At 28.4% G+C, this 57,671-nt stretch carries 67 protein-coding genes and 1 pseudogene (1 of these 68 running past the window's edge); 51 read left to right on the top strand and 17 right to left on the bottom strand.

Features of this window, described 5'->3' with window-relative positions; translation table 11 throughout:
* The 8 genes from OCV55_RS06260 to OCV55_RS06225 all read left to right on the top strand — a co-directional run.
* A protein-coding gene (locus tag OCV55_RS06260; RefSeq protein ID WP_147580128.1) for an AAA family ATPase crosses the window boundary here: on the top strand, positions 1–1,852 show its 3' portion. It extends 71 nt beyond the left edge of the window; 1,852 of the gene's 1,923 nt are visible here — the last part of the coding sequence; its start codon lies off the left edge, out of view; its stop codon occupies positions 1,850–1,852.
* A 142-nt stretch (positions 1,853–1,994) separates the two neighbouring features.
* Positions 1,995–3,395 carry a glycoside hydrolase family 1 protein gene (locus tag OCV55_RS06255; RefSeq protein ID WP_147580127.1) on the top strand — a complete coding sequence of 467 codons (1,401 nt, stop codon included), beginning with the start codon at positions 1,995–1,997 and terminating at the stop codon, positions 3,393–3,395.
* A gap of 65 nt (positions 3,396–3,460) precedes the next feature.
* A complete protein-coding gene (locus tag OCV55_RS06250; RefSeq protein WP_267309840.1) occupies positions 3,461–3,766 on the top strand; it encodes a hypothetical protein in 306 nt (101 codons plus the stop codon).
* Entirely contained in the window at positions 3,694–5,031 is a 1,338-nt protein-coding gene (locus tag OCV55_RS06245) for an ATP-binding protein (protein WP_147580126.1), read from the top strand. The genes OCV55_RS06250 and OCV55_RS06245 overlap by 73 nt, the downstream gene beginning before the upstream one ends.
* Positions 5,032–5,236: 205 nt before the next feature.
* Entirely contained in the window at positions 5,237–5,770 is a 534-nt protein-coding gene (locus OCV55_RS06240) for a MurR/RpiR family transcriptional regulator (RefSeq protein ID WP_267309839.1), read from the top strand.
* A gap of 342 nt (positions 5,771–6,112) precedes the next feature.
* Entirely contained in the window at positions 6,113–6,958 is an 846-nt protein-coding gene (locus OCV55_RS06235) for a Cof-type HAD-IIB family hydrolase (RefSeq protein WP_147580125.1), read from the top strand.
* Positions 6,916–7,557 (top strand): HAD hydrolase family protein, encoded by a 642-nt coding sequence (locus OCV55_RS06230; protein WP_267309838.1) that lies wholly within the window; start codon positions 6,916–6,918, stop codon positions 7,555–7,557. The genes OCV55_RS06235 and OCV55_RS06230 overlap by 43 nt, the downstream gene beginning before the upstream one ends.
* 83 nt (positions 7,558–7,640) lie before the next feature.
* Positions 7,641–8,711 carry a hypothetical protein gene (locus OCV55_RS06225; RefSeq protein ID WP_147580124.1) on the top strand — a complete coding sequence of 357 codons (1,071 nt, stop codon included), beginning with the start codon at positions 7,641–7,643 and terminating at the stop codon, positions 8,709–8,711.
* Between the two features lie 16 nt (positions 8,712–8,727).
* Here OCV55_RS06225 and OCV55_RS06220 read toward each other — a convergent pair whose 3' ends face one another.
* Entirely contained in the window at positions 8,728–9,645 is a 918-nt protein-coding gene (locus OCV55_RS06220) for a nucleotidyltransferase family protein (protein ID WP_147580123.1), read from the bottom strand.
* Positions 9,646–9,750: 105 nt separating this feature from the next.
* Between OCV55_RS06220 and ispD the strand changes: the two genes are divergently transcribed.
* Positions 9,751–10,389 (top strand): 2-C-methyl-D-erythritol 4-phosphate cytidylyltransferase, encoded by a 639-nt coding sequence (gene ispD / locus OCV55_RS06215; RefSeq protein ID WP_032091009.1) that lies wholly within the window; start codon positions 9,751–9,753, stop codon positions 10,387–10,389.
* The gene (locus OCV55_RS06210; RefSeq protein WP_032091008.1) at positions 10,386–10,736 is read left to right on the top strand and encodes a hypothetical protein; all 351 of its coding nucleotides are present in this window, start codon (positions 10,386–10,388) and stop codon (positions 10,734–10,736) included. The genes ispD and OCV55_RS06210 overlap by 4 nt, the downstream gene beginning before the upstream one ends.
* Here the strand turns inward: OCV55_RS06210 and OCV55_RS06205 are convergent.
* The gene (locus OCV55_RS06205; RefSeq protein WP_147580122.1) at positions 10,716–11,060 is read right to left on the bottom strand and encodes a hypothetical protein; all 345 of its coding nucleotides are present in this window, start codon (positions 11,058–11,060) and stop codon (positions 10,716–10,718) included. The two genes, OCV55_RS06210 and OCV55_RS06205, sit on opposite strands and share 21 nt — an antisense overlap.
* A 179-nt stretch (positions 11,061–11,239) precedes the next feature.
* On the opposite strand from OCV55_RS06205, the gene rpsF reads away from it, so the two are divergent.
* From rpsF to OCV55_RS06175, 6 genes are all read left to right on the top strand, one after another.
* A complete protein-coding gene (gene rpsF, locus OCV55_RS06200; RefSeq protein WP_022001178.1) occupies positions 11,240–11,521 on the top strand; it encodes a 30S ribosomal protein S6 in 282 nt (93 codons plus the stop codon).
* 17 nt (positions 11,522–11,538) lie between these two features.
* Positions 11,539–12,021 carry a single-stranded DNA-binding protein gene (gene ssb, locus OCV55_RS06195; protein WP_022001179.1) on the top strand — a complete coding sequence of 161 codons (483 nt, stop codon included), beginning with the start codon at positions 11,539–11,541 and terminating at the stop codon, positions 12,019–12,021.
* A gap of 17 nt (positions 12,022–12,038) precedes the next feature.
* On the top strand, positions 12,039–12,269 hold the full coding sequence (gene rpsR / locus OCV55_RS06190; protein WP_032091007.1) for a 30S ribosomal protein S18: 231 nt from the start codon (positions 12,039–12,041) through the stop codon (positions 12,267–12,269).
* A gap of 472 nt (positions 12,270–12,741) precedes the next feature.
* Positions 12,742–13,572, top strand: a complete 831-nt coding sequence (locus OCV55_RS06185) for a YwqG family protein (RefSeq protein ID WP_147580121.1) — start codon at positions 12,742–12,744, stop codon at positions 13,570–13,572.
* 83 nt (positions 13,573–13,655) lie between these two features.
* On the top strand, positions 13,656–14,030 hold the full coding sequence (locus OCV55_RS06180) for a desulfoferrodoxin family protein (protein ID WP_117871168.1): 375 nt from the start codon (positions 13,656–13,658) through the stop codon (positions 14,028–14,030).
* A gap of 143 nt (positions 14,031–14,173) precedes the next feature.
* Entirely contained in the window at positions 14,174–14,500 is a 327-nt protein-coding gene (locus tag OCV55_RS06175; protein WP_147580120.1) for a hypothetical protein, read from the top strand.
* Positions 14,501–14,680: 180 nt separating this feature from the next.
* Here the strand turns inward: OCV55_RS06175 and OCV55_RS06170 are convergent, their stop codons facing one another.
* Together OCV55_RS06170 and OCV55_RS06165 are read right to left on the bottom strand one after the other, a co-directional pair.
* On the bottom strand, positions 14,681–15,127 hold the full coding sequence (locus OCV55_RS06170) for a hypothetical protein (protein WP_004612402.1): 447 nt from the start codon (positions 15,125–15,127) through the stop codon (positions 14,681–14,683).
* 44 nt (positions 15,128–15,171) lie between these two features.
* Complete coding sequence (locus OCV55_RS06165) at positions 15,172–15,774, bottom strand: Type 1 glutamine amidotransferase-like domain-containing protein (RefSeq protein ID WP_147580119.1); 603 nt, start codon at positions 15,772–15,774, stop codon at positions 15,172–15,174.
* A 362-nt stretch (positions 15,775–16,136) separates the two neighbouring features.
* On the opposite strand from OCV55_RS06165, the pseudogene OCV55_RS06160 reads away from it, so the two are divergent.
* Positions 16,137–16,553 (top strand): annotated as a pseudogene (locus OCV55_RS06160) (family 1 glycosylhydrolase); the annotation flags it as partial.
* Positions 16,554–16,587: 34 nt separating this feature from the next.
* Here OCV55_RS06160 and OCV55_RS06155 read toward each other — a convergent pair.
* The gene (locus OCV55_RS06155; protein WP_032090989.1) at positions 16,588–17,445 is read right to left on the bottom strand and encodes a LysR family transcriptional regulator; all 858 of its coding nucleotides are present in this window, start codon (positions 17,443–17,445) and stop codon (positions 16,588–16,590) included.
* Between the two features lie 108 nt (positions 17,446–17,553).
* Between OCV55_RS06155 and OCV55_RS06150 the strand changes: the two genes are divergently transcribed.
* Genes OCV55_RS06150 through OCV55_RS06130 form a run of 5 tightly spaced genes read left to right on the top strand, consistent with a single transcriptional unit; the run spans position 17,554 to position 21,036 of the window.
* Positions 17,554–18,393: an oxidoreductase gene (locus OCV55_RS06150; RefSeq protein WP_022002472.1), complete on the top strand. Its 840-nt coding sequence runs from the start codon at positions 17,554–17,556 to the stop codon at positions 18,391–18,393.
* Positions 18,394–18,397: 4 nt separating this feature from the next.
* The gene (locus tag OCV55_RS06145; protein ID WP_147580118.1) at positions 18,398–19,378 is read left to right on the top strand and encodes an aldo/keto reductase; all 981 of its coding nucleotides are present in this window, start codon (positions 18,398–18,400) and stop codon (positions 19,376–19,378) included.
* The gene (locus OCV55_RS06140) at positions 19,378–20,382 is read left to right on the top strand and encodes an alpha/beta hydrolase (protein WP_147580117.1); all 1,005 of its coding nucleotides are present in this window, start codon (positions 19,378–19,380) and stop codon (positions 20,380–20,382) included. The genes OCV55_RS06145 and OCV55_RS06140 overlap by 1 nt, the downstream gene beginning before the upstream one ends.
* Before the next feature lie 13 nt (positions 20,383–20,395).
* On the top strand, positions 20,396–20,617 hold the full coding sequence (locus tag OCV55_RS06135) for a hypothetical protein (protein WP_106987508.1): 222 nt from the start codon (positions 20,396–20,398) through the stop codon (positions 20,615–20,617).
* A gap of 2 nt (positions 20,618–20,619) precedes the next feature.
* A complete protein-coding gene (locus OCV55_RS06130) occupies positions 20,620–21,036 on the top strand; it encodes a flavodoxin family protein (protein ID WP_147580116.1) in 417 nt (138 codons plus the stop codon).
* A gap of 47 nt (positions 21,037–21,083) precedes the next feature.
* On the opposite strand, the gene OCV55_RS06125 is transcribed toward OCV55_RS06130, so the two are convergent.
* Positions 21,084–21,764, bottom strand: a complete 681-nt coding sequence (locus OCV55_RS06125; protein ID WP_118470156.1) for a DUF6198 family protein — start codon at positions 21,762–21,764, stop codon at positions 21,084–21,086.
* 156 nt (positions 21,765–21,920) lie between these two features.
* On the opposite strand from OCV55_RS06125, the gene OCV55_RS06120 reads away from it, so the two are divergent.
* The 11 genes from OCV55_RS06120 (at position 21,921) to OCV55_RS06065 (ending at position 29,605) form a co-directional block, all read left to right on the top strand.
* The gene (locus OCV55_RS06120; protein ID WP_147580115.1) at positions 21,921–22,658 is read left to right on the top strand and encodes a helix-turn-helix domain-containing protein; all 738 of its coding nucleotides are present in this window, start codon (positions 21,921–21,923) and stop codon (positions 22,656–22,658) included.
* A gap of 87 nt (positions 22,659–22,745) precedes the next feature.
* Complete coding sequence (locus OCV55_RS06115; RefSeq protein ID WP_052011010.1) at positions 22,746–23,198, top strand: RNA polymerase sigma factor; 453 nt, start codon at positions 22,746–22,748, stop codon at positions 23,196–23,198.
* Entirely contained in the window at positions 23,188–24,720 is a 1,533-nt protein-coding gene (locus OCV55_RS06110) for a hypothetical protein (RefSeq protein WP_267309837.1), read from the top strand. The genes OCV55_RS06115 and OCV55_RS06110 overlap by 11 nt, the downstream gene beginning before the upstream one ends.
* Positions 24,721–25,036: 316 nt before the next feature.
* Positions 25,037–25,288, top strand: coding sequence for a hypothetical protein (locus OCV55_RS06105; RefSeq protein ID WP_032090981.1), 252 nt, complete (start codon positions 25,037–25,039; stop codon positions 25,286–25,288).
* A gap of 211 nt (positions 25,289–25,499) precedes the next feature.
* A complete protein-coding gene (locus tag OCV55_RS14100) occupies positions 25,500–25,721 on the top strand; it encodes a PTS sugar transporter subunit IIA (protein ID WP_147580114.1) in 222 nt (73 codons plus the stop codon).
* A 205-nt stretch (positions 25,722–25,926) separates the two neighbouring features.
* Positions 25,927–26,487: a DJ-1 family glyoxalase III gene (locus OCV55_RS06090; RefSeq protein ID WP_147580197.1), complete on the top strand. Its 561-nt coding sequence runs from the start codon at positions 25,927–25,929 to the stop codon at positions 26,485–26,487.
* A gap of 1 nt (position 26,488) precedes the next feature.
* Positions 26,489–27,040, top strand: coding sequence for a DJ-1 family glyoxalase III (locus OCV55_RS06085; RefSeq protein ID WP_117871141.1), 552 nt, complete (start codon positions 26,489–26,491; stop codon positions 27,038–27,040).
* 15 nt (positions 27,041–27,055) lie between these two features.
* The gene (locus OCV55_RS06080; RefSeq protein WP_147580112.1) at positions 27,056–27,820 is read left to right on the top strand and encodes a MurR/RpiR family transcriptional regulator; all 765 of its coding nucleotides are present in this window, start codon (positions 27,056–27,058) and stop codon (positions 27,818–27,820) included.
* 118 nt (positions 27,821–27,938) lie between these two features.
* Complete coding sequence (locus OCV55_RS06075) at positions 27,939–28,370, top strand: MFS transporter (RefSeq protein ID WP_147580111.1); 432 nt, start codon at positions 27,939–27,941, stop codon at positions 28,368–28,370.
* A 21-nt stretch (positions 28,371–28,391) separates the two neighbouring features.
* Positions 28,392–29,120 carry an MFS transporter gene (locus tag OCV55_RS06070; RefSeq protein WP_147580110.1) on the top strand — a complete coding sequence of 243 codons (729 nt, stop codon included), beginning with the start codon at positions 28,392–28,394 and terminating at the stop codon, positions 29,118–29,120.
* Positions 29,120–29,605: an NAD(+) diphosphatase gene (locus OCV55_RS06065; RefSeq protein ID WP_147580109.1), complete on the top strand. Its 486-nt coding sequence runs from the start codon at positions 29,120–29,122 to the stop codon at positions 29,603–29,605. The genes OCV55_RS06070 and OCV55_RS06065 overlap by 1 nt, the downstream gene beginning before the upstream one ends.
* Before the next feature lie 8 nt (positions 29,606–29,613).
* Here the strand turns inward: OCV55_RS06065 and OCV55_RS06060 are convergent, their stop codons facing one another.
* Positions 29,614–31,041 (bottom strand): 6-phospho-beta-glucosidase, encoded by a 1,428-nt coding sequence (locus tag OCV55_RS06060; protein WP_147580108.1) that lies wholly within the window; start codon positions 31,039–31,041, stop codon positions 29,614–29,616.
* Positions 31,042–31,125: 84 nt separating this feature from the next.
* Complete coding sequence (locus tag OCV55_RS06055) at positions 31,126–31,860, bottom strand: MurR/RpiR family transcriptional regulator (protein WP_147580107.1); 735 nt, start codon at positions 31,858–31,860, stop codon at positions 31,126–31,128.
* Between the two features lie 372 nt (positions 31,861–32,232).
* Between OCV55_RS06055 and OCV55_RS06050 the strand changes: the two genes are divergently transcribed.
* Positions 32,233–34,350, top strand: a complete 2,118-nt coding sequence (locus OCV55_RS06050) for a M28 family peptidase (protein WP_147580106.1) — start codon at positions 32,233–32,235, stop codon at positions 34,348–34,350.
* Between the two features lie 35 nt (positions 34,351–34,385).
* Here OCV55_RS06050 and ahpC read toward each other — a convergent pair whose 3' ends face one another.
* Positions 34,386–34,946 carry an alkyl hydroperoxide reductase subunit C gene (gene ahpC / locus OCV55_RS06045; RefSeq protein WP_147580105.1) on the bottom strand — a complete coding sequence of 187 codons (561 nt, stop codon included), beginning with the start codon at positions 34,944–34,946 and terminating at the stop codon, positions 34,386–34,388.
* A 356-nt stretch (positions 34,947–35,302) separates the two neighbouring features.
* Here ahpC and OCV55_RS06040 point away from each other — a divergent pair, with 356 nt between their 5' ends.
* Genes OCV55_RS06040 through OCV55_RS06030 form a run of 3 tightly spaced genes read left to right on the top strand, consistent with a single transcriptional unit; the run spans position 35,303 to position 37,860 of the window.
* Complete coding sequence (locus tag OCV55_RS06040) at positions 35,303–35,605, top strand: PTS sugar transporter subunit IIB (RefSeq protein WP_147580104.1); 303 nt, start codon at positions 35,303–35,305, stop codon at positions 35,603–35,605.
* A 17-nt stretch (positions 35,606–35,622) separates the two neighbouring features.
* Positions 35,623–37,011, top strand: a complete 1,389-nt coding sequence (locus OCV55_RS06035) for an ROK family protein (RefSeq protein ID WP_267309835.1) — start codon at positions 35,623–35,625, stop codon at positions 37,009–37,011.
* Positions 37,012–37,860, top strand: coding sequence for a histidinol-phosphatase HisJ family protein (locus OCV55_RS06030; RefSeq protein ID WP_147580102.1), 849 nt, complete (start codon positions 37,012–37,014; stop codon positions 37,858–37,860).
* 21 nt (positions 37,861–37,881) lie between these two features.
* Here OCV55_RS06030 and OCV55_RS06025 read toward each other — a convergent pair whose 3' ends face one another.
* Positions 37,882–38,715: a MurR/RpiR family transcriptional regulator gene (locus tag OCV55_RS06025; protein ID WP_147580101.1), complete on the bottom strand. Its 834-nt coding sequence runs from the start codon at positions 38,713–38,715 to the stop codon at positions 37,882–37,884.
* A gap of 159 nt (positions 38,716–38,874) precedes the next feature.
* Here OCV55_RS06025 and OCV55_RS06020 point away from each other — a divergent pair, with 159 nt between their 5' ends.
* Positions 38,875–40,293 carry an NAD(P)/FAD-dependent oxidoreductase gene (locus OCV55_RS06020; RefSeq protein WP_147580100.1) on the top strand — a complete coding sequence of 473 codons (1,419 nt, stop codon included), beginning with the start codon at positions 38,875–38,877 and terminating at the stop codon, positions 40,291–40,293.
* 82 nt (positions 40,294–40,375) lie between these two features.
* On the opposite strand, the gene OCV55_RS06015 is transcribed toward OCV55_RS06020, so the two are convergent.
* Entirely contained in the window at positions 40,376–41,062 is a 687-nt protein-coding gene (locus OCV55_RS06015) for a MurR/RpiR family transcriptional regulator (protein WP_147580099.1), read from the bottom strand.
* 52 nt (positions 41,063–41,114) lie between these two features.
* Between OCV55_RS06015 and OCV55_RS06010 the strand changes: the two genes are divergently transcribed.
* From OCV55_RS06010 to OCV55_RS05985, 6 genes are all read left to right on the top strand, one after another.
* Entirely contained in the window at positions 41,115–41,726 is a 612-nt protein-coding gene (locus OCV55_RS06010) for an AAA family ATPase (protein WP_032090968.1), read from the top strand.
* Between the two features lie 31 nt (positions 41,727–41,757).
* Positions 41,758–43,035 carry a PTS sugar transporter subunit IIC gene (locus OCV55_RS06005; protein ID WP_147580098.1) on the top strand — a complete coding sequence of 426 codons (1,278 nt, stop codon included), beginning with the start codon at positions 41,758–41,760 and terminating at the stop codon, positions 43,033–43,035.
* A gap of 90 nt (positions 43,036–43,125) precedes the next feature.
* A complete protein-coding gene (folD, locus tag OCV55_RS06000; RefSeq protein ID WP_147580097.1) occupies positions 43,126–43,974 on the top strand; it encodes a bifunctional methylenetetrahydrofolate dehydrogenase/methenyltetrahydrofolate cyclohydrolase FolD in 849 nt (282 codons plus the stop codon).
* A 2-nt stretch (positions 43,975–43,976) separates the two neighbouring features.
* On the top strand, positions 43,977–44,165 hold the full coding sequence (locus OCV55_RS05995) for a DUF951 domain-containing protein (RefSeq protein ID WP_022002571.1): 189 nt from the start codon (positions 43,977–43,979) through the stop codon (positions 44,163–44,165).
* 114 nt (positions 44,166–44,279) lie between these two features.
* Positions 44,280–44,420 (top strand): hypothetical protein, encoded by a 141-nt coding sequence (locus OCV55_RS05990; protein ID WP_227392210.1) that lies wholly within the window; start codon positions 44,280–44,282, stop codon positions 44,418–44,420.
* Positions 44,416–44,829: a GNAT family N-acetyltransferase gene (locus tag OCV55_RS05985; RefSeq protein WP_147580096.1), complete on the top strand. Its 414-nt coding sequence runs from the start codon at positions 44,416–44,418 to the stop codon at positions 44,827–44,829. Before OCV55_RS05990 ends, OCV55_RS05985 begins: the two co-directional genes overlap by 5 nt.
* A gap of 41 nt (positions 44,830–44,870) precedes the next feature.
* On the opposite strand, the gene OCV55_RS05980 is transcribed toward OCV55_RS05985, so the two are convergent.
* Positions 44,871–45,653, bottom strand: a complete 783-nt coding sequence (locus OCV55_RS05980) for an HAD family hydrolase (protein ID WP_147580095.1) — start codon at positions 45,651–45,653, stop codon at positions 44,871–44,873.
* A 111-nt stretch (positions 45,654–45,764) separates the two neighbouring features.
* Here OCV55_RS05980 and OCV55_RS05975 point away from each other — a divergent pair, with 111 nt between their 5' ends.
* Entirely contained in the window at positions 45,765–47,198 is a 1,434-nt protein-coding gene (locus OCV55_RS05975) for an LTA synthase family protein (RefSeq protein WP_147580094.1), read from the top strand.
* A 12-nt stretch (positions 47,199–47,210) separates the two neighbouring features.
* On the opposite strand, the gene OCV55_RS05970 is transcribed toward OCV55_RS05975, so the two are convergent.
* From OCV55_RS05970 to OCV55_RS05960, 3 genes are all read right to left on the bottom strand, one after another.
* On the bottom strand, positions 47,211–48,152 hold the full coding sequence (locus OCV55_RS05970) for a hypothetical protein (RefSeq protein WP_147580093.1): 942 nt from the start codon (positions 48,150–48,152) through the stop codon (positions 47,211–47,213).
* Between the two features lie 97 nt (positions 48,153–48,249).
* A complete protein-coding gene (locus tag OCV55_RS05965) occupies positions 48,250–48,720 on the bottom strand; it encodes a phosphatase PAP2 family protein (protein WP_022002576.1) in 471 nt (156 codons plus the stop codon).
* Positions 48,720–48,944 carry a Smr/MutS family protein gene (locus tag OCV55_RS05960; protein ID WP_032090959.1) on the bottom strand — a complete coding sequence of 75 codons (225 nt, stop codon included), beginning with the start codon at positions 48,942–48,944 and terminating at the stop codon, positions 48,720–48,722. Before OCV55_RS05960 ends, OCV55_RS05965 begins: the two co-directional genes overlap by 1 nt.
* Positions 48,945–49,064: 120 nt before the next feature.
* Here OCV55_RS05960 and ychF point away from each other — a divergent pair, with 120 nt between their 5' ends.
* From ychF to OCV55_RS05945, 3 genes are all read left to right on the top strand, one after another.
* Positions 49,065–50,165 (top strand): redox-regulated ATPase YchF, encoded by a 1,101-nt coding sequence (ychF, locus tag OCV55_RS05955; protein ID WP_022002578.1) that lies wholly within the window; start codon positions 49,065–49,067, stop codon positions 50,163–50,165.
* On the top strand, positions 50,165–50,929 hold the full coding sequence (srtB, locus tag OCV55_RS05950) for a class B sortase (RefSeq protein WP_117871324.1): 765 nt from the start codon (positions 50,165–50,167) through the stop codon (positions 50,927–50,929). The genes ychF and srtB overlap by 1 nt, the downstream gene beginning before the upstream one ends.
* 96 nt (positions 50,930–51,025) lie before the next feature.
* Complete coding sequence (locus OCV55_RS05945) at positions 51,026–52,540, top strand: LCP family protein (RefSeq protein WP_032090958.1); 1,515 nt, start codon at positions 51,026–51,028, stop codon at positions 52,538–52,540.
* Positions 52,541–52,553: 13 nt separating this feature from the next.
* On the opposite strand, the gene OCV55_RS05940 is transcribed toward OCV55_RS05945, so the two are convergent.
* Positions 52,554–53,813, bottom strand: a complete 1,260-nt coding sequence (locus OCV55_RS05940) for a sensor histidine kinase (protein ID WP_147580092.1) — start codon at positions 53,811–53,813, stop codon at positions 52,554–52,556.
* A gap of 3 nt (positions 53,814–53,816) precedes the next feature.
* Positions 53,817–54,533, bottom strand: coding sequence for a LytR/AlgR family response regulator transcription factor (locus OCV55_RS05935; protein WP_199588535.1), 717 nt, complete (start codon positions 54,531–54,533; stop codon positions 53,817–53,819).
* A gap of 163 nt (positions 54,534–54,696) precedes the next feature.
* Here OCV55_RS05935 and OCV55_RS05930 point away from each other — a divergent pair, with 163 nt between their 5' ends.
* From OCV55_RS05930 to tnpA, 3 genes are all read left to right on the top strand, one after another.
* Entirely contained in the window at positions 54,697–57,099 is a 2,403-nt protein-coding gene (locus OCV55_RS05930) for a vWA domain-containing protein (RefSeq protein ID WP_267309834.1), read from the top strand.
* A gap of 63 nt (positions 57,100–57,162) precedes the next feature.
* A complete protein-coding gene (locus OCV55_RS05925) occupies positions 57,163–57,303 on the top strand; it encodes a hypothetical protein (RefSeq protein WP_167693754.1) in 141 nt (46 codons plus the stop codon).
* A 182-nt stretch (positions 57,304–57,485) separates the two neighbouring features.
* Positions 57,486–57,671: IS200/IS605 family transposase (gene tnpA, locus OCV55_RS05920; RefSeq protein WP_147580196.1), on the top strand; the 186-nt coding region annotated here is incomplete at its 3' end.

Genomic DNA, 57,671 nt, shown 5'->3' with positions numbered 1-57,671 from the left:
TCAAAATGTTGGAAGTGAACATTTATTGCTTTCATTATTAAAGATTCATGATAATCAATTAAAAAGATTATTACAAAAATATGATGTCAATGATGCAGCAGTAGAAGAAGATATAAAAAGGTTGTTTGGCACAAATGATGATCAACCTTTTTATATGGAATATAGTCAAAGTGTAAAAAGAATATTAGAGAGAAGTATTGAATACGCTAAAGATAAAAATCAAGATCAAGTGACTTTAAATATCTTAATTATTTCTTTATTAAAAGAAAAAGAATCAGTTGCTTATGAAATATTACAAAAATATCATGTAGATGTAGAAGAAGTTATTTATTTGTTGCAGGAAAAATCTGCTTTTGAAACACCGTTGGATCAAATACCAACACTTGTCAATATTAATAAAAAAGTGAAGACTAAAAAATATAAAATTATTGGTAGAGAAAATGAAATTGATCAAGTATGTACTATTTTATCTAAAAAAGAAAAAAATAATGTTTTGATTATTGGTGAAGCGGGTGTAGGTAAGTCAGCTTTAGTAGAAAAATTAGCAATGATGATTAATCAAGGAAAAGTAGTAGATTCTTTGAAGAATAAGATTATTTATGAACTTTCTTTATCTTCACTGGTTGCGGGTACAAAGTATCGTGGTGAATTTGAAGAGAAGTTTAAAAAGATTATTGATAAAGTAAAAGACTTGGATAATGTGATTATTTTTATTGATGAAATTCATAATGTCATTGGGGCTGGTGGAGCTGAAGGGGCAATTGATGCTTCTAATATTTTAAAGCCTTATCTTGCTAGAAAAGATATGACGGTTGTTGGTGCTACAACTATTGATGAATATTATAAACATTTTGAAAAAGATCATGCAATGAATAGAAGGTTTTCTATTGTCACTTTAAAAGAAAATACAAAAGAGGAAACATTAGAGATATTAAAAGGAATTAAAGGTTATTATGAAAGTTATCATCAAATTAAAATAGATAATGTACTTTTAAAAGAATTAATAGAATTAGTAGATTGTCATATTAAAAATAGAACTTATCCTGATAAAGCAATTGATATCTTAGATTTATCATGTGTTAAAGCTAAATTTTATCATGAAAAAGAACTTACAAAGAATAGAATTGTAGAAACAATTGAAAAGTATTTAAATATTACAATTCATCATCAAATGGATTACCAAAAATTAGAAAAACAATTAAATAAAGATATTTTAGGTCAAGAAAAAGGAATTCATCAGATGATTGAAACATTTCAACATAAACAATTACCTATCTCCTTTTTTATTTATGGACCAACAAGTTGTGGTAAAACATTAACGGCTAAATCCTTAGCTAAATATCTAAATTATCATTATTTAAAATTAGATATGAATCATTATCAAGAAAGCCATTCCCTTTATAAACTTCTAGAAACATATCATGAACAACCAAGTCTTCTTTTATCAACTTTACAAAGTTATCCACATACTGTTTTATTATTAGATCATATTGATCAAGCATGTGAAGAAATTATTCATTTATTTTCACAAATCTTAGATGATGGTTATTATGAAGATCAAGCTAAAAGAAAGATTAGTTTTGAAAATGTTGTTTTTATAATGAGTCAAACATGTACGTCATGTTGTTGTATGGGATTTAAAAAAAGTAGACAAACTAAGTATTTAAAGCATGAATTGTTTGATAAGGTTGATCAAACAATTGAATATCAACCTTTATCTAAAGAAATAATAGAAAAAATTATTCATTTACGTGAACATATTTCTATTGAGAAAATACACAATTTATTAAAAGAGGAACATGTTCCGATTAATCTATCTAAAATGATGAAACAAATTAAACAAATGTCCTAAATAAGGGCATTTGTTGTATTTTATTTACACTAAATTTTATAAAATAATAATACTTTGAAAATAAAATACATTTCCTCTAACAACTCTAGTTTCATGATATAATGACAGTATAATAATCATGAAAATAATGGAGGAAGAAAAGATGACTATTAAATTACCTAAAGATTTCTTTTTTGGTGCAGCAATGTCAGGACCTCAAACAGAAGGTGCCTGGAATGTAGGTGGAAGATTACGTTCTTATTGGGATATGTATTCTGATCAAGAAATTAATGCTTTCTTTAATAATGTGGGATCATATGTTGGAAATGATATGTACCATAAATATGAAGAAGATATTAAATTATTAAAAAGTTTAAACTTTAAATCATTTAGAACTTCTATGCAATGGACACGTTTATTAGATCAAGATGGTAAATTAAATCCAGAAGGTGCCGCTTGGTATCATAAATTAATCGATTGTGCAAATGAAAATGGAATTGATATTTTCATGAACATGTATCATTTCGATATGCCTGAATATTTAGTAAAACGTGGTGGATGGCAAAATAGAGAAGTTGTTGAAGCTTATGCGAACTTTGTAAAGATTGCAATGGAAGAATTTGGAGATAAAGTAAAATATTGGTTTACTTTCAATGAACCTATTGTAGAACCAGAACAACAATTCTTACATGGTGTTTGGTATCCATATCAAAAAGATTTTAAACAATCAATCAACGTACAATATAATATTACATTAGCTCACTGTCTTGCAGTAGCAAACTTTAGAAAATTAAAAGCAGAAGGTAAACTTTGTGAAGGTGCTAAAATTGGTATGATCAACTGTTTTGCTCCACCTTATACAAAAGAAAATCCATCTTCTGAAGATTTAGAAGCCGTACGTATGACTGATGGATTACACAACAGATGGTGGTTAGACGTTGTTGCTCATGGACATTTACCACAAGATGTTTTAGATACTGTAGAAAACGATTGGAAAGTAGAAATCAATCGTCGTCCTGGAGATGAAGCTATCTTAGCTCAAGGTAAAGTAGATTGGTTAGGATTTAACTATTATCAACCAACACGTGTACAAGCACCTGATAGTAAGTTTGATGAAAATGGTTTACCATGTATTTCTAAACCTTATATTTGGCCTGAAAGAAAAATGAATGTATATCGTGGATGGGAAATTTATCCAAAGGGAATTTATGACTTTGGTATGAAAATTAAAAAGGAATGTCCTGATTTACCTTTCTTTATTTCTGAAAATGGAATGGGTGTTGAAGGTGAAGAAAAATATATGGATGAAAATGGAACAGTTCAAGATGATTATCGTATTGAATTTGTTAGAGATCATTTAGAATGGATTGCTAAAGCTATTGAAGATGGTGCTAACTGTTTAGGATATCATTATTGGGGTGTTATTGATAACTGGTCATGGTGTAACGCTTTTAAAAATAGATATGGGTTTATTCGTGTATGCTTAGATGATGGTTATAAACGTAAAGAAAAGAAATCAGCTGCATGGATTAGAGAAGTTGCTAGAACAAACGAATTTGAATAGTAATAAGGTGTCTACCAAGTGTAGGCACTTTTATTTTTGTCTATAAGAATGAAGTTAAATAAAACATGGAAGATATATTAAAAAGGCTAGAAAAGTATTACCATAAATACATCCGCGGGACATTAAATATAAATCAATTTATATTTAATGTTTTTTTTGCGGAAATTGGAGGTTTGAGCGCTTTTTCAAATGCGGAAATTGGAGGTTTGAGCGCTTTTTCAAATGCGGAAATTGGAGGTTTGATGATTGATACAAATGCGATTTTTGGATATACTATGTTTATAGGAGGTATAAATTCATGTTCAAAAGAAAAATATATAATAAAATTAAAGAATGGAAAGATACTTCACAAGGTAAAACAGCTTTATTGATAGAAGGGGCCAGACGTATAGGAAAGTCTACAGTTGTTGAGGAATTTGCTAGAAATGAGTACAAGAGTTACATTCTTATTGATTTTTCTATTGCTTCAAATGAAGTTAAAGAAATGTTTGAGGATATGTCAGATTTAAACTATTTCTTTCTACAATTACAGTTACATTATCATGTGGAACTTGAAAATAGAAATTCAGTTATTATTTTTGATGAAGTTCAGTTATGTCCAAAAGCAAGACAAGCTATTAAATTTTTAGTTAAAGATGGTCGTTATGATTATATAGAAACAGGTTCTCTTATTTCTATAAAGAAAAATGTAAAAGATATTTTAATTCCAAGTGAGGAAAGAAAACTTCAAATGCATCCAATGGATTATGAAGAATTTTTATGGGCTTTAGATGATAAAACAACAATGAGCTTGTTAAAAATGACTTTTGATAATAAAAAGAAATTAGGGGATCAATTAAATAGAAAACTTATGAGAAGTTTTAGACTTTATATGCTTGTTGGTGGTATGCCACAAGCTGTTAATGAATATATACAAACAAATAATTTTAAAAAGGTAGATGATATTAAAAGAGATATTATTAATCTTTATGAAGATGATTTTAGAAAAATTGATTCTACTGGAAGACTTGCACTTTTGTTTGAAGCGATTCCTTCCCAATTAAACAAAAATACGAAAGGTTTTCAGACAAAGAAAATATTAAATTCTTATAAAACAGAAGATACAACAATTCTAAGTTTAATATCAGAATTAAAAGATTCCAAAACAATATCAGTTGCTTATCATGCTAATAATCCTGAAATAGGTCTTTCTGCATATAAAGATTTAAATCTATTTAAACTTTATATGGCAGATACAGGCTTGTTTGTAACCTTACAATTTAAAGATAGAGATTTTACAGAAAATACAATTTATGAAAAATTACTTAATGATAAGTTATCTACAAATTTAGGATATCTTTATGAAAATGTTGTTGCTCAAATTCTAACAGCTAATGGACATGATTTATTTTATTATACTTTTAAAAATCTTGAACAAAAACGTAATTATGAAATTGATTTTATCATCTCTAAAAAGAATAAAATATGTCCAATAGAGGTTAAATCTTCAAATTATAAAAAACATACATCAATTGATGAATTTTATAAAAAATACTCATCAAGAATTTTAGAAAGATATATCATTCATACAAAAGATGTATCTAAAGATCAAGATATACTATGTTTACCAATTTATTTAACACAATTTATTTTATAAAAAATGATAATTTATGAGTGTATTTTGTAAAAGACTCACTATTTTTTGAAAAAACAGTGAGTTGTATGTATAGAAAATCACTAAATTTAAAAAAAAACAGTGAAAAATAATTAATAGATACTTTATTAATGAGATATTTTTCTCATCTAAAAATGAAAGAATATTAGCGGATTATATTTTAAAACATCCAGAAGATGTTTTAAAAATGTCATCTAAAGATCTTGGAAAAGCTTGTTTTGTTTCTACAGCAACGGTTTATCGTTTATGCGATGAATTAAATCTTGCGGGATTTTCTGACTTAAAAATAAAGATTACTAGCTCTTTAAATGATTATCTAAAAAGTAATGGAGACTTTAATTTTGATTTTCCTGTTAATCCTTATCAAACGCATTATGAAATTGTTCATAAAATCAAAGAAGATTATGAACAAACCCTTAATCTTACGGCTAATCTTTTTAGTTTAGATCAATTAAGACTCATTGCTTCCGCAATGAAAAAAGCTAAAGTGATTGATATTTATACGTCGGCAGGAAATATTAATTTTGCTTTAAATTTTCAATTTCAAATGAAAGAAATAGGAATTGATGTGAATGTTCCAATAGATGAATACCATCAAAGATTAACAGCAGCAAGTAGTAATCAAGAACATCTAGCAATCGTGATTACTTTTGGCGGAAGAGGTATTTTGTCAGATATACTACCTCGTATTTTAACTAAAACAAAAACCCCATCGTTTTAATATCTTCTTATGATTATAACTTTAAAGAAGTAGAGGCAGATTATCAATTATATATTTCACCTTATGAAAATCACTATAAAAAGATCTCTTCATTTTCAACAAGATTATCACTTCTTTATATTTTAGATGTTTTATATAAATGTTATTTTGAATTAGATTATCAAGAAAATATAGATAAGAAACTTATATATTATCATAATATTGTTGAAGGAAGTATTAAATGAGAAAAGAATTCTAAATAATAAATGTAAAAAGAGAATTTTTGAGAAAAAAATTCTTTTTTTTATCTCTAAATTCTTTCAAATAAAAAGATTTTCTATGATATTTCTAGGAGGGATTTTTATGAACGTAAAAGCAATTATGTGTGATATAGATGGAACACTTCTTTCAAGTGATGGAGTGGTTGCACCTAAAACAGTAGAAATGATTAAAAAAGCAAGAGAACAAAGAATATTATTTGGTTTATCAACAGGAAGAGATGTTAATAGTATTCAAACTTTATTAAAATCATGGGGAATTGATGGTTTAGTCGATATGATTGTAGGTACTGGTGGTGCTGAAATCTACGGCTATACTTTAGATCTTGAAAAAGCACAATATCCATTAGATGGAAGATTAATTAAAAGTATTATTAAACATTATGAAGATATGGATTGTAACTTTGCAATTCCTGAAGATGGGGTTTTATTTGTGCCTAAAGATGATGAACATATTCAAATGTTATCAAAGGCAGTTAAAATTCCTTATCAAGTGGTTAATTATGATGAATTCTTACAAAATTCAAAACCTAAACTAATTATTATTTGTAAACCAGAGGATATGGATAAAATCATTGAAAGATCAAAAACATTCCATAGTGATGAATTTAAATCATCATCTCTTAAAACAGCAAGTGTACTTTATGAATATATGGATCCAAGAGTCTCTAAAACAGCAGGACTTATTGAAATCTTAAAACTCCATCATATAGATCTAAAAGAAATTGTGACTTTTGGAGATGCTGATAATGTCTACGATATGACTTTACATGCCGGTGTTGGTGTCGTTATGGCTAATGGGAGTGATAAAACAAAAAGTGTGGCTGATTATATTGCTGATGATAATGATCATGATGGTATTGAAAAATTTATTTTAGGAGAACAAAAATGGGTAAAGTTATTTTTATTGATATTGATGGAACATTATTAGATTATGAAAACAAATTACCTGCTTCAGCCGATAGAGCTATCAAAGAAGCAAGAAAAAATGGACATCGTGTTTATATTTGTACAGGACGTAGTGAAGTCGAAGTTTATGATTATATTTGGGATATTGGTCTAGATGGGATGATTGGTGGAAATGGCTCTTATGTTAAAGATGAAGATACTGTTGTCATGCATCAATTGATTACCCTTGAACAATGTAAACATATTGTAGATTGGTGTCATTCTAGAAATTTAGAATTTTATCTAGAAAGTAATAATGGTTTATTTGCTTCTAAAAACTTTGAAGAAAAAGGAAATCCAGTGATTAAAGTATATTATCAAAGAAAAGAAAATGCCAGTGAACAAACTGTACGCACAGTTTTCCCTGAAATGATTTATGGTGGTGAACTATACCGAGATGATTGTAATAAAGTGAGCTTTATTTTAAATAGTTATCAAGATCATTTAGATTCAATTAAAGAATTTCCTGATTTAAAACCTGGTACTTGGGGTGGCGCTGGAGAAATTGCTTTATTTGGTGATTTAGGTGTTAAAGGCATTGATAAAGCGCATGCCATTGATGATGTATTAAATCTTTGTTAAAAGTTTTTGCACAAGCAAAAGCTTTTTTGTTTGACATCTTTTCTTTAATAGAGATATGCTTATGTTAAGTAGAGGGTAAAAAAATGGAAATAGAATTAATACAAGACGGTAAAGGCGTTGATTATAATAAGTATCGAGATGTAATAGAGAATGTGAAAGAATCTCTTTTTAGAAGAAATATGGGTAAAGAAACAAAGGAATGGATATATATAAGTAATTTTGTAGGTATTCTTTTTGATAAAAATCGTTTGATTTTATCTTTACCAAAATCAGTTATTATTAAAGAGGATGTTGATAAAGAAACGTTACTTTATAAATATGCAAGATTATTTGATTTATATTTTATGGTTAATGAAAAAAAGTGTGATTTGATAAATAAGTATGAGTCTATTGAAAATTGGTGTAATCAAGCAATAAAAGAAAATAAAACAACAACAATGACTCAAGAAATCATCACTTTTAAATTTGAAATGGTTTTTGAATGGATGATAGGAGAATTCTTTCATAATCAAATAAGTATTCAAAAAGGCGATGTTCTTTTTAATAGTCAATTATTAGATAAAGAAATAAATATTAATGATACAAAATATAATACTTATCATTGGAATGCGATAGGCAAACAAAAAAGAGATCATAAACAAAAACAAATTGTCAAAGAAAGAGAAAGTGTTTTTATCAATCAAAATAAAAAGAATATCCCAGATATCGTTTGTGAAAAAATCCTAGAAAATCCTAAATATGAAAGACCACAAAAAAGTTGTTGTATACTTGATGCTAAATATTATGGATGGGATTATGAAAAAGAAGCTTACTATTTACCAAGAAACCTAGACATTTATAAACAATTTTTCTATCAGGAACAATTTCAGCGTATTTATGAAAAGGAAAATGAGACGAATGTAGGTGTTTATAATTTTCTTGTGTTACCTGATTATCTAGGAGATACAAAGGATACAAAATGGGGAATTATAAGACAATGTGCGGTTATAGAATTTGATTATCATCAAAATCAAAAGATTGCTGTTTTACAAGTAGATATTGAGAAACTTGTGGATTTTATTTATAGTGGATTGGATATGAAAGAAGATGTACTTTCTGTTTTTTTAGGTAATAATCGTGTTGTACCGATGATTTATGGTAATGAAAAAGTCTAACTTTAAGCTAGACTTTTTATTTCCATAATTTTTCTGGATAAATACCTTGTTCAATAAGTTCATTAATAGAATCTTGGACTATCTGCTTATCTTCTGGATAAGTAACACCAAACCATTTATCAGTTGTTTCTAATACTTTTACTGAAGCTCTGTTTGTTTTAATTAATTGATCAACAATAATAGGTAATAAATATTCTTTAGTAAGTTCATCTCCACTATCATCTAATAAGAATTCTTTAAAACCATTTTCAAGATAATCAATAAAACAAGGATAACCAGCCCACATATTCATCGAAACGCGGTTATTTTCTTGAATGATGTCTTTGCTTTCTTCTGTATCACAATCAATTGCTCCTTGATTGTTTCTAATAATCCCTTTAGTTTCAATCACTCTATGTAAATAACCCGCTTCATCTTCTACACAAATACCACGAGTAACTGTTCCATTATCACTTAAAGTATTTTTTAAGATAAAACCAGCCATGGCCATGGTAAACTCACTATTTCTATGACTATCTTCAATTAAAAAATCATGAAGTTTTTTAAAAGCAACTTTTCCATAATAATCATCAGCATTAATAATGACAAAAGGTTCATTAACAATCCCTTTACAAGCTAAAATAGCTTGACCAGTTCCCCAAGGTTTTACTCTTCCTGTAGGTACACTACATCCTTCAGGAACATTATTAATTTCTTGGAAAACATATTCAACTTGAATGTGTTTTTCAATGCGATTACCAATAACTTCTTTAAATTCTTTTTCGATGTCTTTTCTAATAATAAAAACGACTTTATTAAAACCAGCTTCAAGAGCATCATAAATGGAATAATCCATAATGATTTCATCATGAGGACCAATTTTTGCAAGTTGTTTAATTCCTTTTCCATAGCGTGAACCAATTCCAGCCGCCATAATAATAAGTGTTGTATTCATAAAATTCTCCTTTGTCTAAGTTAGATTATATCATATTTCTAGAAATATCTATGTAAATTTTATTATTTTATCACGGTGTGATAAAATAATCATGAGGTGAAAAATATGAACTATAGTTTAATTCTTTTATGTGCTGGAAGTGGCAAAAGAACAGGTTTGAAATATAATAAAATTTTTTATAAAATAAATAATCAAACTGTTTATGAAATGAATATTTCTCATTTTTTAGAGGATAATAGATGTAAACAAATTATTGTTGTAACGAAAGAAAATGAAATAGATGATATAAGAACATTAGTTAATGATTCAAGAATTGAGTATGTTTTTGGTGGTAAAGAAAGACAAGATAGTGTTTATGAAGGTTTACAAAAAGTAAAAGAAAATCATGTCTTTATTCATGATGGAGCAAGACCTTATGTAAGTAAACAAAGTATTAATGATTTAGTTGAATGTTTAAAAACATATGATGCTGGGTTATTAATGGTTCCTTGTAAAGATACTATTAAAGAAGTTAAAGAGGGTATTGTTGTTAAAACTTTAAAAAGAGAAACTTTGATGCAGGCTCAAACACCACAAGTATTTAAAAGTGAAGATATTAAGGTGGCTTATCAAAAGGCAAAAGATGAAGGATATGTTGCGACTGATGATAGTCAATTATTTGAAAGATATATAGATAAGGATATTAAGGCAGTATTAGGAGATTATAGTAATTTAAAAATTACAACACAGGAAGATTTAAAATGAAAGGTAAGCATATTAGAAAAGAGAAAAAGAGTATAGTTTGGATTTTAATTGCTTTATTTGTTTTAATAGGAGTTATTTTTGGATATTTTCATTTTAAATCTGATGATCAAGAAGATTTAAGTCAATATGAAACAATTGTAGGAACAATTAAAAATGTGGGTGATGAAACATTATTGATAGAAACAAATGATCATCAAAAGTATTTAATTTCTATTGCGGGAGCAATAGAGTCTAATAAAGGTCTTATCAAAGGAAATAGAATATATATTTACTATGAAGGAACATTAGATATAAAAAATAAAGATATCCAAAGTATAAAAGTAAAATCATATAAAGTATTGGAGTAATAAACCTAGAACAATACCTATTAAAGAAGGTATTGTTTCTTTTTTATTTTCAATATTTATATTTTCTTTTTCATCTACTAACATCCATATAGAAACAAAAAACAAATCTACCCACATATCAAGATATTCAAAAGTCTTACCCACAATAAAAGTAAAAAATGTATATAAAATAGTTTTTAAATACTTTTTTAAATATTCTTTAAATAAGGGAGAATATTTAAAAAGTTTATTAAGATATTTTTGAATAAAAGAAAAATCATTTTTGATTAAATAATGAAATAAAATCATAAAAAATATCCAAAATAAAAATAATAGATAATTCATAATATCACCTCAATATAGCATATGAAAAAAATATGCCTATAAAGGGGTAAAATTACATAAAATAATCATTTTATTATTGCATAAAAGTAAACAATAAGATATAATGGACGAGCATGTAAAGATTATTTTACTGCCTGCTTACTAAAAAGTAAGCCAAAAGACCATAGGAGGTAAAAGAGATGAATAAATATGAAATTATGTTTATTGTAAAACCAGATGTTGAAGAAGAAGCTAGAAATACTTTAATTGAAAACTTCAAATCAATCTTAACTGCTAACGGTGGTTCAGTTGATAATGTCAACGAATGGGGATTACGTGATTTCGCTTACGAAATTAAAGATTACACAAAAGGTTACTATGTTGTAGTTGATGTAACTTGTGCACCAGCAGAAATCGCTGAATTCGAACGTTTATCAAGAATCAACGCTTCAGTTTTACGTCACTTAACTCTTCGTAAATAATTAGGAGGCATTTGACGATGATTAATAGAGTTGTTATGGTTGGTAGAATGACTCGTGATCCAGAACTTAGAAGAACTGGAAACGGGGCTGCAGTTACAAGTTTTACGTTAGCGTTAAATCGTAACTATAACTCTGCAGATGGGCAACAAGCTGATTATATTTCATGCGTTGTATGGAATAAAGTCGCTGAAAATGTTGCACAATATTGTGCAAAAGGATCTTTAGTAGGAGTTGAAGGTAGACTTCGTTCTAGATCTTATGATAATGCTCAAGGACAACGCGTATACGTTACAGAAGTTGTTTGTGACTCTGTTCAATTCTTAGAAACAAGAGCTCAAAGAGAAAGAAACCAAAGTTCTATGAACCAAGGTATGATGAATAATCAATATTCTCAACCTGCTCAACCACAAACAGATAATTTCCAAGATATGCAAACAGTTGAATTAGAAAAAGATTTTGATAATTCATTTAATATCATGGAAGACGATATTCAATTTTAGAAAAGGAGTATATGAACATGGCTTTTAAAAGACAAAGAATGGGTAGAAGAAAAGTTTGTTATTTTACAAAAAACAAAATTACTTACATCGATTATAAAGATGTTGAATTATTAAAAAGATTTGTTTCAGCTAACGGTAAAATCATTCCTAGACGTGTAACTGGAACTTCTGCTAAATATCAAAGACAATTAGCAGTAGCTATCAAACGTGCTAGACAAATGGGATTATTACCATACGTTGGTGAATAATTTTAAAGAGTATAATTATTTATAAAAAATAAAGCTCATAAATGCTAGAAAACATAGTGTTTATGAGCTTTTCGTATTTATTTTTAACATCCTCTCATACGCCATATTTGGTCTGTACAATCTTCGATAGTAAGAGAAGCTTTATTTTCAATGAAATTTAAAAAGTATTTTCATTTAAGTTTTCTTGTTCTAATGTTCCCATAATTCCAGCCATGCTGATACGATCAATGCCAAAATCATTCAATAAGTGAATTATTTTTCGTTGAGTTTCATTTATTTTTTTATGTTTTTTACCTCCTAACTCATTGCTAAATCTATCTAACCATTCCTCATAATTGTTGATTTTAGTATGGATGATAGGATCATAGTTTTCAATATAAATTTAAAACAAATAATAAAGAAAGTTGTTTTTGAATAGAGGACATTTCATAAAAGTCCTCCTAATATTATCTTTATATAGTACATATGTTGAATCTCCTTTCAACATATATATTCGCTAGAAAATAATAAACAAGAAGAATATAAAGAAGAAAAACCTGCCAAAAGAATCTATCAAAGATTAAAAGAAGTAAGTGAAGTAGACTATATACGCTTTGAATTAGAAGAAAAAGAAACACATATCTTTGATAGTAAAGTAGGTGGTGCTTATTATGTGCCTAGAGATCAAAATCTTCCAGTAAATCAAAAAACGGGAGCACCTTTATATTTATTAGCACAAATAAATTTTGAACAAATACCTCATATAAAAGATTTTCCAGAAAAAGGATTACTTCAAATCTTTATTAGTGGAGATGATGGCGTTTATGGATTAGACTTTGATAATGAATATAGTCAATCAGGGTGGTGTTTACGTTATTTAGAAGAAGTACCAAAATTAGTAGATGAATCAAGTATTTATAAGTTTCAATATAGCGAAGATACAGAACTTCCATTAGAAAAAGATACAACTTTTTTATTAAAGGCTCATTTAGATAAACAAGTCATCACAATGAATGATATTCACTTTGATAAAGTTGTTGATACTTATTTAGATGAAAACTTAAAAGAAGTCATGCAAGATGATGAGGTAATGGATGAATTAAATGATTTGTTTATCTTGATTCCTTGTCAAATAGGAGGATATCCTTTCTTCACACAATATGATCCTCGTCAAGAAGATAGTAATGAAGTATTGTTATTTCAACTTGATTCACAAGATCATATTTTATGGGGCGATTCAGGTGTCGGTAATTTCTTTATTTCAAAAGAAGATTTAAAAAATAAAGATTTTAGTCATGTTCGCTATTATTGGGATTGTTATTAGATGCATATTGTTTGCTTAATAGAGAAAAATAGTTTATATTATAAATAGGAATAATTACTATTTATAGAAAAGAGGAAAAGGCTATGAATCAAAAATTTTATATTTGTAAACACTGTGGAAATGTGATTGAAAAAGTAGAAGATAAAGGAGTCCCTGTGGTATGTTGTGGCGAAGTTATGAAAGAGCTTCAAGCAGGAATTGAAGATGCTGCATTTGAAAAACATATTCCTGTTTATACAGTGGAAGGTGATACCGTTCATGTATTTGTTGGAGAAGTAGAACATCCAATGACAGCAGAACATTGGATTGAATGGGTTTCTTTGAAAACAGATAAAGGTATTCAAAGAAAATATCTAAAACCAGGAGAAAAACCAAGTGTTGATTTTAAAATCTTAGAAGGTGAAGAAGTAGAAGAAGTGTATGCTTACTGTAATCTTCATGGATTATGGAAAAAATAATGAAGCTATAAAAAGACCAAAAATGGTCTTTTTATATGTATTCTATTAACAGTTCAATTATAATTATCATTTGATAAATAGTTTTTAGTATATTAATTCTTAATAACATCTAAATAGATAATGGTAAGCTTGTTGTTCAATTTATGACATATGCTTATATACCAAATGTTATTATTCAAATGATTATGACTTTTTTAACAAAATCAGTTACAACAATGGCATTTATTATGATTAATATGAAAGTTATTGCAACTATTATTGATGGAACGCACCAAATGAGTGCTTTATCAATTGTTTCAACATTCAAAAGTTTTAGTTCGATTATTTTCCAAGCTATTGCAGGTTATTTGATTGATTTATATTCATATCAATTTTTCTTTGGTTTCCTTTTTATTTGTGCAACCGTTGGTTTAGTATTATGTATGCTTTATAAAATACCAAGTGGGAATGAACATCGTTTATTTGATTAAAAAGAGCTTCGAATTGAAGCTCTTTAAAATGGATCCTGTAAAACGGACACAAGAAAAAAAGTACTTTAGTGCTTAGTCCAGTAACAAAATGTCAATAGTTTTTTAATCACTTTTTCAAAAAAAGGCAAAAAAAGAGCGTATAGATTATCTCCATACGCTCTAAACGGGAAGTTGTAAATATCATTTTACATTTTTATATGAAATCACAATATGACTTGGTGCAAATAATACTGATGCAATAATCAATAGCACTGACCTACTCATAATCCCACTAAACAAGAACAACATTGAAGGAATAATAGAAAGTGCTAATGCTCTGAAAACGCTGTTTTTCTTAAAACATATAATCCAAATAGCACAATAAAGCATTACCAATATGGTATCTACAATCAAATATAGTACAAATGCTTCGTCAGACCACCACCCGAACCAAGTTCCCGGAATATTGATTATCATGAATCCGAAACAACCCAATCTCCCTACTTGTTCTGTGACCTCAACATATTTATTGTTCCACTTATTATCAAATCCATCTTTGCACTTAATCGCAAATACAACATTGGGTATCATAATGACTGCAATAAAAATCAGCCCAAAAACATTAAACCATTCCATATTATCTACCATCACAATCTTCGATTTTCTCAATTCTCCAAACTTGAATTTTCAAATTAGTCTTTGCAAATAACCTTTGAACCTTCACCGTCAATTACAATTCCTTGACGGTTGTTAATTGGGTATAGATTCAAATCCGAAAACTCAGTCATTATTTTCTCGGTAACTTTCTTAAATGGTGCTGTAAGATAATGCGGAAGAACATAGAAATCAATCAAATCAAGCCCTGCATCATCTTCTTGTGAGTAGTCCTTCGGCTTTTCATCCATTTGCTGGATATATTGGATGCTTGGAGCGCATATAATTGCGCCTGCCGACTCGCCGATCATCAATTTTCCATTTGCCAATTCCTTTTTCAGCAGCCCATCAGTTCCCGTTTTACGGAGCCAGTCCATAAGAAAAAAAGAATTTCCGCCGGTAAAATATATCACATCTGAATCTTCAAAAACAGACTGTATCGTTGAATAAGCCTCCGTTGAAATATCAATTTCAGTTACGATTGCTCCCAACTTTTTGAATAATTTTCGAGCCGAGCCGACATAACCGGTGTAGCCTTCACGCAGTGAAGCTGTTGGAATAAATGCGACTTTCTTATTTTCAATTTCTTCCTTTATCAGACTTCCTACACTTGAAAAATGCGAACATAAAAATAGTTTCATCAATATTCTCCTTTATAAATTCCGATTTGTTACTCACAGGATATCATATTTTTTCTTCAATTACATCCACCTAATTTTAATACACTGCCTGTCGACTTGCTTCTGTAACCAGCATCCAGTTTCGTAGGCTACCTATATATATTCTTTTCATTTTTACTTGCAAAAAGCCTTGTGATCGCAGCACTTTTTTATCGTAAAAAGCGTTGATAATCCAGAATTACGCTTCCAATTGAAGATGGAGATTTAGAAATTATTAAAGAAGGTACGGTTGAATTCTTATCATTCTCTTACTATATGTCACAAGTTGTAGCTTCTAATCCAGAAGATTATGAAGGAGCAGGTGGTGGAAACTTATCGCTTGGTATTTAAGTGCATCTGACTGGGGATGGAAAATTGATCCAACAGGACTTAGAAATGCATTAAACAGACTCTATGATCGTTATCAAATGCCATTATTTGTTGTAGAAAACGGTTTAGGAGCATTTGATACAATTGAAGAAGACGGATCAATTCATGATACTTATAGAATCAATTATTTAAGAGATCATATTAAAGCTATGGATGCAGCTGTTAATGAAGATGGTGTTGACTTAATGGGATATACTATGTGGGGATGTGTTGATTTAGTTTCAGCTTCTACAGGAGAAACAGCAAAACGTTATGGTTTTGTTCATGTTGATAAATACGATGATGGTACTGGAGATTTATCAAGAAGAAGAAAAGATTCATTCTATTGGTATAAAAAAGTAATAGAATCTCATGGAACTGATTTAGATTAAAAAATAACCCGTGGGTCATAAGACTTACGGGTTTTTAATAATCATAATATTGATCTATTTTATCAATAAGTTCTTTATATTTTTTCTTATTTTCTTTAAGCATCACAACATAATAAGTGACATGGGCTTCTTCTTCATCAATTGGCAAAATAATACGATCAGACATCTTTCCTTCTCTTTTAATAGAAAGATTAGAAGTATAAGAAGGAAGAGTAGAAGCTTTCACGATTTCATTAAAAGTAAAACGTTCTTCTTGTAATAAATATTTTGTTTTTGGTGTTTTTTGCATATGTAAATCATGCCAAAAACCAATATTTGAATAAAGTAACATGGTTTGTCCATCTAAATCATGAAACTTAATAGTTTTTTTCTTTGTAAGAGGATGATTTAAAGGCAATGATAATAATAAGTCTTCTTCTACATAAGGAATACAAACATATTGAGAGTCATCAACTTGTTCAGGTGTAATAATTAGTTGATACTCTTTTTCTTTTAATTTTGTAATTAAATCTTTTTGATTAATGACAGCTGTTTGAATTGTTATTTGAGGATAAAGTTCTTTAATTAAAGGTTCAATATCCCACATAGGTGCAGGAGAACAAGTTGCAATAGAAATACGATGAAATGATTGATCATAATCTTGTACATCATTTATCATTGTTTGAATACTTTTAATGATTTTTTGAGCATGCTTAACAGCTAATTCACCATTTTTATTAAGAACAATTTTATTTTTATAATGATCAAAGAGTTCTACTCCTAAATCACTTTCTAATCTTTGCATAGAGCGTGAAAGGGCTGGTTGTGAAATTAATAATTCTTTGGCAGCTTTAGAAATTGTTTTATTTTCAGCAATATAAATAAGTTGTTCAAGTTGATTAAGTTCTATCATATAATGACCTCCTACTATGCGTTTAAATTATAGCACATTTCTTTATTGGTATTGTACTTTTAAGTAATAAAAAAATAAAATATGTATGTAAAAAGGAGAAACTAAAAAATGAAAACATGGTTAATTACAGGATGTTCAAGTGGTATTGGAAAAGGAATTGCGAAAGCTGTTTTAGAAAGTGGGGATCAAGCAATTGTTACAGCAAGAAATAAAGATAAAGTGATGGATATTGTAGAAGCTTATCCAGAAACGGCTTTAGCTGTTTCTTTAGATGTATGTAGTCAAGATAGTATTAAAAACGCTGTAAAAGAAGCATACGATAAATTTGGAACAATTGATGTTCTTGTTAATAATGCAGGATATGGTTATCGTAGTGCTGTAGAAGAAGGAGAAATCGAAGCAGTTCAAACTTTATATCAAACTAATTTGTTTGGACCAATTGAATTAATTAAAGCCGTTCTTCCTAAAATGAGAGAACAAAAATCAGGCTATATTTTAAATGTGACTTCGATTGCAGCCGCAAGATCCGCTGTAGGTTCAGGATATTATGCTTCAAGTAAAGCAGCCTTAGAATTACTTACAAATGGTTTAATGAAAGAACTAGCTCCATTAGGAATTAAAGCAATGGTTGTTCAACCAGGAGCTTTTAGAACAAGATTCTATGATGGTGAATCTTTACAAGGAACAAAAGCTCAAATTGGTGATTATGAAGCAGTCGTAGGTAAATCAAGACCAGGTAACTTTGAAAACAAACATCAACAAGCAGGTGATCCAGATAAAGCTGGTAAAGTCATTGTAGATGTTGTGCATAATGATGATTTACCAGAAATTTTAACTTTAGGTAAAGCAGCCGTAACAGCAGTTAAATCAACTTTAGAAGCAAAAATTGCAGAATTAGATAAATGGGCTGAAGTATCAGCTTCATGTGATTATGAGGAAGGAAAGTAGAAAGATGAAAAGAGTAAGACTTGGAAAAACAGATATGTATGTTAATGCGATTGGACTAGGATGTATGGGATTAACTCATGCCAGTGGACTTCCAACGCCTAAAGAAGAAGCAGTAGAAATTTTAAGAAAAGCACATGACATGGGATATGATTTCTATGATACAGCTGAATGTTATACAGGAGTTAATCCTGATGGAAGTACAGCTTATAACGAAGAAGTTGTTGGTGAAGCTGTTAAACCATTTAGAAAAGATATTATCTTATGTACTAAATTTGGTGTTAAACATATGGGTGATCACCTTGAATTTGATAGTTCACCAGAAACAATTAGAAAATCCTTAGAAGGATCATTAAAGAAATTACAAACAGATTATGTTGACGTTTATTATCAACATCGTATTGATCCTAAAGTAGAACCAGAAGTTGTTGCTGGTGTGATGAAAGAATTAATTGAAGAAGGAAAAATTAAAGCATGGGGTATTTCTGAAACAAATGAAGAATACTTAAGACGTGCTCATGCTGTATGTCCTGTAACTGTTATTGAAAACAGATATTCAATGATGGCTAGATGGCATGAAAATTTAATGCCTGTATGTAAAGAATTAGGAATCACTTATGTTGCTTTCTCTCCTCTTGCTAATGGGGCACTTACAGGAGCTTATCAATCTAAAAAAGCTTTCGGTAGTGGTGAACAAGACTTTAGACCTGATATGCCTCAATACAGTGAAGAAGGAATTAAAAAGACAAATGAATTATTAGAAGTTGTCTCTCAAATTGGTGAAAAACATCATGCTACAAATGCACAAATGTCACTTGCTTGGATGATTAATAAATATGATTTCATTATTCCAATTCCAGGATCAAGAAAACTTGATAGACTTCAATCTAACTTTGAAGCAGGTAATGTTGAATTAAGTCAAGAAGAAGTTAAAACAATTGATGATAAATTAAATACAATGGAATTTAAAGTATTTGGAGGTCATTAATGATTCAATTAGATAAAAGGGAAGCTTTTCCCTTTTCTTCTAATCCTTTTGGATTGGTTTATGAAAATGCTATAACTGAAAATAAAGAAAATGAAGTTCAAATACATCCAATTACTTATCAATTAAATGGCATAAAAATTGCTTCTAATATCTATACACCAAAAAACCATAGTAAAGATAAACGATATCCTGCTATTGTTATCGCTGTTCCTAATGGAGCAGTTAAAGAACAAGCAGCTGGACTTTATGGACAAAGACTTGCTGAAAAAGGATATATTACAATTGTCTCTGATTGCATGTTTTTTGGTGAAAGTGAAGGAATGCCAAGACAACAAGATATTCCTTATTATCGCATAGAAGATATTAGAGGGATGATTGATGTTATCTTCTCATTTCCTGGCGTTGATTCACAACGTATCTATGGTTTAGGTATTTGCGGTGGAGGAGGCTATCTGCTTTCATGTGGACAAATGGATAAACGTTTAAAGAAAATAGCTACTGTCTCTATGTTTAATACGGGAGCGGTTAGACGTGAAGGCTTTCAAAACAGCCAAGTTGATACCGTGTTAAAAAGACTTCATGAGGTTGCTTCTATTCGAGAAAAAGAATTAAATGAAGATACTTTGATTTATAATGCGAATATGACAGAGATGAAACCAGAAGTAGGGCATCAATTACCAATTGAAATGTATCGAGAAGGTTATGAATATTATGTAGAAACACATTTTCATCCTAATAGTCATTCATGTTTTTTACAAAGAAACTTGATGGATTTGATGGTTTATGATCCAGTTCAATTTATGTATCTTCTTGATCAACCATTATTAATGATGGTTGGAGATCATGCTGATACAAATTATATGAGTGAACAAGCTTTTGAACTAGCGATTACGACAAAAGAAAAAGAACTTTATTATCTTAAAGATGCAACCCATATACAAACGTATTACAAAGAAAGTGTTGTAAAAGAAGCAATTGAAAAATTAGATATATTTTATAAATAAAGTTGGTGAAAAAATGCAAAAAGCAATTATTGTTTGTCTAAGCAAACAAAAAGATGAAATCATAAATCTATTACAACTTAATGATTATTCTTTTGAACCCTTATTATCAAATGAACAACTTTATTTGATAGGTGATATCGAAGAATATCAAATTAATTTATTAATTAATATTATTAAACACTATAAAATTATTAGAAATGAAACACAATTATATATAAGTTATAGGGAGATATAAAAATGAGTATTTTATTTATTAATGGAAGTCCTAATAAAAATGGAAATACTGTAAGACTTACTAAAAAATTCTTAAAAGATCAAGAATTTAAAACATTAAATCTAGTTGATTATAAAATCTACAGTTATGGTCAAAACTTTGAAGATGATCAATTAGATGAAGTTATTGAACAAATGAAAAAAGCAGATACAATTGTTATTGGTTCACCACTTTATTGGCATAGTATGTCAGGAGCTATTCGTAATATTTTAGATCGTTTTTATGGTTATGTAGATGAAAGTTTATTACAAGGAAAAGATATGTATTTTGTTTTCCAAGGATATGCACCTACAAAGGAACAATTAGCTGCTGGTGAATATACAATGAGTCGTTTTGCTAAACTATATGGTATGAACTATAAAGGGATGATTACTGAATAAAAAGACTATAAAGAAACCTAGCTTTTAGGTTTTCATTATAGCCTTTTTTATAGCTTTAAATATTTTTCAAGTTTGGTGAATTTTGGAATACATATAAAATGTTTATCAAGAAAATTTTTGAAAAAACTAATGAATGTTCCATTAAACAAAGCAACAATAATAGTTCCTATACCAATACCAACAATTCCATGAAATAAGAATAAAGACATGATAAAAGATAAAATAAGGAATGTACAATCAAAGCAAGTTTTAAATATTTTTAAAGTAATATGATATTTTTTTGATATTTCTTGAACAAAAAAATCATAGATTTGAGGATATAAATAAGATTTATAAAACATAGCGACAGCCATTGCTGAAAGTATAAAACCGATAAAAAAATAAACAATACGTAATTGAAAACATATTTCATTTTGAGTTTGAAAGAAAGGAATAATTATTTTCCAAATATCTGCCATTGTTGCATATAAAACACCTGTGATAAAAGAACTCAAATATGCCATTTTAAATTTCTTCATTAAAATACAAAAAATGATAAAAATAATTCCTTCAACAATATATTCTGCCTGACCATAAGTAAGTGAATAAACTTTTTCACTTAAAATATAAGCGGGTCCATTTATAGCAGATAACCCCATGTTTGCAATAGTCAGTAAGTCTATTGAAAATGATAAAACTAATATTGCAATTAAATACAATATCTCACTATTTATTCTTCTTTTTTTCATTTTAATCACCTCACCATGCATTATAGAAGTATTTATCAATAAAATTAAAAATGTTTCCAAATTGGAAACATTTCTAAACATGTCTACAATTGGTAGATAGTCATTTTCTTTCTATTTCAATGAGGTTCATGTATAGTTGAAGTAGGAGGTGGTATTATGGATAATGATAGATTTGCTAGAACAATAAAAAATGCAAGACTTAAAAAAGGGTACACTCAAAGTCAACTTGCTGATTTACTAAATGTCAGCAACAAAACAATTAGTAAATGGGAAACAGGAAGAGGTTATCCTGATATTACCTTACTTGCTAAAATAACGTCTGTTTTAAAATTAGACTATGAAGAACTCCTTCAAAGCAATGAATATATTATTCAAAAAAGAAAGAAAAAAAGAAAAGATATTTTTATCATCAGTATTGTTTGTTTTATTTTTACAATTACACTAATTGGTATGTATAAAGTCCAAAAACAGCAAAAATATGAAAATAATTATAATAATATCATTCAAAGATTATGCAGTGATTATTATGTAGGTGACCAATTGGCTTTAGCTTATCGTGAACCTGCTTCGTTAGTGGTTATGTATTCGGGTGGGTTGACACAAAAGAAAGTTATTCAATTTTGTGATTATTTAAATATTAATGATTTTAAAAAGATTAAAACAATTAAAACTGAACGATCATTTGATCCAACTTTTTCTTATATTAATCGTGATAATCAGGATAAACAATATGAATTTTATATTATGAGTCAAAAAGGTGATATAAAAGTAACGATTGTCATACTTAAAAATAATATCATTAAAATCCTTGATGATGAGAATCATCAAGTTCATTATTATCAAAGTCAAAATATAAATTATGAAAAACTTAATATAGATCATTTACCTTGGTAATACCAAGGTATTTTTTTATGAAAATGTTATAATTTTTGTAACATATGATACCTTTAAAAAGTATTACTAATGAAAGGAGGGTTTTGTATGGAAGAAGTGATTCAACGAGAAAAAGAACTGGTTTATCGTTTAGCTTTTAGTCAATGTCATCAAAAAGATCAAGCAGATGATATCTTCCAAAATGTGATGTATCGTTATATGAAAAGAAAACCAGTTTTTGAATCTTTAGAACATGAAAAAGCTTGGTTTATAAGGGTAACACTTAATTGTAGTAAAACATCTTTGAAGTCTTTTTGGCATAATAAAATAGATGAAATCGATGAACAAACTTATATTTTTGAAAAGCAAGAAATTGATTTGACCCCTTATTTAAATAAGCTTTCTAAAAAGTATAATGTAGTTCTTTATTTATTTTATTATGAAGGATATTCAACAAAAGAAATGGCAGAATTATTACATATCAAAGAAAATAATGTTCGTGTTTTATTAAACCGAGCAAGAAATCAATTAAGAAAGGAGATAGAGGCTGATGAAAAATAAATCATTTAAAAATTATTATGATGAAATTCAAGTTGATGAAAATCTTCTTCAACAAATTCCTATAAAAAAACATCATTACTATAAACCTATTTTGATTATTTCTTGTGTAGTTCTTTTATTTGTATTAGGTATTCAAAACAAAGAAACAAAAGATACATTTGAAATTCTTGCTTATAATCAAACCTATAATTCTATTACTACTCAAGCAACACCGATGGATTATTATTTAATTCATGATCAGGTCAATATAATGGATAAAGTGCAATTGAAAAAGAAATATGAAGAAAAGTATTTTTCTAAAAAAACAGATTTTAAACAATCGCAATTAGATTTAAAAAATTATGATGGAAAATATTATTTAGATGGGTATCTTACAACAAGTTATTTTACAGTAGATGTACAAAGTGATGAAATTGAATCAATTCGTATTGTTCAAGGAGGAAATCCTTTGGAGATTCATCTAGGTGGAAAAGTCTATCAAAGTGATACTACGATTTCTTATGATCTTTATAAAAAATATTATCATACAAAAAAAGGCTTAAAAGTTATTTGGAAACCAGAAGATTATCTTTTTAACTCTAAGATAAAAGATATTTCTGATAATTTTAGAATTGAAGTGAACTATAAATCAAAAGCAAGTAAACTTTTTGAAGTAGAACTTTCTTTTAATCAAAAAGGACAAATGTTTGTTCAAAAAAGAAAAGCAAAACGTACAGAAATTAATACTGAATTAAAGCAATCAAAACATAAATACTTACGTTTTAGTACTTTAAGTGAATCAGAAACAATCAAAGAATTAAAAGAACTCCTTCCTCAAGAAGTTATAGATGAATTGATGAAAAATGGTTATGTTTATGAAGATAAAAAAGAAAATTATTTTAATTTCAGTAATGATAAAGATGAACCAACTTTAAGACTTGATGTTAGTTATGATAAAAATAACAAAATCATTCAATATGTTTCAAAAGAATATGGTTTTACAGATAGTATTACATCAACTCTTGAAAAAGACCCAATAGAAATTATTAAACATGCACAAGATATTTTGATGAATCAACAACTTCCTCTTACAGAAGTCATCCTTCCTAGTCATTATAGTGGAGGAAACTATAAAGCATATATTGATGATTCTTATCAATATGTTATTCAAACAGATATCAATATGCTTGTTCGTATAGAAAAAAGAGAAGAAAATGATATTGTAGAAAAAGAAGTCACTTCAAATATTTATAGCTATGATGATATCACTTCAGCAATTAATACAGTTATTGATTATTTTAATGAAAATTTTAAAGGCTGTACATTAAAAGAAATTTATTATGCGGGAGATAATGAAAATTATTTTAAAGAAATACTACAACAATATGGTGCAGATGAAGCTATTGTTTTAACATCAACATTTGATGTTGATGGAAGTGGTGGAGATGGTTCTTTAAATCCTAACAGTACTTATAAAGATTGGATTTGGTTACTTGTAAGAAATAAACATGGTGAATGGAAACATGTAGATCATGGTTATTAAAATGGTATAAAAAAGATGAGCATCCATCAAGGATGCTCAATCTCTATACAAACATTACACTTCCAACATGGTTATTATAAACTATTTTATTGAATAAATTAAACAAAATAATTAAAAAAATTAATTTTCACATAATCCATTGATAGAAGAGTATAAAATAGAAAAAATAGTTATTTTGATAATAAGTTTTTTATTATTTATTATGTTATTTTAGTTTGTAAAAATGAATCAGTATAATAATATAATTCCTTTTTAACAAATTATTTCCCAAGAAATAATTCATAAATTGGAAGATTTAAAATAAAGGAGAAAGATGATGACGAAAGAGAAAATAGAAAATAAATTATTTTGGCATTATTTATCAGGAGGAGTATTAGCACTTATTTGGATTTGTATAGAAATTGATATTTATCCTGTTAGAAATACTGATGAGTATTATTTGGGTGGATATAATCAATTAAGTTGTTTATGCTTGATTATTTTAGGAATTTTGGTTTATAAAGTAATAAAGATCATCTCTTTGAAGAAACAATTAAAAAAAGCACAGTTGTGCATAGAGCATAAATAAAGCTTGTTTGTTTTTTGCGATAGATGCACAAGAAAAATATTTTTTCTTATCTTTAAAATAAAATATCTCTAAAATACACCTAGACACTAAATGTCACCTTGCTACTGTCAAAAGGCGAGGTGGTATTTTTTTTTAGGAGGAAATTTATGAAAAAAGAATTAAAAATGCCCAAAACAAAATTTGAAGCTATTGTTTTTACAGCTATTACAGCTTGGATGGTGGTTTATGTGATGAATTACATAAACATCACTGTGTTAGTGAAAACTATAAAGAAAGTGTATTTCATCGAGAAAAAATCATGGCTACTGATTTAGGTAATAATATTGCTATTCCTCATGGTAGTGAAAAAGAAATTATAAAATCTAAAATCGTTATAGCAACCTTAAAAAAACTATTTTATGGAATCAACATCAAGTACAGATTATTTTTATGATTGCTATGAATATGAAAGAACCTCTTTATGCAGTTATGGATAATAAACAAGCCATGCAAGTTTTATTAGAAGCCAAAGATGCTAAAGATGTTATTGAATATCTTAAAGCTTAAGAAGAAATTCTTAGGCTTTTTTCTTAATTTAGGAAATCCATTGTTTCATTTCATTGTAAAGATTATTGTAAAGATGAAATGGAGGAATAATGATGAAAAAAGCAGCAATTATAATAGCATCAGGTTTTGAAGAAGGTGAAGCTATAACAATTGCAGATATTATAAAAAGAGCAAATCTTCAATGTGATTTAGTAGGTTTTGAACAAGAGGTTAAAGGAGGACAGGAAATCATTGTAAGATGTGATCACATCTTAAATGAGACACTTCTTGATTATGATATGGTTATTTTACCAGGGGGTTATGGTGGAGCAGAAGCGATGAAAAATAACCCAACACTTATTTCATATTTACAACAAATGAATGAAAAAGGTAAATATGTTTGTGCTATGTGTGCAGCACCTATTGTTTTAGAAAAAGCCAATTTATTAGTTGATAAAAAATTTACAGCTTATCAAGGCTATGATCAAAAGATAAAACAAGGAACTTATTTAAATGACAAAGTGGTCATTGATAGCAATATTGTTACAAGTAGAGGACCAGCAACAGCTTATGGATTTGCTTATAAACTTGTAGAATTATTAGGTGGAGATGATTTAGCAGTTAAAAAGAGAATGGTTTATTTTAATGCATTTGATGTCAAGGAGGATGAATAAAATGGGACGTGTTGCAGTATTAATGGCTGAAGGATATGAAGAAGGAGAAACATTAACAATTGTGGATTTACTTCGTCGAGGGGGATTAGAATGTCATACGTTTAGTTTTAATGAAGAATTTGTAAGAGGAATGCATGATATGTATGTTAAAGCAGATAAGCTTTTTAATGATGAAATTAAAAATTATGATATGCTTGTTTTACCTGGAGGAAGACCTGGTGGTCAAAATTTATTAGAAAATCAAGATGTGATTTCACTTGTTCAATATTTTAATGAGCATCATCAATATATAGCAGCGATGTGTTCAGGAACAGTTGTGTTAGAAAAAGCCAATGTCATTAAAGGTAAAAAAGTAACAGGATATACAGGTTATCAAGATAAACTTGTAAGTGGAGATTTTGTAAATGAAGTCGCTGTTTTTGATCAAAATATTGTAACGAGTCAAGGACCAGCAACACCTTATCCTTTTGCTTTTAAAATTCTAGAAGTCTTTGGTAAGGATGTTACTGAAATGAAAGAAAGACTAATGTATAATTTTGCAGGAGGAAGATAGAAAGAGAGTGATTGTATGCTTTATGGAAAGTTACCGATTGTTTTTTTAAGTACTTTAGCGAGTGAAAAGAAAGATTCAACGAATAGTCAAATTGCAACGTATTTATTAAATCATTTAGATGATATTAAGGATATTGGTATTCAAGAGATAGCAAAGGAATGTTCTGTAGCGATGAGTTCTATTTCAAGGTTTTGTAAGGAAATAGGATTAAATGATTTTAATGAATTGAGAGAGTTATTGATTTCAATAAAGATGAATTTTGAACAATATTCTTCATCTTCTAAGGCTAAAAATCGTTTAGAAGAATATAGTTTAAAAGTTAAAGAAAGTATTACAATGGTAGAAAAATCAATAGATATGCAACAAATAAATGCATTATGCAAAGAAATCCAAAAATATCAACAAGTAGGTATCTTTGGTTTATTAAAAGCAGGAGCAGTTGCTTTTAATTTACAAAGTGATTTATTGATGTTAGGAAAACAAACTTATTCACATATTTCCTATAAGCAACAATTACAATATATTTCATCAACCAATGAAGATGATTTATTGATTATCTTTTCTTATACAGGATGTTATTTTGATTATCCTGATATAAGCACTTTAAAGAATAAATTAAAGAAACCACAAATTTGGTTGATTTCAAGTAAACAAGAAAGTTATCCAGATTTTATTGATCATGTGATTACCTTTGATTCTAAACGAGATCAAAACAGTCACCCTTATCAATTACAATTTATTGCAAGTTTAATAGCTCAAGAATATGCAAGGAGGATTTGATCCTCCTTTTCTTAATTTAGGAAATCTAATGCGTTAGAGATTATAAAGTTATATGTTTTTATTGAGGTGAAAATTATGATCAATAAAAGTTATAAACATTGGATGATTGTTTTTTTTTATGTGTTGTTTAGCAGCCAGTTCTATTGGTTTATGTACCAATGCGATAGGTGTTTTTTATACACCTGTAGCTAAAAGTTTAAAAGTGTTAAAAGGAACTTTTGCGATGCATGCCACACTTTCAACTTTAGCGACAGCATTAACTTCATTAAAGATGTCAAAAGTGATTAAAAAATATTTCTATAAAGAGGTCTTACTAATAGGTGTTATTTTATCAAGTGGTGCAACTTGGTTGATGTCTTATAGTACATCTGTTTATTTATTTTATATTTTAGGTATTTTAAGAGGAATCGGTGTAGGTATTTATGGAATGGTTTCTATTACAGTTGTTATTACAAATTGGTTTGATAAAAAACATGGCTTAGCGACGAGTTTAGCATTAAGTTTTAGTGGACTTTCAGGGGCTATCTTTTCACCTTTATTAAGTTCATGAATTACTTGTTATGGTTGGCAAATGACTTATCGTTTCATGGCTATCTGTATTCTTGTTTTAGTTCTTCCAGCATTAATTGTTCCTTGGAATATCGATCCTCGAAAAGAACATTTACTACTTTATGGTTATCAAAATAGAAAAGAAATAACTAAAGTTCAAAATAATAAAATAAAGTTACTAACCATCAGTTTCCTTTGTATGTGTTTATTTACGCTTTTACATACTTCAATTGCAGGAATTTCTCAACATCTATCGGGTGTTGCTGTAAGTATTCATTTATCAGTTACTATCGGATCAACTTTCATGTCATTTACCATGATAGGCAATATTAGTACTAAATTATTAATTGGATTTTTAAGTGATTTATTAAGTCCTATAAAAGCAGTAATCATGATGATTCTAACAAATTGTCTTTCTTTAGTTCTATTATTTTTGGGAGTGATTCATCAAGAAACGCTTTTACTTTATATCGGTTCATTGATGTTTGGTTCTATTTATTCTGTGGGTGCTGTAGGGATTTCGATGTTAACACGTTATTTCTTTGGAAATGAAAACTATGCAAGAACTTATTCTGTTATTGGTTTTCTTACAAATGTAGGGAGTGCCAGTTCATTAACATTAATTGGTTATTTATATGATTTTACACAAAGTTATCAAATTGTTTTTATTATCACTTTATGTTTTCATCTTATAAATTTAATATTGTTAGTTATTATTTGTTTACGTTATAATGGCGTAGGTGATAAATAATGAAATATTGTAGTGAATGTGGAACTAAACTTATAGAAAAAGAATGTGGCATAGATGGACTTGTGCCTTATTGTCCAACATGTAAACAATTTCGTTTTCCAATGTTCAATAGTGCAATTTCAACGATTATCTTTAATCCTACAAAAGATAAGATTTTGCTTATTAAACAATATGGAAAAGATTTCAATGTATTAGTAGCTGGATATATTACAAAAGGTGAAAACGCTAAAGAAACATTGATTAGAGAAATTAAAGAAGAAGTCAATTTAAATGTAGTTGATTATACATATAATGATAATGAATACTATCAACCATCAAATACTTTAATGCATAATTATGCAGTTGTTGTTGACAGTGAAGATTTTAAACTGACAAATGAAGTTGATGAAGCTCATTGGTATTCAATTGAAGAAGCAAGAAAACAAATCAAACAAGGCTCTCTTGCTCATTCATTTTTAGAAAGATATTTAAAAAAACAGCATTAGCTGTTTTTTTAATACAAATCTTCTCCATTTGTTTCAATGACTTTTTTATACCAATAAAATGAATCCTTTTTAATTCTTTGATAAGTTCCATTTCCTAAATTATCTCGATCTACATAAATAAATCCATATCTTTTTTTAACTTCACCTGTACCATTAGAAACTAAATCAATACATCCCCAAGTTGTATAACCTATCAAATCAACTCCATCTTTTTCAACAGCATCTTTCATGTTATGAATATGTTGTCTTAAATAATCAATACGGTAATCATCATGAATAGAACCATCTTGTTCAATAATATCTTTCGCTCCTAAACCATTTTCTACAACAAATAATGGTTTTTGATAACGATCATAGAGTTCATTAAGAGTACTTCTAAATCCTAAAGGATCAATAGCCCAACCCCAATCACTTTCTTTTAAATAAGGATTTTTAGCAGAAGAAAAAATATTACTTTCTGATTGTTTTCCTTTAGATAAATCACTACTACTTACTCTTGATGAATAATATGAGAAACTTACAAAATCCACGGTATTTTCTTTTAATAGTTCTTTATCTCCTTTTACAAAAGGAATAGATGCATTTCTTTCTTCAAGCCATTTTAATGCATAATTATGATAATAACCTCTTGCTTGAACATCTGCAAACATATAGACTTCTCGATTGTCACAAATTGCTTTCCAATAATCTTCTGGGTTACATGTTTCAGGATAATAAGAACCAGCAGCTAGCATACAACCAATTTGATTATTTGAATCTATTTCATGAGCAAGTTTTGTGGCCATGGCACTTGCTAGAAGTTGATGATGAACAGCTGTAATCATAGCTTGTGTTTCATTTTCACCTTCTTCAAAACAAAGACCAGCAGCGACAAAAGGAAAATGTAAAATCATATTGATTTCATTAAAAGTCAACCAATATTTAACTAATCCTTTGTATCTAATAAATAAAGTTTTACAAAGCTTGTAGAAATAATCAATCATTTCTCTACTTCGCCAACCACCGATTTTTTTAATTAAATATATTGGACAATCAAAATGATTAATAGTAACAAGAGGTTCAATACCATATTTATGGCATTCTTTAAAAATATCTTCATAATATTTTAATCCTGCTTCATTTGGTTTTTCTTCATTACCATTTGGGAAAATACGTGTCCAAGCAATAGATAAACGAAAAGTTTTAAATCCCATTTCACCAAATAAAGCAATATCTTCTTTATAATGATGATAAAAATCAACAGCAGTTAAAGCTGGATAAAAATGTTGATCATCAAAATCGTACATTTTCATTTTACCAGTACCAACTAAATAACGATCTTCACCTAAAGGCATAAGATCTACATTAGCAACACCTCTGTTTCCTTCATTTGCTCCACCTTCACATTGATTGGCGGCTGTCGCACCACCCCATAAAAAATCTTTTCTAAATCCCATTTGTTGTTTCTCCTTTACTTTTAATTACAAAGGTATTATAGAAAATATATAGAAATTAAATAAAAAAGTTTCCAAAATGGAAACTTAATACATCAAGATAAAATCAAGAATATGTCTTAATAAATAATCATTATATTTATCATTTAATGTTGGAATATATAAATAGTTCTTTGAAAAGTTTATATTATCTTTACAACTAATCAGCCATGTATTAACTGAACACTTTAAAATATGATGCACCACTCTTTTATCAAAGTAAAACGTATTTCCATTGATACTAATGAGTAAAAGAAGATCACTATCTTGAAAATTATATTCTTTTTCAAAATCAACATCACAGATAATAGTTTCTTTTTGTTTTGCGGAAAGTTCATTTTGAATATAGGTACAAAGAGTTCTTGCATGACCATGACCATAAACAAAGATACGTTTACTTTCCTTTATATCATTTACTAATTTTAATAAATCGATTTCATCAATTTGATTCATTGTGTAATGTAATTCATCAATGATGTGATTTGTAAAAGATGAAAATTGTTTTTCTATACTATTCTGTAATGAAAATAAGGTTTTATTGGTTCTTTCTATACTAGAAATATTATCTAAACAAGCATCTTTAAAATCTTTCATAGTTTCATAACCTAAAGATTTTACATATTTAGAAATTTGGCTTTTAGATGTATGACATGAAAGGGCAATAGCATCAATAGACATTGAAGGAATTTCATAAAGATTATTTTTAACAAATGAACTAATGATATATTTAGGAGAAAATTCATCACTAGAATTTAAAATAATATTTAATTTATCAAGCAACATGATTATTTCCTCCTTTCAATACAATTTTAACATATTTTAAAATTTATTAAATAATATTGATTTTATCAATAAACTTATGTAATATAAATTTCGTACAAAAATCTGTACAGAATGACCAGCAATATGCTAAAGGCTACACGGACGGCCGGGTCAGATGCCGAAGACTTGTTGAAGAGACAAGAACCGTATTTAGTGGAATACGGAAGGGCATATGCCCTTATTGATTGAGTTAAAAGCTCAGTTTTGTAAAGTGTTTATATATACCTTATGAAATGGTCAGTAAGTAGGATTTCTGTTACAGATAGTTCAAAATATGATGAGACAGGTGTGTATAAACATCTGTCTTTTTTATTGTTTGGGAGGAAATAGAGAATGAAAAAAAGGGTAAGTTTATTGATTGTTTTAACAATGATGGTTTCATTGACTGGGTGTAATCCTAAAAAGACAACAATGGAGCATTATTTAGAGAATGTTGATGCAAAGTATGCTTACAACATTTCTAAAGCATTAGCAGAAGATGATGATTTATTATCTAATGAGTTAGGATATCGTTCTGCAGGATCAGATGCTGAACATAAAGCAGCTGATTATATTGAAAAGGAAATGGGAAAAATTGGATTAGAAACAGAAAAAATTCCTGTGACTGTAGATAAATGGCAATTTAACTCAGCTTCTTTAAAAATAGAAGGAACAGATATTCAAATGATGCCAGCATCTTATCAGTTATCAGGAACTTCAAAAGAAGGAATTGTTGCTGAAATGGTTGATGTTGGTAATGGAACAGCAGCAGATTATGAAGGAAAAGATGTTGAAGGTAAGATTGTTCTTGCTGGTGTAGATCAATTTAATGTAGCTTGGATCGATATGTATATGGAAGAAGCCGCTTTACATAAAGCAGCAGCATTAGTGACGTATGATAATGGCGGTTATGGAACTTATGATGATGATCAAATTAATGTACAGGATGTATGTTGTGATGACTTAATTCCAACGGTGGCTATTTCAAAAAATAATTATAAAAGTATAAAAAAAGCATTAAAAGCTGGAAATAATAAAACAACACTAAAAATAGATAATGACTATTCTTTAGATGATGGTGTTTCATACAATGTTGTAGGAAAGATACCAGGTAAATCTTCAAAACAACAAATTATTATTTCTGGTCATTATGATATTTATTTTAGATCATTTCAAGATGATAGTTGTGCGATTGGTTTAATTATGGCTATTGCTAAAGCAATGAAAGAAAGTAATTATACACCTGAAAATGATATTTTATTTATTGCACATGGTTCAGAAGAATGGGGTGCAGCTAATACTGAATATGATTGGACAACAGGTGCTTGGGAAATGATTAATACAGTTCATCCAGAATGGGCACAGAAAACAATAGCAATGCTTAATTTTGAATTACCAGCATTTTATGATGGAGCTAGTCAAATGGAAATATCTTGTGTTCCAGAATATGCCTCAGCAGTTAAACAATTTGTAAATGAAATTGCAATTGATCCAGAAGATAATATTTATCCTAAAGGAATCAATGACACTTCTGTAGATGCAAATACAATGGAAGATGGTGTTTCTTATCGTCATGCTGGGGTTCCTTATTTTGTGAATGTTCCAGGAACATCTGAAGGAGAAAAAGGATGGATTCAAATGCATTATCATACAAAATCAGATAATCCTTCAACTTATTCACGTGAAGTTATGACAACTAATATCAATACATATGGAATGCTTGCTATTTGGTTAGATCAAGCCCCTGTTATGAAGTTGGATTTAACAGCGGCGGTCGATGATTTAAATGTATTAAATGAAGATATTGCTAAAAAAGCAGGAATTGATGTAAGTCAATATAATCAATCTTTAAATTCTTTAAAGAAAGCTACAGTTAAAGTAAATAAAAAAATTGAAAATATAAATAAACGTTTTGCAAATGCTAAAACTGAAAAAGAAAAGGATGCTCTTAGAAAAGAAGGAAGAGAATTAAATCTTAAGCTTCATGAAGCTTTTAAGTATATTCAAGATCATTTTATTGGTATTGAATTATCTTCTACGATTACAACATCATTTGCACAATACCAAGAAAATATTGAATTATTCAATGATATTATTCAAGCATTAGAAAAAGGTAATATTTCTAATGATAAAGATGGAGCTTTAGATTTAGCTTGGCATATAAATGGTGGATCTGAATATGGTTTTTATGATTTCTCTGTAGAATCAAACTTAAGAGCACAAAGAAGATTAAGTGAAGAAACAAATCCAAATAATGTATTTTGGACAACAAATAGACAATTTAAATTTGCTAAAACATATCCTGCTTTATTAGGAATCTTTGAAAAAGCAGAACAAGAAAATCCTGATTTTGCAGATGAAATTAATATTTATCAAGAAGAAATCAAAAATCAAGAAGTATATTTAAATGAAGAGGTTACACAAGTAATTCAAGCAATGAATGAATTAACGAATAAGCTTTTAGAATACTAAGATGTAGAAAATGACTGTTAAAAAACAGTCATTTTCTATTTACCAATATTTTCAATAGTTGTTTGAATCGTCTTTTCACCTAATTTCCATTTAGCAGGACAAACATTATTTCCGTGTTCGTATACAAACTGACAAGCATGTAAACGTCTTAAAAGTTCTTCAGCATTTCTACCAACATTTCCAGCATTAACTTCATAAACGACAACTTTTCCTTCAGGATCAATAATAAAACTTCCTCTTTGAGCTAAACCATCATTTTCATCAAAGACATCAAAATCATAGGTAAGTGTATGTGTAGGATCACCAATCATTGGATATTCTATTTTAGAAATATTTTCAGAAATATCATGCCATGTCTTATGAGCAAAATGGGTATCTGTAGAAATGGCATAAATTTCACAGTTCACTTTCTTAAATTCTTGATATTTTTCTTGTAAATCATCAAGTTCAGTAGGACAAACAAAAGTAAAGTCAGCAGGATAAAAGAAAAATAAAGTCCATTTTCCTAGTAAATCCTTCTTTGTGACTTTTTTAAATTGTTTTTGATGATAAGCATAAACTTCAAAATCATCTACTTCTTTATAAAGTAAAGACACAAAATCACCTCCATCTAAAGTATGTGAATAAAAACTTAAGATTATCATCACATAATTCACAATAATTCTTTACATGTTTGACACAAAAAAGTTGCATAGAGTTCACAAAAGCTGGGTATATTAAACATGTAAAAGATAAAACAATCTTTTACAATATGAATAGTTTTTCATATTCCCTTCCCAATTATATATATCAAAGAAAGCCGAGAGGCTTTTTTTGCGTTTGAAAAGAACTTTTCATAATTTCTATTTATTTTAAAAAGAAAAAGATAAAGACTTTTCAAAATGTTTTACATAAAAGAAATCAATTTATTTACTTGTTAGAATAAGTGTGTAGTTGAAGGAGGAATTTCAAAATGAAATTAATGTTAGTTTGTAATGCAGGAATGTCAACAAGCATGTTGGTATCTAAAATTGAAAGAGCAGCAAAAGATCAAGGAATAGAACTTGAAGTAGCAGCATTTCCACTTACTCAAGCTGAAAAAGCTATTAATGATTGGGATGTTGTCATGTTAGGACCCCAAGTAAGACATTGTCTACCACAACTAAAAAAAGCAACAGATAAAACACCTATTGAAGTCATTGATATGAAAGATTATGGGCTTATGAATGGGGCAAATGTTTTAAAGAAAGCATTAGAAATTGTAGGAAATAAATAATAAAGGGGATGATTCTTTTGGATGAATTTTATAAGGATTTATATATGGATATTTTTAAAAAATGGATTTGTCTCCAAAAAAGTCAAAATTATAGAATTAAAGAATATAAAGATATTGTTCAAATAGAATCATCGTATGGTATTGCTGAAGTGACTTTTAATTTATATTATATTATTGAATTAAAAGTCACTTCTAAAAAAAGAAAAGAACTTGATTTTTATTTACATTTTCAAATGAATACGCTTAAACATGCAGTTTCTTTATTTAATGAAATGATTACATGTTTATTAAAACTAGACTATGAAGCAAAAACAAAAGTTCTATTATGTTGTAGTGGAGGTTTAACAACAAGTTACTTTGCTCAAGAAATTAATAAGGCAAGCAAATTACTAAAAAATACAATAGAAGTTAGTGCGGTAGGTTATAACCAGCTCTATCAAATTGGTCAACAATTTGATTTCATTTTCTTAGCACCACAAATTTCTTATTTACATGCACAAGTTCAAAGTATTTTAAAAGATCAAGTTGTTATGAAAATACCTCCACTTGTTTTTGCTCGTTATGATGTAGGAACATTGCTTAAGATGATTGAAAATTCAAAGAGTAAAAAAATAATGCATGTTCAAGAAAAAGAAAATGACTTAAAGCTAGATATTAAGAATAAGCAACAAATAGCTTGTTTAACAATTTTTAAAAATAAAGAACGTATTCATATTGCTTATCGTATTTATGTACAAGGGAAAGTTTTATTTCAAAATGAAACTATTAAATATAAGATTCATATCCAAGATATTTACGATTTGTTGGATACACTTATCATTCAATATCCAAAACTTTCTACAATTAGTCTTTCATTGCCAGGAATTGTTGATGCAGGAAAGGTTACATCAACTTATATAAGTGGTGTTGAAAATGAAAACATCGAAGAAAAATTGAAACAACGCTATAAGCAATCAATAAAATTATATAATGATATAAATACAGCAGCAGTTGGATATTATGCAACACATTTAGAAAATAAGAATCTCTTTTTCTTATTTCAAGCAATTTCTTTAAAAGCAGGTGCAGGACTTATTGTTAATGGTAAATTGATTGAAGGTTTTTGCAATTTAGCAGGAGAAGTTTCATATTTACCTTTAGAATTTTCACAAAAACAAGAAGAACTTTCTAAAACACCAGAAGGAACATTGGAAATAGTAAGTAAAATTATTCTTACTACAATGTATCTTGTGGCACCTGAAGTGATTGTAATCTTTAGTGAATTATTACCGGATTTTAAAGTATTAGAGAAAAAAATAAAGGAATTGATGCCACAACATCAAATTCCTAAATTAATTAAAGTAAATAATGTGATAGAATATATGTTAATAGGACAGATGTATTTATGTTTGAAGGAGGCAGATTAAATGTTTACAGATTATCATGTGCACACAGAATTTAGCGATGATTCTGATTATTTAATGGAAGATGTTATTAAAGATGCAATCAAGATGAATATGGATGAAATTTGTTTTACAGATCATGTAGATTATGGTATTAAAAGAGATTTTGATGATCCAAGAGGGATGTTATATAGAAAAGGTGGACCAGGTGAACCGGAAAAGATGCCCCTTGCAAATGTGGATTATCCAAAGTATTTTGAAAAAATAGCATTATTGAAAAAGAAATATCCTGAAATTGTTATTAAACAAGGTATGGAGTTTGGTATGCAAATGCATACGATTGATCTTTATCAAAAACTCTTTAATCGATATTCTTTTGATTTTATTATCTTATCTTGTCATCAAGTAGAAGATAAAGAATTTTGGACACAAGATTTTCAAAGAGGAAGAACACAACAAGAATATAATGAACGTTATTATAAGGAAATATTAGATGTGATTAAACATTATAAAGACTATAGTGTTTTAGGACATTTAGATCTAATTTCAAGATATGATGAAAATGGTCCGTATCCTTTTGAAAAGATCAAACCAATGATTCAAGAAATATTAGAAATTGTAATTCAAGACGGAAAAGGAATCGAAATCAATACCTCAAGTCATCGATATGGTTTAAAAGATTCACAACCATCAAGAGATATTTTAAAGCTTTATAAAGAATTAGGTGGAAAGATTATTACGATTGGTAGTGATAGTCATAAACCTGAGCATTTAGGAGCTTATATTAATGAAGCTAAAGAATTATTAAAAGAATTAGGTTTTGAATACTATTGTACTTTTGAAAAGATGAAACCTATATATCATAAATTATAGATGAGCGAAAAAATCGCTCCTTTAATCTATATAATTTTTAATTTTATATTCTAAATTCTTTTGATAATCTCTATTGAAATAACAAGCATAGATACAATCTAATAGATATTGTAAAGAAATTCTTGAAGAGAAAGAAGCAATCTTTTCTTCGGAATCTTCATAAGAAGAAAAGTAAAGATGATATTTCGCAAATTGATCAATCGGTGTATGAATGGTTGAGGAAATCAAAATAATAGGTATATTCTTTTGATTTAATTCTTGAACAATATTTTTAATTTGGGGTGTTCTTCCAGCATAACTAATAAGCATGACAATATCGCCTTCTTTACAAAGTTGAACATTCCAATGTTGATAGTAAGCTTCTTTAATCACATCCACCTTAACACCTATTTCTAACATACTTTGTTGGAAAGATTCTGCCATAAAATAATTACCAATAGAAGGGAAAATATAAATATTATTGGCTTTTTTTAAAGCTTGAACAATATGTAAGAGTTCATCTAAATCAATAAGATTAAAAGTGTTTTTTAATGTTTGTTCATAGAGTGATAACATTTGTGTCATGATTTGATGATGAGTATCTGTTTTTTGGAAAGGATAATTATAATCTATGTCTTTTGAATCTTTATTATTTTTTAAACTTTCAGATATTTGTAGTTTTAATTGATTTAAACCATTAATATCTAGTTTTTCCATGACGCGGTAAATCGTTGAAATAGAAACATAACTTGTTTTTGCTAGTTGTTGTAAAGAAAGTTGAATAACATCATAAGGATGATCAAGTATATATTGAATAAATATCTGTTCACTTTCTGTAAAAGAAGTTATACTTTTTATTTTAGTAAATAGATCCATAAATTTCCCTCCTAATAAACATGATTTTTATTCATTATAACATTATTTCTTAAAAAAACATTTTGCGAAATAAAAAAACATGTAAATACTTGCGATATAAGAAAGAGTCGTCTATAATGTGAAAGGTTTGGATATTTTTGGAAAATGAAGGAGAAAAAAGTGAAAGAAAATTATGATGTAATCGTTGTTGGTGCAGGTCCAGCAGGAATTATGACATGTTACGAATTATATTTAAAAAATCCTGAATTAGAAGTATTACTTATAGATAAAGGACATGATGTTATGAATAGACATTGTCCTATTAAAGATAAAAAAATTAAACATTGTCCAGTTCATAAAGATCGTGAACCTGGATGTATCCCAGCGTGTTCTATTACTGATGGTTTTGGTGGAGCGGGTGCTTACTCTGATGGTAAATTTAATATTACAAGTGAATTCGGTGGTTGGTTAACTGATTACTTAAGTAATGATGAAGTAGAAGATGTCATTCATTATGTAGATAACCTTTATTTAAAACATGGAGCTACTAAAGAAATTACAGATCCAACAACAGATAAAGTAAAAGAAATTGAACACCGTGGATATGCTGTTGGGTTAAAACTTTTAAGAGCAAAAGTAAGACATTTAGGTACAGAAGAAAACTTAAGAATTATGACAGAAATGTCTAATGAATTAAAACAACATATGGATTTACAATTTAAAACATCTGTTCAAGATATTCTTGTAGAAGACCATCATGCAACAGGAATTGTTTTAGAAAATGGACAAACAATTCACGCTAAAAAAGTTGTTTTAGCGCCAGGTAGAGATGGTTCAGCATGGCTTACAAAAGTTTTATCAAATCAAGGATTAAAACTTTATAATAATCAAGTAGATATTGGTGTTCGTGTAGAAACAAGCAATATTGTTATGGAAGAAATTAATAAGAACTTATATGAAGGTAAATTTGTTTACAATACTTCAGTAGGAACAAAAGTAAGAACTTTCTGTTCAAATCCTAGTGGTCATGTTGTTATTGAAAACCATAGTGGAACAATGCTTGCGAATGGACATGCTTATCATGATCCAAAACTTGGAAGTAAAAATACAAACTTTGCTTTACTTGTATCTCATACATTTAGTGAACCATTCAATGAACCAAATGAATTTGCCCATGAAATATCAAGATTAGCGAATAAATTATCAAATGGTTCAGTCATTGTTCAAAGATATGGAGATATCAAACGAGGAAGAAGAACAACATATAAGAGATTAAAAGAAGGATATACAGAGCCTACTTTACCAGAAGCAGTACCTGGAGACTTAGGACTTGTGTTACCATACAATACAATGAAATCAATTATTGAAATGATTGAAGCGTTAGATAATGTAACACCAGGGATTGCGAATGAACATACTTTATTATATGGTGTAGAAGCAAAATTCTATTCAGCAAGACCAAAAGTAAGAAATGGTTTTGAATCTGAAATTGATGATTTATATGTTGCTGGGGATGGTGCAGGACTTACAAGAGGACTTGCCCAAGCAGGTGCAAATGGTATCTTAGTCGCAAGACATATTGTTGAAAATATTAAATAGTAAAAAAGAAAAACATGTTTCAAAAATGGAAACATGTTTTTTTGTCTTGTCAAATTATTTTAATTGAAGACATGAAAGTATATTATTTTTTCGAGGACAAAAAAGAATAGAGAAGAGATTCAAAAATAATGAGAACTTGTCCAAAGAAAGCGTTTGGAACAAGATTATCATGATAAAAAGGATTATAGTGACCGATGATAATAGGTAAAGTGGAATACTGACTTATTTTTGATTTTTCATTACCTGTGAAAGTAATGATATCAATATGATTGTTTTTAGCTGTTTCAACAACTTCTTCAAGCCTTGTTGTAATTCCTGAATTGGAGATGACAATGAGAAAGGTTGAGTCTTGAAAACTAGCATCCAACATTTCCATATGAACAACACTCATGGTACAAAAGCCGTTAAGAGTTAATCTTTGTGAAATGTAATCAGCAATTGGAGCTGAAAATCCCATACCAAAAACAACGATTTTACTATTTTTATGTTTATTTAATAATTGAATAAAATGAGGTAAATAGTTTTCGTATTTTTGAGCAGGAGCATTATTATGAGTGTTGCTAGATAGATGATAAATCATATCACTATAACCACTAAATTCTAATTTATTACATAAACGATAGATGGCAGAAGTTGATGTAAAATTATCTTTTGCCATTTGTCTAATGGTAATATTTTTCAATTGTTTTTGATTTTTCTTAATATATTCCAATAAAGAGACTTCTAATTCATTTAAATCAAATTTATCTTTTAAATGATCAATATTCATAAGTTTCACCTCGCAATAATTATGTCATAGAAAAAATAAAGGAGCAAGAAAAATGGCAAAAGCAATGTACGACCCTTGGTCAAAAATCGTTACAAAAAATGGCTATGCAGGAGATGAGGTTATTTCTGCTTTGCAAAAATCAATTAGACGTGCCAAAGAAGAAGATGCATGTATGTTTGCTTATGAAATGTATATTTCTTCACCACAATTATTAGAAAAAATGTGGAGACGTTTACTTACAATTTCAGTAGAAGATATTGGAATGGGAGATCCAATGGCTGCAGTTCTAGTCAATAATCTCTATCAAATGTCTAAAAACTTTGAATATGCAGATGGTGATCAACCAATGTATTTCATTCATGCAATTCGTTACTTATGTAGTTGTCAAAAAGATCGTTCAAGCGATTTATTAAAAAATATTTGTATTAAATCATTTGCGATGGGTAAATTCCCAGAAATTCCTGATGTTGCTTTAGATAAGCATACAGTAAGAGGAAAAGCAATGGGACGTGATTCTTTCCATTTCTTACATGAAGCAAGTAAAGTTATTCCACAAATGGAAGTAGATAATGATTATAAAGAACGTTATGCAAAAATTTTAGAAGAATACGATCCAGAAAATGTCGTAGATACAGCCTTTACATTTAATGGTTGGCAATTTTAATAGATAAATTATATTTTGAGGGGAATATAGAATGATAGAAAAATTAGAGAAGGTATTAGAGCCTGTTGCAAATAAACTCGCACAACAAAGACACCTACAAGCAATTTCATCAGGAATGATGATGCCACTTGGATTAATCGTCATAGGATCATTATTTTTGATTGTTGCGAATCCACCAATTAATTTAGATTTAGTCGATTTACATACAGGAAATATCTTTTTAAAAGTTTTAATAGGTTGGAAACAATTTGCGGTTGCTAACTATGATGTACTTACATTACCATATAATTACACAATGGGATTGGTTGGCTTAATTTCAGCTTTTGGAATTGCTTATTGTTTAGCTGAAAGTTATCAAATGAAATCAGCTGTTTATGGAATTATTGCTATGTGTACTTTCTTAATGGTGTCTGCACCATTAAAAGATGGTGGTATTTCTACAAGCTTTTTAGGAGCTGATGGCTTATTTGTTGCTATTATTATTGCTTTAGTTTCTGTGGAAATTTCGCGTTTTGTAAGTCAAAAACTTGTTATTTCCTTTCCAGGAAGTGTACCAAGTGCAGTTACTGATTTTGTAAATAGTTTGTTGCCACTTGCTGCAAACATTATTATTATATACGGTTTAAATGTTGCTTTGATGGCAGCTACAGGTAAAAACTTACCAAATTTTATTATGTCTATTTTAACACCAGCTATTTCAGGTGTAGATAATATTTGGATGTTTATGGGAATTTATTTATTCTCAAATATTTTATGGTTATTTGGAATTAATGGTTCTTCTATTGTCTTCCCAATTGTTTTTGCTTTATGTATTGCAAATACTGGGGTAAATGCAGAACTTGTTAATGCAGGAAAAGCACCAACAGCTATAATTAACTTACAAATGTTTAGATATGTATTGATAGGTGGGGCAGGAAATACATTAGGACTTGTTTTATTAATGTGTAAATCAAAATCAAAACATATTCGTTCAATTGGACGTTTAAGTGTATTGCCTGGTATATGTGGAATTAATGAACCAATTATTTTTGGAACACCAATCGTTCTAAATCCGATTTTATCAATTCCGTTTCTAATCATGCCATGTCTTTCGGCAGGTCTTGGTTATCTTGTTCAAAGTATGGGACTTGTTTCATTAGGTTATATTGTCGATCCATCATTTACACCATTCTTTGCACAAGGGTTCTTATCAGCATTGGATATTAGAAATGTTATTTTCATGTTCGTATTGATTGCTATTTCTGTGGTTGTGTACTATCCATTCTTTAAAGTATATGAAAAAAACACTTTAGAACATGAAGGTGAATAATGATGAGGTATAGGCTTAGGCTTATACCTTTTTTATTGAATTTACCTGTTTCTTCCTATATAATCATAGATAATATGAGGGGGACATATTATGATTATTAGTGGAAAAGAGATTTCAACAAAGATCAAGGATCAATTAAAAGAAGAAGTTGAACAAATGAAAAATAAATATGATCGTTTACCAAAACTTGCGGTTATTTTAGTAGGGGAAAATCAAGCAAGTCAAGTATACGTTAGAAATAAAGAAAGAGGATGTTCTTATGTAGGAATGGATTCTTTAAAAATTACACATGATGCAACTTTTAGTGAAGAAGAACTTTTAAACGAAATCAAACAATTAAATGAAGACGAAACAGTTGATGGAATTTTAGTACAATTACCTTTACCAGATCATATTAATGAAGATAAAGTTTTAGAAGCCATTGATCCATCAAAAGATGTAGATGGTTTTCATCCAGAAAATGTGGCTAAGTTATTTTTAGGACAAAGAAGTTTAGTACCATGTACACCTAAAGGAATGATGGTTTTATTAGATGAAATCAACTATGATTTAACAGGAAAAGAAGTTGTTGTTGTGGGAAGAAGTAACATTGTAGGAAAACCAGTAGCGCTTTTATGCTTACAAAAAAACGCTACTGTAACAATCGCTCATAGTAAAACAAAAAATTTAAAAGAAGTTTGTCAAAGAGCAGATGTTTTAATTGCAGCTGTTGGTCGTACTAAAATGATCAATAGTGACTATGTTAAAGAAGGCGCCGTTGTTTTAGATGTTGGTATTAATCGTGATGAAAATAATAAACTTTGTGGAGATGTTGACTTTGAAGATGTGAAAGATAAAGTTTATGCAATTACTCCTGTTCCAGGAGGAATTGGACCAATGACGATTACAATGTTATTACAAAATACTTTAGAAGCATTTTATCATCATCAAGGAGAATAATTATGGATTATCAATTAAATGATATTGTAGAAATGAAAAAACAACATCCATGTAAAAAATCAAATCAATGGAAGATTGTAAGAATGGGTGCTGATATTAAAATTAAATGTTTAGGATGTAATGCCATTGTTATGTTTTCTAGACGTGATTTTGAAAAACGTTTAAAAAAAGTTGTAGAACATGTAGAGTAATATTTATGAAATTTCATAAATACTCTTTTTTTTTTAGGAAGATTAAGAGCTTGATGATATAGTCATTTTTATTTAATAATTTGAATGATAAAAAGGAAAGGGGAAGAACTTGAAATGCTTCTTTTGAAAGAAAAAATAGAAATAATTAAATATGAACCAAAATATAAACAACAAGTACAAAATGTATGTATTTTTCAATCAACATCTAGATATAAAGATGATAATGCTAAAAAGGCAACATTAGCTTTATATTGATAAAGAAATATGCTTAATACTTAAAAATGATTTAGATGAGGTGTGTGGTTATATTTTATGTGCCAAGGATTTAAAGGTTTATGAAAAAAATGCATATCCTTATTATTTGACTTTAAAAGAATTAGATGAAGTAAAGGCAGAAAGATTTCCTAATGCTAATCGTGAACTAGAACGTTTTTATCCTGAATATCCAGCACATATTCATATTGATATATTAGAAGAATATACAGGTAATGGTGTGTGTTCAAAGTTAATGCAAGCTTTATTTGAAGTTTTAAAAGAAGAAAAAGTACCTGGGATATGTATTTTAGTTGATACAAATAATAAACGTGCGGTTAGATTTTATGAAAAAATGGGATTTAAGGCATTTGAAGAAAATCCAGGCATTATGTTATGTAAGTTAGATTAATATAATAAATGAAAAAACCTGCCAAGCAGGCTTTTTTAATCTTAGATAAGATCAAGTTTTTCTAAAGCATAAGCAATACCATCATCTTCAATATCTTTTGTCACAAAATAAGCAATATCTTTCATAGCTTGTACACCATTAGCCATAACAATAGAATGTTTAACATAACGTAACATACTTTCATCATTGAAAGAATCTCCAAAGACATAACAATGATCTAAATCGCTTTTAAAATCATCCGCAACAGTTTGAATACCTGTAGCTTTTGAGTGATTCTTTGGTACGATTTCCCACATTTCTTCACTACGTTCAATAATATCAAAATCTTGAGAAATATTATCTCTAAAGGCTTGGATATCATGATCAAACCAAATAGTAAATTTATCAAAGGAAAGATTTGGATCTTCACTTGTTGAAACATTGAAACCATTATTTGTATATCTTTTTTGAATTCCTTGAACAAAAGAATTTTTAATATGAGTATTAAAATAAACATGATCTTTTGATTCTAAAACAGCATCAATTTCATATTTTTTTATAAGAGATGCAATTTCTTTACATCTTTCTTTAGATAATTGATGATGATAGATTACTTGGTCATGATAAGTGATGTATGTTCCACATCCACAAATATAACCATCAGGGTTTAAATCATGAATCTCTTGATCGATTGTAGAAATAGGTCGACCTGTATTAATAAAAATGAGATGTCCATTTTCTTTAGCTTTTTTTAAAGCTTCTTTAGCACTTTGAGGAACAGTATGAGTCTTTTCACTCAATAATGTACCATCAATATCAAAAAATAATAATTTTCTATCTTTCATTTTTTTACTCCTTCGTAAGTATTATAACGAATAATCGAAAAAAAGGGTATTTTGTTTCTCGCTCTTTATAAAAAATTATGATAGAATGAACCAATAAAAAGGAATGATGATATGAGTTTAATAATAATTTTATTTATTGTAATGTTAGTAATCTTTAGTATTTTATGGGGAAATCGTACTTTTTCAGTAAAAACCTTAAATCAAATGATTTATCACATGGTGGTTCCATGTGATGGAACAGACGAAGGTATTTTTAAAGATTGGTTTTTAAATTGTGCACCACCAGCCTTTTTAACAACTTTAATAGGAGTATTTTTATTATATAAAACACCACTTGTTTTTTTATTTGATTACCAAGGTATTTGTATTACTATTTTAATTCTTGGAACATTGCTTTACGCATTAATTAATTATCAAATTATTACGTATGTTTTTGATATGGTTAGAACATCTAAACTTTATGAAGAACATTATGTGGATCCTCAAAATGTTGAATTAGAATTTAAAGAAAAAAGAAATTTAATTCATATTTATTTAGAATCTGTAGAAAATACGTATCTTTCTAAAGAAGATGGCGGACAAGAAGAAAATAATTATATTAAAGAATTAGGTGAGCTAGCAAAAGAAAATATTAATTTTTCACATTCGAATAAAATAGGGGGTTCTTATACTATTGAAGGAACACAATGGACTATTGCTTCAATGGTTGCACAAGAAGCGGGAATTCCACTTTTATTTCCACTTTCTAAAGATAAATATAATGAAAATTCTTCATTTTTATCAGGATGTTATACATTGGGTGAAATATTAGAAAAACAAGGTTATCAAAATCGAATTTTAATGGGATCAGATGCTAACTTTGGTTGTACCTCTAATTTTTATAAACAACATGGAAATTTTAAAATAGAAGATACAACTTCTTTAAAGAAAGAAGGAAGACTTCCTCAAGATTATCATGTTTTTTGGGGATTTGAAGATAAAAAAGTTTTTGAATTCGCGAAAGAAGATTTAACAGAAATGGCTAAAAGTAATCAACCATTTTGTATGGAACTGGTGACAATTGATACTCATACACCAGATGGATATATTTGTGACAAGTGTAAACATGAATATGATAGTCAATACGCTAATGTTATTAGTTGTCAATCAAGACAAGTGGAAGCTTTTGTAAGATGGTGTCAAAAACAAGAATGGTATGAAAATACAACAATTGTTATTACGGGTGATCATAAAAGTATGTCTGAAAAATTCTTTAAGCACTTAGATAAAAACTATTTACGTACTCCTTATAATTGTTTTATTAATAGTGCAATTGAACCTCTTCAACCTAAAAACAGAAAATTTGCTATCTTTGATTTTTATCCAACAATTCTTGCGAGTCTAGGAGTCAAGATCAAAGGTGAACATCTAGGATTAGGAACAAACTTATTTAGTGATGAAAAAACACTTTTAGAAAAATATGGGGTAAAGAAAATTAATAGTGAAGTCACTAAATATTCTCAATTTTATCGTAAAATATTAATTAATAAACAAAAGAACGTGTAGGTGCACGTTCTTTTAAGATTGAAAATGTTTTTTCATTTCTTCTTTTTCTATACTAGATAAATCTAATAGGTCCATTGCTTTATCTAATGGTATTGCCATTTTTTTCATTAAATTTTTAATCGATGTAATTCTTTCCAATTTTTGTCCTTGTTCAAGCCCTATAGAATGTCCTTTTTCTATATTTTCTCTGGCTATCATTTCCCCTAAATTACACATCTTTTTAACCTCCTTCTCTATTTCTTCAAATCCATATTCTTTCATAACTTCTTTCTTTATCAAAAGATCGTATGTATTATTTAAAAATATGACTAATGGTGTCTTGATCCAATCACTATCTTCATACTTATCTTTGATATCATGATCTTTATTTAAGTATATCATAATCTGTTCGCTTTTATCATAACTTTCTAACCTTTCAATAGTACTTCCGCTGATATTTTCTAATTTAGAGTTTATGCGATTGACATGTCCATCTCGCTTTTTAGCAGCTTGTGGAAGTATCCATATGACATAGGTCTTTTTCATTCCATCATAGTTTCTACAATCATATTCCTTTCCATTTTGACTGGTAATCATTCTTGAAAGATAATCATTTCCTCTTGTTAGTGGGGCATATCCTGGATTCTCTACATTTTGTATCTCTACATCTAGATAAATTCTTTTCATTGTTCCATCAGTTTGTGGCAGATTGATACAGCATAAATAATCAAATTCCACTCTTCCATGATGAGCAATATCGATGACATTATTTAGCTGTTGGAAATAAGAATTCCCTTCCTGATCCTTCTTTCCTTTAACAAGTTCAATGATTTCTTCTAAAGATACATCCTCAGCTTCTTTAATAAAACCTTTAATGATTCTTCCTAAGATTTCAGGATGTCCTAATATTCTTTTACAGAGTTTATCAATCATGATAATATGATCATTTGATGTGATTTCTAATACTTTTTCCATTTAGTTTTTCCTCCTATTATTATATAGACAATTTTTTTGATCTTTTTCTTTTTATTTTTTAAAAAAAGTAAAAAAAAATAACGAAATAAAAATTTCGTTATATCAAATAAATGATCAATGCAATTAAAAAACCACAAAGAACATCACTTATAAAATGAACAGCACAAATGATTCTTGATAGCCCTACAATACATGCAATAATTAAAGCAATGATTCCTAAATGAATATTAATATTCAATAAGGCAAATGCAATCGCAAAAGCACTTACTGTATGACGACTAGGGAAAGATTCTCCTGTTTTATGACCTACAAGTGGTTCAATATTAAATGTCATACAAGGACGTGGACGATTATAGAGTTTTCTAATAAGTGTTACAATCAAAAAAGAACTTAATGGTTTAATGATTGTCAATAATAGCTTTGATGAATGATTAATAAATAATATGAGAAGTGTTAAAGCATAAAGTGCGGCTGTAAGATAAGGGGTTATTTTAGCTATTACAACGCATATTTTGTCTAAATGATGTTGACGGATGTAATTGAGATTGTTTTGATAAAATTTTTCCATTATTTTAAGATAAAGACTGTTTCTCCTTTATTAAGTGTCAGTATTTTTCTTTCAATTCTTGGATGTGAATATTTTTTTCTAACATAATTTAAAAGAATGGAAGAAGAATATCCATGAACAATTGTCACTTCTTTAACAAGAATTGAAGTTCCTTTTAAAAAATGATCTAGTTTTACTTTAGCTTCACTTTGACTACATCCGTGCAAATCTATTGTTGATAACATCCAATCACCTCTTTGCTATTATAAAATAAATTTAAATGAAAAAAAATGACAAAACGAAAATATTGCTTTTATGGGTATTTTTCATTACAATAAAGAGGTAAAAAAAGAGGAGTGAAAAAGATGGCATTAACAGCAGGTATTGTAGGATTACCAAATGTTGGTAAGTCAACATTATTTAACGCAATTACAAATGCACAAGTAGAAGCAGCAAACTATCCGTTTGCGACAATTGATCCAAATGTAGGTGTCGTAGAAGTACCAGACTATCGTTTAGATAAATTAACAGAAATGATTGAACCTAAAAAGACAGTTCCAACAACTTTTGAATTTACGGATATTGCCGGTCTTGTAAGAGGTGCAAGTAGAGGAGAAGGATTAGGTAATAAATTTTTAGGAAATATCAGAGAAACGGATGCAATTTGTGAGGTTGTAAGATGTTTTAGAGATAAGGATGTAACACATGTTGATGGTGATGTAGATCCTATTAGAGATATTGAAACAATTAATTTAGAATTGATCATGGCTGATTTAGAAACAGTTGAAAAACGTATTGGACGTTTAGAAAAGAAAGCTAAATCAGGTGATAAAGAAGCTAAAGCTGAAATGAGTGTTTTAGAAAAATTAAAACCAACATTAGAAGCAAATAAACCAGCAAGAAGTATTGAATTTGATAAAGAAGAAATGTTAATTGTCAAACAATATACTTTACTTACAATGAAACCATTAATCTATGTAGCTAACTTAGGTGAAGAAGATTTAGAAGATCCAATGCAAAATCCATATTATGTTCAAGTTTTAGAATTTGCGAAAGAAGAAGGTAGCGACGTTGTTCCTATTTGTGCAAAAATTGAAGCTGAATTAGTAGGAATGGATAAAGAAGAAAAAGCTATGTTTATGCAAGATTTAGGTATTGAAGAAAGTGGTCTTGATAAATTAATTAAAGAAGCTTATAGCTTATTAGGTCTTAGAACATATTTTACAGCTGGAGTACAAGAAGTAAGAGCATGGACATTTAAAGAAGGAATGACAGCTCCAGAAATGGCGGGTATCATTCATAGTGATTTCCAAAGAGGTTTTATTAAAGCAGAAACATATAGTTTTGATGATTTAGTGAAATATGGTAGTGAACATGCTTTAAAAGAAGCTGGAAAAATTAGACAAGAAGGTAAACAATATGTAGGTCAAGATGGAGACATCATGTTGTTTAAGTTTAATGTATAATGAAAAAAGCAATTAGATATATCTTATTAACTGTCTGTGTTTGTGTATTTTGTTATTCAGCATATAATTTAATTAATATTTATTTGAATTATAAAAAAATAGATGATGATTATGGAGAATTAGCTAAAACTTATACGAAAGAAAAAGAAGAAAAAGAAGAAAAGGAAAGCTATTTACAAATTAATTGGGATGAGCTTTTACAAAGAAATAAAGATGTGAAAGCGTGGATTCAAATTCCAAATACAAATGTGAATTATCCTGTTTTACAAGGTGAAACGAATGACACTTATATTCATAGTGATATAGATCATAATGAATTAAGTGCAGGTAGTATTTTTATCGCAAGTGAAAATGAAGATCCATTTAATGATTTTAATACGGTTATTTATGGTCATAATATGAAAAATGGTTCAATGTTTAATAATATTAAATCCTATACGGATCAAAGCTTTGCGGATGAACATCCTTATGTTTATATTTATTTACCTGATGGTACAGTAAGTCAATATAAAGTGGTTGTAGGACATATTATTTCAGAATCAAGTGTTTTATATAGTACACAAATTGTTGATACGGCTTCATTTGTACAAGAAATGGTAAAGACATCTTCTATTAAAGTAGATTTTGATCAATCTCAAGTACAATCGGTAATTACTTTATCTACTTGTACTTCTGCAGGAAGTGAAAGTGGTAAAAGAAATGTAGTACATGCGATTTTACAAAGAAAAGGGATTGATCCTGTAAAAGAAAAAATGGAAAACTAGAGAAATCTAGTTTTTTTGTTGTTAATTGTAAATGAGCTTGAATTGAATAAGTATGTCTGATGTGCTAAAATATTTGCATGTTAAGAGGGTGTTTTAATGGTTAAACAAAAGAAAAGAAGTTTTATGTCTAAGTTGTTTTCTAGACGTATTTTATTATTAATACAATTTATCGTTTCTATCATTTTTTTAGGATGTATTTATATATTAAAGATGTTACCAATGAAATATTATTTGATTTTATGTGGTATTATTTTTTTGTTATGGATGTTAAGTTCATTGCTTATTAAATCAGGTATTAAAAAGAAAAAGCGAGAAAATAAATATGCTAGATTGATTTTTGGAAAGCTATTATCTTTAATACTTAGCATTGCTTTAGGATTTGTTTCGGTAATGGCTTTTAAAGGAAATAATTTTTTATCTAATATTACAGGTTCTTTTACACAAACAAGAGTTATTTGTATGTATGTAAAAAAAGAGAGTGCTATTAAAAGTTTAAGTGATGTAAAAGGTAATACAGAAATTGGAATTGCTAGTGAAAAAGGCTCAAAGAATATTACATCAGCAATTGCTAAAATAGAAAATAAAGCAAATAAAGATTTTCAAACAAAAGATTATAAAGATTATTCTTTATTAGGAGATGCTATCATGGATGGAGACATTGATGTTATTGTTGCTGATAATGCTTATATGGCTTTGTTAGAAGCAAATCATGAAGGCATTGATGAAAATCTAAAGAGTTTATATAAAGTAGAAATTCAAGAAAAATTAAATTCTGTGACACAAGAAACAAATGTGACTAAAAATCCATTTATTGTTTATATGACAGGAATAGATACTTATGGGACAGTTTCAGCAATTTCAAGAGCTGATGTTAATCTTGCTGTCTGTGTTTCCCCAATTCAAAAACAAATATTAATTGTATCTATTCCTAGAGATACACAAATTACCTTGCATAAAAATGGAAAAATGGATAAATTAACGCATTCAGCTATGTATGGTATTAACGAGACAATTTCTTCTATAGAAGATTTCTTGGATTTAAAAGTGAATTATTATGCTAAGACAAACTTTAGTGGAATTACTAATATCATTGATGCCTTAGGTGGAGTAACAATTGATTCACCTTATGAATTTACAACATTACATGGTCACTATCATATTAATAAAGGAATTAATCAAATGGATGGAGATAAAGCTTTATGTTTTGTAAGAGAAAGATATGCTTTACCAAGTGGTGATTTTGATCGAGGAAGAAACCAACAAAGATTACTTAAAGCCATGATCAATAAAGCTGTTTCTCCTAAAATCATTACAAACTATTCAAATATTTTACAAGCAGTAGAAGGATGTTTTGAAACTAATATGTCATCTGAAGATATAAAATCACTTGTTCAAACGCAATTAGATGATATGTCTAAATGGAAAATGTACAATGTTCAACTTACGGGAGATCCAGAAATCTCATATAAAACATATTCTATGAAGGGTAAAAAATGTTATACAATGAAACCTAATAAAAAATCTTTGAACGGTATTATTAATGTTATTAATAAAATTGAAGATGGTAAAAGAATTACTGATCAAGATGTAAAAGGATTACAAGGTGCTTAACCTGTAATCCTTTTTAAATGACAACTCTTAATTTAAAATGGTGTTGATGAGTAGAAAATTGACAATTTCCATGGAGCTTTTCAACTGTATAAGCAATACTTTGAGTTCCAAAGCCATGATCTTTTTCTTTAGATATAGGAATACCATCTATAAAAATAGGTTCATTTAAGTAATTATTTTCAATAGAAATAAGTAGCTTACCACATTTTTCTTGCATATTTAATTCTATAAAACGTTCATTTTCTAATAACATAACAGCTTTAAAAGCATTTTCTAAACCATTAGATAGAATAGAAGTTAAATCGATATCACTAATGGACAATTGTTGAGGAATATCTAAATGATAATGAAAATCAATATTTTCATCTTTCATTCTATTTTCATAAGATGTCATAATCATATTAACAGTATCATTTAAACAATATTTCTTTCTTACAGTTTGATCGATGGCATCAAATAAAGTATGAATATATTCGATAGCATGTTCATTTTGATTATTTTCAAGATCGTTTAGTATATTGTTTAAAAAATGACGCATATCATGTCTCATTAAAATAACCTTTTTTTCATTTTCTTCCATCAGTTTCATTTCTTTTTTTGATTGTGCTTGTTTCATATAAATAAGCTTATTGGTCGTTTCTATTTTTTGCTTTTCTTCATATTGTTTAAAATAAACGGTACAGAATACAAAATAACAGATACATAAAAGAAATGGTGTAAATTCTACAGTTGTTTTATTCCCAATATAAAGAAGCTTCGTATAAACGGTAGAAAGATAATCAAATATATAATAGAAAATTGGAATGATACCAAAAGAAATAAGTTCACGTGATTGTTTTTTTAATAATTGAGAAATAGGTAAATAAACAAATTTAATAATGAAAACAAAAGAAATAATGAGTGTTAAAGAATAGGTTATATTATCTATATTCTTAATAAAAGAGGAAACAAAGATTGTTGTCCAGTTACTTATTTGACAACATAAATAAGCACTTGTTATAGCAATTAAACTTGGAAATAATCGCTTTTTGAAAATTAAAACAAAAAATAATAAAAGTGGTAAATGGGTAATAAAAGGATATAAAGAAATAACAGCCGATAAATCTTTAGTAAAATAGAAAATACCTTGTAATACTAAATCAATATAAAAGAATAGAAAAAGACAAATGACATTCTTTTTATTGATTCTAATATCTAGAAATAGTGCAGAAACAAAGATACCGAATAATAAAGTTAAAGTATAACGAATAGATTCTAAAATAGTATAAATCATATGTTAATCACCTTCTTTAAACATATATTCAAAATAAGCTTCTTTAAAAGATTTAGCATAACTTCTTGCGATGGGAACTTTCTTGTGTGTTTTTGTTTCAATTTCTATAGAATTAAAATGATCAATAGCAGGCATATGAACTAAGTAACTTCGATGACATTTATAAAATGCATCATTTGTAGTTAATTCATTACTACAATGAACAAAAGTATCTAAAACTTCTAGACATTCACCATCATTTAAACAAAATAAAACTTTTTTATTTTGTGCTTCAACACATTCAATCAAATGATAATAAATTTTACGATATCCTTTATCTGTTTTAACAATAATAGATTCAGGTTCATAATGAAATGCTTGTTTACAATCATTTAAAAGAGAGCATAGTTTTTCATAAGTTGTAGGTTTTAAAAGATATCCACTTGCTTTAACATCATAAGATTCTAAGGCAAATTCAGGAGAAGAGGTTAAAAAAATAATTTTAACGACAGAATCATTTTTTCTAATTTCATGAGCTGTTTCCATACCATTTAATAAAGGCATCATAATATCTAATAAGATAACTTCGATATGACTTTTTTGATAACTATTAATTAAAGCATCCCCATGATTAAAAAGATAAATAGAAACATCTTCATGATGTTCCTTTCCCCATTTTTCTATCATTTCTTTAACTTGATTCATATATAAAAGATCATCATCACATATTGCTATATTCATATACATCACCTAATACTATTTTATCAAAATAAAAACACTTCTTATATACATTTCACACCCTAAAAACGACATTTCGCGCCAATTACAAAAAATAACAATTAAAAAAAGTAAAATAAAAGCATAGGAGGAAATGAATAATATTCAAAGAAAGGGGATAGGGAAAATGAAAATATATAAGAAAGTGATAGCATGTATACTGACATTAATGATGTTCTTTGCACAAATGCCAGTCAATGTATTTGCGGCTAATCAAAAGAATAATATACCACTTGATATTGTCTTGGTTTTAGATGTTTCAGGGAGTATGGAAGATCCTATAACTTCAACTGATACTACTAAAAGGATTAAAATTTTAAAAGATTCAATTAATCAATTTATTGAGGAATTTGCTAAAAATAATTCAAAACAGAGTGATGAAAAATATCAAAGTAGAATTTCGATTATTAAATTTGCTGGAGATAAATCAGATAAAGTAGGGAATGATACCTATACTGAAAATAGATATAAATATAATTATACGCAAATTATGAATGATTTCTTTACTGCCACAAATGAAAACAAAGAACAATTAAAAGATGTTGTAAACAGCATTAGTCCTGCAGGGGCAACACGTTCAGATTATGCAATGGAATTAGCGCTAAAACAAATTGAACAAAGTAAAAATGATGAAAGTAGAAAATATGCTAAAAGAATTGTTTTTTTTGTAACGGATGGTCAGCCGACGACTTTGAGTAATTTTGATGATGATGTCGCTAATAAAGCTATTACAACATCAAAGGAAATAAAAAAAGATGCAGAAGTTTATACATTTGGAATGTTTTCTTTAACTGATCCATCTATTACTGGACATGTAGGAAGTGGTACTTGGTCAGATGCAGAAAAGTTTAATGCTTATATGCATGGAGTTTCTAGTAATTATCCAGATGCCCAAAGTTATAAAAACTTAGGAACTAGAGCGGAAAATAGTGCTTATTATATGGGAGCTAAAAGCTCAAATGAGGCTACAGCAATATTTAATAGTGTTATAAATAAATTATTAAGCATGACATATGCTGGCGCAGATTATACAAAAGTAACTGAAGCAAAGAAAAGAATACCAAGTGATCTAACTCTTTATACAGATGAAACAGTACAAGCATTAGAAGATGCATTAAAAGATGTAAAATATGACTTAGATATTACACAACAAGATACAGTTGATGGCTATGTAGATGCTATTAATAAAGCAATAGCGCAATTAAAATATAAAGTTGCAGATTATACAGAAGTAGATAAAGCTATTGAAAAAGCAAATAAACTTAATAAAGAAAACTATGAAGATTTTTCAAAGGTAGAAGATGCTATTAAAACAGTTGTACGTAGTAAAAATATAACAGAACAAGATGAAGTAGATGCTATGGCAAAAGCCATCAATGATGCAATTGATGCATTAGTATTCCAATTAAAAATCAAATACAATTCTAATGGTGGAACAGGAACAATGACTAATCCAGTTATTGAATTAGATAAAGAATTTACTTTCCCAAAATGTGAATATGTTGCTCCAAATGGAAAACATTTTAAAGGCTGGCAAGTAGACAGTACTATTTATAAAGTAGGAGATCCAAGAGTATTTACTAAAGATGATCAAAATAAGGAAATTAAAGCAGTTTGGGAAGAACATACTTTTGATCAAAAATTAAAAGAAGTCAATGGAGTAAGTACTTTAAAAGACAAAGCAACATGTACAACAAATGCTATCTATTATAAAAGCTGTGCTTGTGGTCAAGTAAGTACTACAGAAACATTTGAAGATAAAGATACAAAATTAGGACATGAATATACAAAACAAATAAAAGATGCAAAATACTTAAAATCTCAAGGAAGTAACTGTCAAGAACATGATGCATATTGGTATGCATGTTCAAGATGTGATGTAAGTGCTAAAGATGATGAAAATGCACAAGATAAGTGTTATGAATCTGCAGAAGTAGGAAATCATGTGTATGATCAAGAAGTTGAAAGTAGTGAATATTTAGCGACTCCAGCTACTTGTATGACACCTGCTAGATATTATAAGAGTTGTATTTGTGGAGCAAAAGGTACAGAAGCATTTGCAGCAACAGGTACTCATTTAGGACATGCTTATATAGAAGTTAAGAATCCACAATTTTTAAGAGAAAAAGCAACTAATTGTAAGGAACACGATACATATTGGTATGTATGTTCAAGATGTGGAAAAACCTCAAAAACAATCAATAAATATTATGAAGATAAGGATTCTAAAGGAGAACATATATCAAGTGATTGGATCATTGATCAACAACCAACAGTAGCTAAAGAAGGATCAAAACATAAAGAATGTACAGTATGTAAAGAAGTGTTAGAAACAGAAAAGCTTGCTAAGTTAGAAAATGTGAAAACTGAAACAAAGAAAGAAGAAACAGCTTCTAAAAAAGAAACAAAAGTAGAAAGTAAAAAAGCTGTAACAACAGGAGATAATACAAATAGTATTGTACCAATGGCTTTACTAGGTATAAGCTTATTAGGAATTTACATTATTGTAATGAAAAAATATGTTCGTTAGAAAGTAAAAGAGAGAAGACTTGGTTCTTCTCTTTTTGTTATAATGGATAAGAGGTGATACATAATGCAGATAATAGTGATTATCTTTTTTGTAATTATATTATTCATAATTTTACTTTTAAGTTTATCAAATGGTGAAGACCAAAAAAGAATTGCAGGGAAAGAAGGAGAATTACAAGCAAAGAAGATATTAATCATTATTTAAATGAAAATGATTTGTTATTGAACAAAAATAGGAGCGCAATCCCCTTCCTCTGAGCGAAGTGTAGGGAGGGGTCTAGCTCCTTTTATAGTTTTTATAATAGATGTTGTTTTAGACGTGCAGCTGTGATACATTATAAGTATAAAAGACGTTCAGTCGTATTTGATTTTAGAAAGGATATTGCTATGGAACTTGATACTAATAATCATTCAGTGTTCATGCTTAATTATCATTTAATTATGTGTGTCAAATACAGGAATAATGTTATTGATGATGCTATCTCATTACGGCTTAAAGAGATATTTAAAAGCATATGCCTTAATTATAATATTTCGTTGGAAGAATGGAATCACGATAAAGACCATGTTCAT

It is taken from the genome of [Clostridium] ammoniilyticum (assembly GCF_025566905.1).
GTDB lineage: Bacteria > Bacillota_I > Bacilli_A > Erysipelotrichales > Coprobacillaceae > Faecalibacillus > Faecalibacillus intestinalis.
Note: the sequence above shows the minus strand (reverse complement) of the source record. Positions and strands in the feature narration are given on the sequence as shown.

Bases quoted from the DNA above. Each gene is read 5' to 3' on its own strand.
- OCV55_RS06235 (WP_147580125.1), top strand. From the start codon at position 6,113: ATGAACGTAAAAGCAATTATGTGTGATATAGATGGAACACTTCTTTCA.
- OCV55_RS06225 (WP_147580124.1), top strand. From the start codon at position 7,641: ATGGAAATAGAATTAATACAAGACGGTAAAGGCGTTGATTATAATAAG.
- OCV55_RS06065 (WP_147580109.1), top strand. From the start codon at position 29,120: ATGAAATATTGTAGTGAATGTGGAACTAAACTTATAGAAAAAGAATGT.
- OCV55_RS06240 (WP_267309839.1), top strand. From the start codon at position 5,237: ATGTCATCTAAAGATCTTGGAAAAGCTTGTTTTGTTTCTACAGCAACG.
- OCV55_RS06140 (WP_147580117.1), top strand. From the start codon at position 19,378: ATGATTCAATTAGATAAAAGGGAAGCTTTTCCCTTTTCTTCTAATCCT.
- OCV55_RS06155 (WP_032090989.1), bottom strand. From the start codon at position 17,445: ATGATAGAACTTAATCAACTTGAACAACTTATTTATATTGCTGAAAAT.
- OCV55_RS05945 (WP_032090958.1), top strand. From the start codon at position 51,026: ATGGTTAAACAAAAGAAAAGAAGTTTTATGTCTAAGTTGTTTTCTAGA.
- OCV55_RS06250 (WP_267309840.1), top strand. From the start codon at position 3,461: ATGGAAGATATATTAAAAAGGCTAGAAAAGTATTACCATAAATACATC.
- OCV55_RS06150 (WP_022002472.1), top strand. From the start codon at position 17,554: ATGAAAACATGGTTAATTACAGGATGTTCAAGTGGTATTGGAAAAGGA.
- OCV55_RS06040 (WP_147580104.1), top strand. From the start codon at position 35,303: ATGAAATTAATGTTAGTTTGTAATGCAGGAATGTCAACAAGCATGTTG.
- OCV55_RS06085 (WP_117871141.1), top strand. From the start codon at position 26,489: ATGGGACGTGTTGCAGTATTAATGGCTGAAGGATATGAAGAAGGAGAA.
- OCV55_RS06055 (WP_147580107.1), bottom strand. From the start codon at position 31,860: ATGTTGCTTGATAAATTAAATATTATTTTAAATTCTAGTGATGAATTT.
- ssb (WP_022001179.1), top strand. From the start codon at position 11,539: ATGATTAATAGAGTTGTTATGGTTGGTAGAATGACTCGTGATCCAGAA.
- OCV55_RS06070 (WP_147580110.1), top strand. From the start codon at position 28,392: ATGACTTATCGTTTCATGGCTATCTGTATTCTTGTTTTAGTTCTTCCA.
- OCV55_RS06255 (WP_147580127.1), top strand. From the start codon at position 1,995: ATGACTATTAAATTACCTAAAGATTTCTTTTTTGGTGCAGCAATGTCA.
- OCV55_RS06180 (WP_117871168.1), top strand. From the start codon at position 13,656: ATGAATCAAAAATTTTATATTTGTAAACACTGTGGAAATGTGATTGAA.
- OCV55_RS06050 (WP_147580106.1), top strand. From the start codon at position 32,233: ATGAAAAAAAGGGTAAGTTTATTGATTGTTTTAACAATGATGGTTTCA.
- OCV55_RS06135 (WP_106987508.1), top strand. From the start codon at position 20,396: ATGCAAAAAGCAATTATTGTTTGTCTAAGCAAACAAAAAGATGAAATC.
- OCV55_RS05975 (WP_147580094.1), top strand. From the start codon at position 45,765: ATGAGTTTAATAATAATTTTATTTATTGTAATGTTAGTAATCTTTAGT.
- OCV55_RS06010 (WP_032090968.1), top strand. From the start codon at position 41,115: ATGGCAAAAGCAATGTACGACCCTTGGTCAAAAATCGTTACAAAAAAT.
- OCV55_RS06210 (WP_032091008.1), top strand. From the start codon at position 10,386: ATGAAAGGTAAGCATATTAGAAAAGAGAAAAAGAGTATAGTTTGGATT.
- OCV55_RS05965 (WP_022002576.1), bottom strand. From the start codon at position 48,720: ATGGAAAAATTTTATCAAAACAATCTCAATTACATCCGTCAACATCAT.
- folD (WP_147580097.1), top strand. From the start codon at position 43,126: ATGATTATTAGTGGAAAAGAGATTTCAACAAAGATCAAGGATCAATTA.
- OCV55_RS06075 (WP_147580111.1), top strand. From the start codon at position 27,939: ATGTGTTGTTTAGCAGCCAGTTCTATTGGTTTATGTACCAATGCGATA.
- OCV55_RS06090 (WP_147580197.1), top strand. From the start codon at position 25,927: ATGAAAAAAGCAGCAATTATAATAGCATCAGGTTTTGAAGAAGGTGAA.
- OCV55_RS06170 (WP_004612402.1), bottom strand. From the start codon at position 15,127: ATGGTAGATAATATGGAATGGTTTAATGTTTTTGGGCTGATTTTTATT.
- OCV55_RS06080 (WP_147580112.1), top strand. From the start codon at position 27,056: ATGCTTTATGGAAAGTTACCGATTGTTTTTTTAAGTACTTTAGCGAGT.
- OCV55_RS05980 (WP_147580095.1), bottom strand. From the start codon at position 45,653: ATGAAAGATAGAAAATTATTATTTTTTGATATTGATGGTACATTATTG.
- OCV55_RS06030 (WP_147580102.1), top strand. From the start codon at position 37,012: ATGTTTACAGATTATCATGTGCACACAGAATTTAGCGATGATTCTGAT.
- OCV55_RS06175 (WP_147580120.1), top strand. From the start codon at position 14,174: ATGACATATGCTTATATACCAAATGTTATTATTCAAATGATTATGACT.
- srtB (WP_117871324.1), top strand. From the start codon at position 50,165: ATGAAAAAAGCAATTAGATATATCTTATTAACTGTCTGTGTTTGTGTA.
- OCV55_RS05995 (WP_022002571.1), top strand. From the start codon at position 43,977: ATGGATTATCAATTAAATGATATTGTAGAAATGAAAAAACAACATCCA.
- OCV55_RS06230 (WP_267309838.1), top strand. From the start codon at position 6,916: ATGGGTAAAGTTATTTTTATTGATATTGATGGAACATTATTAGATTAT.
- OCV55_RS06145 (WP_147580118.1), top strand. From the start codon at position 18,398: ATGAAAAGAGTAAGACTTGGAAAAACAGATATGTATGTTAATGCGATT.
- rpsF (WP_022001178.1), top strand. From the start codon at position 11,240: ATGAATAAATATGAAATTATGTTTATTGTAAAACCAGATGTTGAAGAA.
- OCV55_RS06220 (WP_147580123.1), bottom strand. From the start codon at position 9,645: ATGAATACAACACTTATTATTATGGCGGCTGGAATTGGTTCACGCTAT.
- OCV55_RS06115 (WP_052011010.1), top strand. From the start codon at position 22,746: ATGGAAGAAGTGATTCAACGAGAAAAAGAACTGGTTTATCGTTTAGCT.
- OCV55_RS06165 (WP_147580119.1), bottom strand. From the start codon at position 15,774: ATGAAACTATTTTTATGTTCGCATTTTTCAAGTGTAGGAAGTCTGATA.
- OCV55_RS06015 (WP_147580099.1), bottom strand. From the start codon at position 41,062: ATGAATATTGATCATTTAAAAGATAAATTTGATTTAAATGAATTAGAA.
- OCV55_RS06125 (WP_118470156.1), bottom strand. From the start codon at position 21,764: ATGAAAAAAAGAAGAATAAATAGTGAGATATTGTATTTAATTGCAATA.
- OCV55_RS05960 (WP_032090959.1), bottom strand. From the start codon at position 48,944: ATGTTATCAACAATAGATTTGCACGGATGTAGTCAAAGTGAAGCTAAA.
- OCV55_RS06025 (WP_147580101.1), bottom strand. From the start codon at position 38,715: ATGGATCTATTTACTAAAATAAAAAGTATAACTTCTTTTACAGAAAGT.
- OCV55_RS05940 (WP_147580092.1), bottom strand. From the start codon at position 53,813: ATGATTTATACTATTTTAGAATCTATTCGTTATACTTTAACTTTATTA.
- rpsR (WP_032091007.1), top strand. From the start codon at position 12,039: ATGGCTTTTAAAAGACAAAGAATGGGTAGAAGAAAAGTTTGTTATTTT.
- OCV55_RS06005 (WP_147580098.1), top strand. From the start codon at position 41,758: ATGATAGAAAAATTAGAGAAGGTATTAGAGCCTGTTGCAAATAAACTC.
- OCV55_RS06205 (WP_147580122.1), bottom strand. From the start codon at position 11,060: ATGAATTATCTATTATTTTTATTTTGGATATTTTTTATGATTTTATTT.
- ispD (WP_032091009.1), top strand. From the start codon at position 9,751: ATGAACTATAGTTTAATTCTTTTATGTGCTGGAAGTGGCAAAAGAACA.
- OCV55_RS05930 (WP_267309834.1), top strand. From the start codon at position 54,697: ATGAAAATATATAAGAAAGTGATAGCATGTATACTGACATTAATGATG.
- OCV55_RS06105 (WP_032090981.1), top strand. From the start codon at position 25,037: ATGACGAAAGAGAAAATAGAAAATAAATTATTTTGGCATTATTTATCA.
- OCV55_RS05990 (WP_227392210.1), top strand. From the start codon at position 44,280: ATGCTTCTTTTGAAAGAAAAAATAGAAATAATTAAATATGAACCAAAA.
- OCV55_RS05970 (WP_147580093.1), bottom strand. From the start codon at position 48,152: ATGGAAAAAGTATTAGAAATCACATCAAATGATCATATTATCATGATT.
- ychF (WP_022002578.1), top strand. From the start codon at position 49,065: ATGGCATTAACAGCAGGTATTGTAGGATTACCAAATGTTGGTAAGTCA.
- OCV55_RS06120 (WP_147580115.1), top strand. From the start codon at position 21,921: ATGGATAATGATAGATTTGCTAGAACAATAAAAAATGCAAGACTTAAA.
- OCV55_RS06130 (WP_147580116.1), top strand. From the start codon at position 20,620: ATGAGTATTTTATTTATTAATGGAAGTCCTAATAAAAATGGAAATACT.
- OCV55_RS05935 (WP_199588535.1), bottom strand. From the start codon at position 54,533: ATGAATATAGCAATATGTGATGATGATCTTTTATATATGAATCAAGTT.
- OCV55_RS05925 (WP_167693754.1), top strand. From the start codon at position 57,163: ATGCAGATAATAGTGATTATCTTTTTTGTAATTATATTATTCATAATT.
- OCV55_RS06060 (WP_147580108.1), bottom strand. From the start codon at position 31,041: ATGGGATTTAGAAAAGATTTTTTATGGGGTGGTGCGACAGCCGCCAAT.
- OCV55_RS06110 (WP_267309837.1), top strand. From the start codon at position 23,188: ATGAAAAATAAATCATTTAAAAATTATTATGATGAAATTCAAGTTGAT.
- OCV55_RS06245 (WP_147580126.1), top strand. From the start codon at position 3,694: ATGTTCAAAAGAAAAATATATAATAAAATTAAAGAATGGAAAGATACT.